This window comes from Daejeonella sp. (assembly GCF_046590655.1).
GTDB lineage: Bacteria > Bacteroidota > Bacteroidia > Sphingobacteriales > Sphingobacteriaceae > Daejeonella.
The window spans coordinates 1-49,018 of record NZ_JBKJUM010000020.1; the positions used below are offsets into that span (position 1 = coordinate 1).

General features: G+C 41.9%; 41 protein-coding genes. 13 read left to right on the top strand and 28 right to left on the bottom strand.

Annotated elements, in window-relative coordinates:
• Nucleotides 1-64 precede the first annotated feature (64 nt).
• The 4 genes from ACLL8Z_RS01830 (at nt 65) to rfbC (ending at nt 2,363) form a co-directional block, all read left to right on the top strand.
• Nucleotides 65-487, top strand: a complete 423-nt coding sequence (locus ACLL8Z_RS01830; RefSeq protein WP_411273044.1) for a hypothetical protein — start codon at nt 65-67, stop codon at nt 485-487.
• On the top strand, nt 484-1,365 hold the full coding sequence (locus tag ACLL8Z_RS01835; RefSeq protein ID WP_411273045.1) for an IS3 family transposase: 882 nt from the start codon (nt 484-486) through the stop codon (nt 1,363-1,365). The genes ACLL8Z_RS01830 and ACLL8Z_RS01835 overlap by 4 nt, the downstream gene beginning before the upstream one ends.
• A gap of 144 nt (nt 1,366-1,509) precedes the next feature.
• A complete protein-coding gene (locus ACLL8Z_RS01840; protein ID WP_411273046.1) occupies nt 1,510-1,818 on the top strand; it encodes a DUF4286 family protein in 309 nt (102 codons plus the stop codon).
• The gene (gene rfbC / locus ACLL8Z_RS01845; protein ID WP_411273047.1) at nt 1,815-2,363 is read left to right on the top strand and encodes a dTDP-4-dehydrorhamnose 3,5-epimerase; all 549 of its coding nucleotides are present in this window, start codon (nt 1,815-1,817) and stop codon (nt 2,361-2,363) included. Before ACLL8Z_RS01840 ends, rfbC begins: the two co-directional genes overlap by 4 nt.
• A gap of 153 nt (nt 2,364-2,516) precedes the next feature.
• Here rfbC and ACLL8Z_RS01850 read toward each other — a convergent pair whose 3' ends face one another.
• From ACLL8Z_RS01850 to ACLL8Z_RS01945, 20 genes are all read right to left on the bottom strand, one after another.
• Nucleotides 2,517-3,356 carry an OmpA family protein gene (locus tag ACLL8Z_RS01850; RefSeq protein WP_411273048.1) on the bottom strand — a complete coding sequence of 280 codons (840 nt, stop codon included), beginning with the start codon at nt 3,354-3,356 and terminating at the stop codon, nt 2,517-2,519.
• A 35-nt stretch (nt 3,357-3,391) separates the two neighbouring features.
• A complete protein-coding gene (locus tag ACLL8Z_RS01855; RefSeq protein ID WP_411273049.1) occupies nt 3,392-3,667 on the bottom strand; it encodes a hypothetical protein in 276 nt (91 codons plus the stop codon).
• Between the two features lie 172 nt (nt 3,668-3,839).
• Nucleotides 3,840-5,537: a RagB/SusD family nutrient uptake outer membrane protein gene (locus ACLL8Z_RS01860; protein WP_411273050.1), complete on the bottom strand. Its 1,698-nt coding sequence runs from the start codon at nt 5,535-5,537 to the stop codon at nt 3,840-3,842.
• Nucleotides 5,538-5,559: 22 nt separating this feature from the next.
• The gene (locus ACLL8Z_RS01865) at nt 5,560-8,865 is read right to left on the bottom strand and encodes a SusC/RagA family TonB-linked outer membrane protein (protein ID WP_411273051.1); all 3,306 of its coding nucleotides are present in this window, start codon (nt 8,863-8,865) and stop codon (nt 5,560-5,562) included.
• Between the two features lie 135 nt (nt 8,866-9,000).
• Nucleotides 9,001-9,540 carry a DUF420 domain-containing protein gene (locus ACLL8Z_RS01870; RefSeq protein ID WP_411273052.1) on the bottom strand — a complete coding sequence of 180 codons (540 nt, stop codon included), beginning with the start codon at nt 9,538-9,540 and terminating at the stop codon, nt 9,001-9,003.
• 12 nt (nt 9,541-9,552) lie between these two features.
• Nucleotides 9,553-10,260 carry an SCO family protein gene (locus ACLL8Z_RS01875; RefSeq protein ID WP_411273053.1) on the bottom strand — a complete coding sequence of 236 codons (708 nt, stop codon included), beginning with the start codon at nt 10,258-10,260 and terminating at the stop codon, nt 9,553-9,555.
• The gene (locus ACLL8Z_RS01880; protein ID WP_411273054.1) at nt 10,260-10,610 is read right to left on the bottom strand and encodes a cytochrome C oxidase subunit IV family protein; all 351 of its coding nucleotides are present in this window, start codon (nt 10,608-10,610) and stop codon (nt 10,260-10,262) included. Before ACLL8Z_RS01880 ends, ACLL8Z_RS01875 begins: the two co-directional genes overlap by 1 nt.
• A gap of 20 nt (nt 10,611-10,630) precedes the next feature.
• A complete protein-coding gene (locus tag ACLL8Z_RS01885) occupies nt 10,631-11,320 on the bottom strand; it encodes a cytochrome c oxidase subunit 3 (protein ID WP_411273055.1) in 690 nt (229 codons plus the stop codon).
• Between the two features lie 23 nt (nt 11,321-11,343).
• Nucleotides 11,344-11,919, bottom strand: coding sequence for a heme-copper oxidase subunit III (locus tag ACLL8Z_RS01890; protein ID WP_411273056.1), 576 nt, complete (start codon nt 11,917-11,919; stop codon nt 11,344-11,346).
• 6 nt (nt 11,920-11,925) lie between these two features.
• Nucleotides 11,926-12,807, bottom strand: coding sequence for a heme o synthase (gene cyoE / locus ACLL8Z_RS01895; protein ID WP_411273057.1), 882 nt, complete (start codon nt 12,805-12,807; stop codon nt 11,926-11,928).
• A 10-nt stretch (nt 12,808-12,817) separates the two neighbouring features.
• The gene (locus ACLL8Z_RS01900) at nt 12,818-13,879 is read right to left on the bottom strand and encodes a COX15/CtaA family protein (protein ID WP_411273058.1); all 1,062 of its coding nucleotides are present in this window, start codon (nt 13,877-13,879) and stop codon (nt 12,818-12,820) included.
• 102 nt (nt 13,880-13,981) lie between these two features.
• Complete coding sequence (locus tag ACLL8Z_RS01905; RefSeq protein WP_411273059.1) at nt 13,982-15,892, bottom strand: cbb3-type cytochrome c oxidase subunit I; 1,911 nt, start codon at nt 15,890-15,892, stop codon at nt 13,982-13,984.
• A 2-nt stretch (nt 15,893-15,894) separates the two neighbouring features.
• A complete protein-coding gene (locus ACLL8Z_RS01910) occupies nt 15,895-17,223 on the bottom strand; it encodes a cytochrome c oxidase subunit II (protein WP_411273060.1) in 1,329 nt (442 codons plus the stop codon).
• 37 nt (nt 17,224-17,260) lie between these two features.
• Entirely contained in the window at nt 17,261-18,487 is a 1,227-nt protein-coding gene (locus tag ACLL8Z_RS01915) for a quinol:cytochrome C oxidoreductase (protein WP_411273061.1), read from the bottom strand.
• Between the two features lie 20 nt (nt 18,488-18,507).
• On the bottom strand, nt 18,508-19,089 hold the full coding sequence (locus tag ACLL8Z_RS01920; protein WP_411273062.1) for a c-type cytochrome: 582 nt from the start codon (nt 19,087-19,089) through the stop codon (nt 18,508-18,510).
• The gene (locus ACLL8Z_RS01925) at nt 19,082-19,618 is read right to left on the bottom strand and encodes a DUF3341 domain-containing protein (protein WP_411273063.1); all 537 of its coding nucleotides are present in this window, start codon (nt 19,616-19,618) and stop codon (nt 19,082-19,084) included. The genes ACLL8Z_RS01920 and ACLL8Z_RS01925 overlap by 8 nt, the downstream gene beginning before the upstream one ends.
• 2 nt (nt 19,619-19,620) lie before the next feature.
• Nucleotides 19,621-21,099, bottom strand: coding sequence for an NrfD/PsrC family molybdoenzyme membrane anchor subunit (gene nrfD, locus ACLL8Z_RS01930; protein ID WP_411273064.1), 1,479 nt, complete (start codon nt 21,097-21,099; stop codon nt 19,621-19,623).
• Between the two features lie 21 nt (nt 21,100-21,120).
• Entirely contained in the window at nt 21,121-24,132 is a 3,012-nt protein-coding gene (locus tag ACLL8Z_RS01935) for a TAT-variant-translocated molybdopterin oxidoreductase (RefSeq protein WP_411273065.1), read from the bottom strand.
• 46 nt (nt 24,133-24,178) lie between these two features.
• The gene (locus ACLL8Z_RS01940) at nt 24,179-25,447 is read right to left on the bottom strand and encodes a cytochrome c3 family protein (protein ID WP_411273066.1); all 1,269 of its coding nucleotides are present in this window, start codon (nt 25,445-25,447) and stop codon (nt 24,179-24,181) included.
• Nucleotides 25,448-25,695: 248 nt separating this feature from the next.
• Entirely contained in the window at nt 25,696-26,676 is a 981-nt protein-coding gene (locus ACLL8Z_RS01945) for a deoxyhypusine synthase family protein (RefSeq protein WP_411273067.1), read from the bottom strand.
• Between the two features lie 325 nt (nt 26,677-27,001).
• On the opposite strand from ACLL8Z_RS01945, the gene ACLL8Z_RS01950 reads away from it, so the two are divergent.
• Nucleotides 27,002-28,666, top strand: a complete 1,665-nt coding sequence (locus tag ACLL8Z_RS01950; RefSeq protein WP_411273068.1) for a M28 family metallopeptidase — start codon at nt 27,002-27,004, stop codon at nt 28,664-28,666.
• A 96-nt stretch (nt 28,667-28,762) separates the two neighbouring features.
• Here ACLL8Z_RS01950 and ACLL8Z_RS01955 read toward each other — a convergent pair whose 3' ends face one another.
• The 4 genes from ACLL8Z_RS01955 to ACLL8Z_RS01970 form a co-directional block, all read right to left on the bottom strand.
• Complete coding sequence (locus ACLL8Z_RS01955; RefSeq protein WP_411273069.1) at nt 28,763-29,551, bottom strand: ice-binding protein; 789 nt, start codon at nt 29,549-29,551, stop codon at nt 28,763-28,765.
• Between the two features lie 128 nt (nt 29,552-29,679).
• Complete coding sequence (locus tag ACLL8Z_RS01960) at nt 29,680-30,114, bottom strand: response regulator (RefSeq protein ID WP_411273070.1); 435 nt, start codon at nt 30,112-30,114, stop codon at nt 29,680-29,682.
• On the bottom strand, nt 30,114-33,176 hold the full coding sequence (locus ACLL8Z_RS01965; RefSeq protein ID WP_411273071.1) for an ATP-binding protein: 3,063 nt from the start codon (nt 33,174-33,176) through the stop codon (nt 30,114-30,116). Before ACLL8Z_RS01965 ends, ACLL8Z_RS01960 begins: the two co-directional genes overlap by 1 nt.
• A 94-nt stretch (nt 33,177-33,270) precedes the next feature.
• Nucleotides 33,271-33,888 carry a helix-turn-helix domain-containing protein gene (locus ACLL8Z_RS01970; RefSeq protein WP_411273072.1) on the bottom strand — a complete coding sequence of 206 codons (618 nt, stop codon included), beginning with the start codon at nt 33,886-33,888 and terminating at the stop codon, nt 33,271-33,273.
• Nucleotides 33,889-34,094: 206 nt separating this feature from the next.
• On the opposite strand from ACLL8Z_RS01970, the gene ACLL8Z_RS01975 reads away from it, so the two are divergent.
• The 5 genes from ACLL8Z_RS01975 to ACLL8Z_RS01995 all read left to right on the top strand — a co-directional run bounded on the left by ACLL8Z_RS01975 (nt 34,095) and on the right by ACLL8Z_RS01995 (nt 41,250).
• Nucleotides 34,095-35,228 (top strand): BamA/TamA family outer membrane protein, encoded by a 1,134-nt coding sequence (locus tag ACLL8Z_RS01975; RefSeq protein WP_411273073.1) that lies wholly within the window; start codon nt 34,095-34,097, stop codon nt 35,226-35,228.
• Nucleotides 35,229-35,290: 62 nt separating this feature from the next.
• Nucleotides 35,291-36,574: a hypothetical protein gene (locus tag ACLL8Z_RS01980; protein WP_411273074.1), complete on the top strand. Its 1,284-nt coding sequence runs from the start codon at nt 35,291-35,293 to the stop codon at nt 36,572-36,574.
• Nucleotides 36,575-36,600: 26 nt separating this feature from the next.
• Entirely contained in the window at nt 36,601-38,100 is a 1,500-nt protein-coding gene (locus ACLL8Z_RS01985; RefSeq protein WP_411273075.1) for a serine hydrolase, read from the top strand.
• An 83-nt stretch (nt 38,101-38,183) separates the two neighbouring features.
• Nucleotides 38,184-39,461 carry a serine hydrolase domain-containing protein gene (locus ACLL8Z_RS01990; protein ID WP_411273076.1) on the top strand — a complete coding sequence of 426 codons (1,278 nt, stop codon included), beginning with the start codon at nt 38,184-38,186 and terminating at the stop codon, nt 39,459-39,461.
• A gap of 199 nt (nt 39,462-39,660) precedes the next feature.
• A complete protein-coding gene (locus ACLL8Z_RS01995) occupies nt 39,661-41,250 on the top strand; it encodes an N-acyl-D-amino-acid deacylase family protein (RefSeq protein ID WP_411273077.1) in 1,590 nt (529 codons plus the stop codon).
• 49 nt (nt 41,251-41,299) lie between these two features.
• Here ACLL8Z_RS01995 and ACLL8Z_RS02000 read toward each other — a convergent pair whose 3' ends face one another.
• On the bottom strand, nt 41,300-42,085 hold the full coding sequence (locus ACLL8Z_RS02000) for an O-methyltransferase (RefSeq protein ID WP_411273078.1): 786 nt from the start codon (nt 42,083-42,085) through the stop codon (nt 41,300-41,302).
• A 62-nt stretch (nt 42,086-42,147) separates the two neighbouring features.
• Between ACLL8Z_RS02000 and ACLL8Z_RS02005 the strand changes: the two genes are divergently transcribed.
• Complete coding sequence (locus ACLL8Z_RS02005; protein ID WP_411273079.1) at nt 42,148-43,032, top strand: transglutaminase-like domain-containing protein; 885 nt, start codon at nt 42,148-42,150, stop codon at nt 43,030-43,032.
• A gap of 90 nt (nt 43,033-43,122) precedes the next feature.
• On the opposite strand, the gene prfB is transcribed toward ACLL8Z_RS02005, so the two are convergent.
• A protein-coding gene (gene prfB, locus ACLL8Z_RS02010) for a peptide chain release factor 2 (protein WP_411273080.1) occupies nt 43,123-44,200 on the bottom strand; the annotation gives its coding sequence in 2 pieces (ribosomal slippage) (nt 43,123-44,139 and nt 44,141-44,200; 1,077 coding nt in all).
• Nucleotides 44,201-44,282: 82 nt separating this feature from the next.
• Between prfB and ACLL8Z_RS02015 the strand changes: the two genes are divergently transcribed.
• Nucleotides 44,283-44,732 carry a DMT family transporter gene (locus ACLL8Z_RS02015; protein ID WP_411273081.1) on the top strand — a complete coding sequence of 150 codons (450 nt, stop codon included), beginning with the start codon at nt 44,283-44,285 and terminating at the stop codon, nt 44,730-44,732.
• 60 nt (nt 44,733-44,792) lie between these two features.
• On the opposite strand, the gene ACLL8Z_RS02020 is transcribed toward ACLL8Z_RS02015, so the two are convergent.
• Nucleotides 44,793-46,196 carry a M16 family metallopeptidase gene (locus ACLL8Z_RS02020; RefSeq protein WP_411273082.1) on the bottom strand — a complete coding sequence of 468 codons (1,404 nt, stop codon included), beginning with the start codon at nt 46,194-46,196 and terminating at the stop codon, nt 44,793-44,795.
• Between the two features lie 4 nt (nt 46,197-46,200).
• The gene (locus tag ACLL8Z_RS02025; protein WP_411273083.1) at nt 46,201-47,514 is read right to left on the bottom strand and encodes a M16 family metallopeptidase; all 1,314 of its coding nucleotides are present in this window, start codon (nt 47,512-47,514) and stop codon (nt 46,201-46,203) included.
• Between the two features lie 89 nt (nt 47,515-47,603).
• On the opposite strand from ACLL8Z_RS02025, the gene pgi reads away from it, so the two are divergent.
• Nucleotides 47,604-49,018: glucose-6-phosphate isomerase (pgi, locus tag ACLL8Z_RS02030; protein WP_411273084.1), on the top strand; the 1,415-nt coding region annotated here is incomplete at its 3' end.

The window sequence follows — 49,018 nt, forward strand, 5'->3', positions numbered from 1 at the left end:
CAACTGTCCTTGCCTGAATATGTTGACCTAAAATAGAGGTTTATGTACACTAAACCAAAACAAGATGGCAACAGTAACGGATTATGAGAAATTGACAGTTCGACAACGTCGGCAACGGTATTTTAATGAAACCTTTAAGCGTTTAAAAGTAAGTGAGTTAGACCGTAATATTCTAACAATAGCCGAGCTTTGCAGAGAATACCAGGTAACCAGGACATCGGTTTACAAATGGATCTATAAATACTCGCCGATGCGCAAACGAGAGGTTAGACAGGTCATAGAGCCTGAAAGTGAAACAAGAAAGGTATTGCTTTTGAAGCAGGAGGTTAGTGAGCTGCAGCGGGTTATCGGGGAAAAACAGCTTAAGGTTGATTTCCTGGAAAAGCTGTTCGAACTGGCAGAAAAGGAATATGGCCCGGATTTCAAAAAAAAACTTACCGGCAGGCCCTCTTTTGGTACTGGTCAAACAAAGAACAGCACCACATGAAGATGAATGCCTTGTATCGGGTTACAGGCACCAGCAAACAAGCTTTCCATCAGTACCTGGATAGAGAGATGCTGGTCATGGAAGAGCAGCAGCAACTATTACCAGTACTGAGCCAGATACGGGCTGATCATCCGCGTCTTTCTGCCAGAAAAATGTATTTGCTACTACAGCCGGTCAGCATGGGTAGAGATAAGTTTGAGCAATTCTGTTATGGATATGGCTTCAAACTGGCCGTAAAAAGATCCTATCACCGGACCACAGATTCGCTGGGCGTGACCCGGTTTGAGAACCTGATTATCAGTATGGAGTTGACAGGTGTAAACCAGGTCTGGGTAAGTGATATTACCTATTATCGCATAGGTGAGCGATTCTATTATATCACATTTATCCTCGATTTGTACAGCCGTTTCATCGTGGGCTATGCTGCTTCAAATAGTTTGCTCACCAGTCAGACAACTATACCTGCATTAAAAATGGCTTTAAAGTTACGAAAGCCTGATCCCGGACTGATCTTTCACTCGGATGGTGGCGGACAATATTACAGTAAAGCTTTCTTAGCAATTACCCAGGGAAGAATCAGAAATAGTATGTGTGAAAGTGTATATGACAACGCCCACGCCGAACGGATCAATGGAACGATTAAAAACGATTACCTGGTTTATTATGCTCCACAGAATTATCCCCAACTAATTACCCTGACAGCTAAAGCGGTAAACATGTACAATAGTTTCAGGCCTCACTCGGCACTGAATAATAAGAGTCCTTCAGATTATGAAACCACAACACTTATTAACAAAGAAAAAAGAAGCAAAAAAGAAAAAAGCTGTGGAAATATGGAAAACTCTATCGAGTTTACCACATTCCCACAGCTACAATAACAATAATAATAATATGTTTGTATTCCTTTAAAAACGGTCAACCTTATTCAGGCATCGACAAACTGGCAACTGGCAACTGGTAACTGGCAACTGGTAACTGGCAACTGGTAACTGGTAACTGATCACTATTTCTTACCTTTGGCCATGATCCTCTACAACGTAACGATTATTATTGAAGAGAGCATACATCAATCATGGCTAAAATGGATGCGCACTGTACATATTGGGCAGGTGATGAACACCGGATGCTTTGCTTCAAACCGAATGCTGAAAGTACTTGATTCTCCAAACGAAGGAATCACCTACTGTATCCAATACATCGCTGACTCAATTGAAAAATTTAATGAGTATAAGCAAAATTACTCCATGGCGCTTCAGGCAGATTACCCGGAAGAGTTTGGCAACAAATTTGTTTCTTTCCGAACGCTAATGGAATTTATTGACGCGCGATGAAGATTACAGAAACAAAAATAAAAGATCTTTTTCTTATAGAGCCTAAACTTTGGCGCGATGATCGTGGTTATTTCTATGAAAGCTATAGTAAGAAAGCATTTGAAGAGGCTGGCATTTATGCAGACTTTGTTCAGGACAATCAATCTCTTTCTGAAAAAGGAACTTTGAGAGGGCTCCATGCCCAGAAGGACCCGAGCGCTCAGGGCAAACTTGTACGGGTAATAAAAGGTCGGGTTTTGGATATCGCGATTGATATAAGAAAAAACTCTGCTACTTACGGCGAACATGTTATCGCCGAGTTAAGCGGAGAAAATCACAAAATGTTTTGGGTACCTCCCGGTTTTTTACACGGCTTCGTGACCCTGGAAGATGATACCATATTCACTTATAAAGTGACTAACTTATATGATAAATCATCCGAAATAGGTGTGCTATGGGATGACAAAGATCTTGGGATCAACTGGGGTATTTCTGCTTCAGAAGTGATCCTTTCCGAAAAAGATAAGGAACTTCCGAGGTTTAGGGATTTTGTGAGTCCGTTTTAGTTGTTGGTTGCCTGCCTGACGGCAGGTAGGTTGGCTGTTAGTTGTTAGAACTAAACGCTGTAAATGATGTGCATCTATTCCTTAATTTAGTCTGCATTATGAGCTTTGAGCTTTTAACTGTCCGCTGTCAACCCGATAGCTATCGGGTGTCCCCTATTTTATAAGATTGTAAAGTTCATCCAGTTTCGGCGAGAGGACGATCTCAATCCTCCTGTTTCTGCTACGTATATCCGGTGTTGAACCTTGCTCGATGGGTTGATATTCTCCCTTTCCTGTAGCAGTAATTCTGCTATTTTCTATGTTTTCTCCTTCGGTTAGAAATCTTACTACGGATGTCGCCCGCAAAACGCTCAGGTCCCAGTTGTCCTTAATCTGACCCAAATTTACAACACGCTGGTTATCTGTATGTCCTTCAACGGAAATGTTAATTTCAGGCTGCGTTTTAAGAACCATAGCCAGTTCCTTTAATACGAGCTTGCCTTTGTCATCTATAACTATACTTCCGCTGCTAAAAAGCAATTTATCTGTCAGTGAAACATACACCTTTCCATTTCTGATATCTACTGTAAGTCCGCTTTGCTGAAAGCCCAGCAATGCTTTCTGAAGCTTATTTTTTAGAGCGTTTGTAGCTTCATCTCTCTTACGCAAAATTTCCTCAACCTCTTTCAGACGGGCTTCGCGCTTTTGCAGGTCTGCAGAAAGCTTGCTTATTTCGGTAGAACTGTTTGATCGTAAAGAGCTAAGGTTGTCATCGAGGCCCTGCGCCCTGGCTTCCAGGCCTGCCAGCCTGGAATTAAGAGATGACGTATCAGATCTAAGGCTTGCTATTTCCTCTTCGAGAGAAGCAATTTTTATGTGTGAAGCTTCCCAGCCAAGTGAAAGAGAATCACGCTGTGCCAGCAAACCATTATACTTTTTAGGTGATAAAACTACACAGGAGGAAAAGGATGTTATCAAAACTAAAACAAAGATGGGAAGGGCTAAATTTTTCATGGTAATACTGGTATTATGACCTCTCGACCGCCAACTTAATTCAGGTTTATCTTTCCACCCTTCATATGTACAGCAACGTTCTTTCGCTTGTATTTTTTATACCAGACAAATCCAACTGCAGCTACTGCGATATAGGGTGCTGCAAGCAGATACAAAATTCCGCTATTCAATCCATTACCCTCGGTATTTCCATTTTGAGTTGAATTGTCCGCGTTTAGGGTACACATCGCACACTGAGCAGAAACTTCAGAAGTACCTGATACCACAAAAAGAAACATGAAAAGGAGTAGAAATATCTTTATAAGTTTCATTAGGCAAAGATATGGTTTGTAGAAGACTATATTGACCTTATCTACATCGGCGGCATTTTTTTACACTAAAATAGCTGAATAATTATCTGCTTTAGCAAATAAATTATTCAGCTATTAAATTAGTCTTTTATGCTGTTGGCCATCGATTGCCGCAATTTGAACAGGACTGTGACTAGTAACCCGGGTTCTGAGTTAGCGTATTAACCCCATTCACTGTACTGTTAACGATTTCAGCCTCCGGAATTGGATAATATTCATTTACGCCTTTCTTAAATGTAGCGCCGTTTAAATACGTCCGCTTCGTTTTTTCTTTAGCCACATAGGTATTCAAAACCTGGTCTGCTATACCCCAACGTACCAGATCGAAGAAGCGGTGGCCTTCCATACCAAATTCCAGCCTGGTTTCAAACTGTACAGCGTTGCGGGCTATTACCTGAGAAGCAAATGGGGATGGATAGGTACTTATCACATAATTAGCGGCCGAAGTACCATCTGGCATTTTCACAAATCCGGCTGAGTTAGCTGCCCGGGTTCGCACCTGGTTTATCAATTCCCGTGCTTTTTCCAGATCATTTTCCTCCGCGGCTACTTCTGCGCGCCATAATAATACATGTGCCAAACGCATCAGGCGATAATTATTTGAATTATTCCTGTTAGTGGCATGGGAAAAACCTTTCGACCACACAGCTTTTTTGGGAGAATAAGGTCCTGCATAAGCCTGATCCCGAACCCAGGAGCTACCTGCATGCATGCCATGATCCAGATAGGGAATACCCCTACGACCAACGGTATGATCTAAGCGAGGATCCAGAGAGCCTGTGTGAGGCGTAAAAGGATCAGTAGATTTCAACCCTTCGTCGTTCTTTACATCTGTATTGTTATAGGTATCCAATAAAGGTAAACCGTTGACGGTCTGGAAGGCATTCACCAGATTTTGTGAAGGCTGCTCAAAACCACAGCAATTCCATGGACCGATGTAAGGGTAGTTTAGAATATTACCGTTATTACCGTTATTGCCACCCGGTGAACCATCATTTACCGACATCTGCACTTCAAAAATAGATTCGGCATTATTATTAGTAGCTGCGTTATAATTGTTGAAAAAGGCAGGAACCAGGGTGTATTTGTTACTGGCAATAATTTCATCCAGAAGTAGTTTGGCCTGGGCAAATTTGCGCTGGAACATATAGGCTTTAGCCAGATAGGCAGCGGCCGCATATTTGGTAACTCTCCCTTTTTGCGTTTGATTTACTGGCAATACATCGTAAGCGGCTTTGAAATCAGCTTCAATTTTTGGCCAAATATCTGTCGTATTAGGAACTTTGGTGCTTTCCGGATTGCTGGGATTATAAGTCTTTTCATCGATGTAAGGCACTTTATTCCACATTTTTTTGGCTTCAAAATGATAATGACCTCTTAGAAAACGAGCCTCTGCTGTAACCTGGGCCTTTTCTGCCGCAGTCATGTCTTTTGCATTGGCCATTACCTGCAATACGTCGTTACAACGTGCCACACCATCATATGTATGGCGCCATTTGCCCCGGAAATGTGTATTGGTAGGCAGCCAGTTATAGGTTTCAATAAAGGTAATTTCCGGTTGGTCACCGGCATCAGTTCCTTTATAAGTATCGTCGGCAGCTACTGAGCCGTAAACCCAGTTAGTAATGGCGCTATGCCAGGCGGTATTACCAGAACCTACTCCATCAAGCAGGGAGTACGCTCCAATAAGTAAAGCGTCAACTCCTTGTTTGGTTTCTAAAGCTTGCTGATTGATAACCCCTTTAGGTTTGGTAGTCAAAAATTCATCATCGCAGGCCGTGAGTAAACTTGCAACTAATAATGCGGCAAGGCTAAATATTTTCTTATTCATCTTTTCTACTATTTAAATTTTATTAAAAACTAACATTCACTCCAAACAGAACATTCTTAGCTGCCGGATAGGCACCTTCATCTACGCCCAGCTGCCTGTCGTTACCATCGCCATAACCCCTTAGATTAATTTCCGGATCCAGGCCAGTATATTTAGTGAAAGTAAACATGTTTTGACCCTGGATGTAAATATGAGCCGAGCTCATACCAGCCTTGGAAATCCATTTTAAAGGCAGGTTATATCCTAGCTGGATATTTTTGACCCGCAGGTAAGATCCATCTTCAAGGAAGTAGGTAGATGGCACACTGCTGGCAGCGTCACCGGAACGCAACATAGGCAGTTTAGCATCGGTTTTGCCTGGCCTCCAGGATTCGTATAGCATACGCGTGCTTCGGTTACCCTGGAAAGTCTGAAAATCTGTCCAGTAACGAACGTAATTAAATATCTCGCCTCCCTGCACGCCCTGAGCAAAGGTAGTAAAGGTGAAATTTTTGAAACTGGCATTCAGGCTTAATCCGTAAGCAAAATCCGGATGAGGGCTGCCAATGAAACCCAGATCACCTGAATTAATTATTCCATCTTTATTTACATCGCGGTATTTAAAACGACCGGCTATGTTATCTATGCCATTGCGTTGCTTGGCGTGGGCTGCAGCTTCACTATCCGTCTGGAAAATGCCATCAATGGTATAACCATAGAAAGAAGAAAGAGCGCTGCCCTGCCGGGTAGCTGTTACGGCCGGTGTGCGTAACCCAAATCCGGTATAAATGGTATTGGGAGACCCATTGGTTTTTATCACCATATTCCGGTAGGTCGAGAAATTAGTTCCAATGCTAAACTTAAGCTTATTAGCCAATGCAGTTCCATTGTAATTAAGACCTACATCCACACCCTTATTATTCATTTCTCCAATGTTTACAAAAGGGTTAATGGCTATACCCTGGGTAAGTGGGACTTCCACAGGAAACAGCATGTCTGTTGTAGAACGGGTATACCAGTCAAATATGATGTCAAAACGTCCTTGTAATAAGGCTGCATCAAAACCTATGTTGGTACTGGTAGTGGTTTCCCATTTGGCATTACCGTTACCAAATTGGTTTCGGTCATAACCAATTACCACTGAATTGCGGGTACCGTTAATATCGTAGTTAGAACGGTCGGAATGAGATTCAAAAGTAGAGGCAAAGTTATAGTTTCCAATTTCCTGGTTACCGGTTTGTCCCCAGCCCGCACGAAATTTAAGATCATCCAGGAAAGTAAGACCTTCCATAAACTTTTCTTCGGTGATGCGCCATCCAACACTCATTGCCGGGAAAAGAGCATTCCGAAACTTGGGAGCAAAACGCGAAGAAGCATCCTGCCGCACAGTTGCTTCCAGAAGATATCTATCATTAAATGAGTAGTTTAACTTACCAAAATATGAGAACAGACGCCAGTCGTAAGCGTTCCCGCTATTAGCCGGCGCCAAGACACCTGCATTTAAATAACGGAAACTCAAGTCATCCACAAAAAAACCACTGCGGCTTCCAGAGAAATTTTCGCCATAAGCTTTTATGGATTCGGCACCTCCTAAAACGTTAAGGCGGTGAAGTTCTTTGAACGTGGTATTATATGTCAGGGTATTAGACCAGGTCCAGTTACGATCATAAGCGTTAGTGGTATTTAAACTATTAGTTTGAGCAGCCTCTGCCGACTCAATATCCCGAACATTAAAGCTCCTGATATTAAACAAATTATAGTCAACGCCAAAGCTGGTGCGGGCCACCAGATTTTTTATTACATCTACTTCGGCGAAAGCATTACCAAACAAGCGAATTTCCTCGCCTTTATTATCCTTGCCCCGTACCAGCAAAGCTAGCGGGTTACGTGCATTGCCAAGACCGGCACCTTTGGTACCTGCAAAATTGCCATTTATGTCATAAACCGGAATTATAGGCTGCATCCGGTAAGCCATAGAAATAGGATTGCCTTCGCTATTATTACCAGCTGTCTGGCCTACCCGCTCACCCAAAGCTACCTGCATATTTTGTCCTATCCGTATCCGGTTTTTTACTTTAAACTCCGTGTTGGCTCGTATGGAGTAACGCTTATAATACGTATGCTTCATAATACCATCCTGGTTAAAGTAATTAACCGAAAAAGCATATACGCCCTTATCGGTTCCACCTGTTGCACCTAACTGATAATTTTGCATCGCTGCCGGATTGAAGATTTCCTCCATCCACCGGGTTCCCTCTTTATTGGCCTGAGTAGTAAGAAACTTAGTTCTGTTAAACTCCGGATCATCAATATTGCTTGTATAATTACTTGGAGCTACGCGTGGATCGCTCGAAGAGGCTCCTGTAGGAAAAATAAAATCAGGGATAACCGGCTGTGCACCATTGCCATACTGTGGATTAAAAGGATTACCATTTCTAAGAAAACCCCCGTTCCGTTCACTTTCCCAGGTAAGTTGAGCCAGTTCATTTGTATTTAACAGGTCGAGGACTTTTCCGCGCTGTTGGGTACCATAATAAGAGTCGAAGGTAATTTTAGGCTCGCCGGTTTTACCTTTTTTAGTTGTAATGATAACAACCCCATTACCAGCCCTGGCACCATAGATAGAAGCCGATGACGCATCCTTCAGAATTTGTAAGGACTCAATATCGTTCGGGTTCAGTGTATTCAGGTTGCCTTTAGTTGGTACCCCATCAATCACATACAAGGGTGAGTTATCGTTAATGGTACCAAAACCGCGTACCCGCACCATAACACCGCCACCTGGGCTATTTTCGTTTCCAACGGTAACTCCCGCAGCTCTGCCCTGCAAAGCCTGGGCTACATTGGTAGCCGGGGCCGATAAAAGATCCTTTGCAGAGACTGTAGTAACTGCGCCGGTAATATCCCTTTTAGCCTGAGAGTTATACCCTGTAACAACCACTTCCTGTAAGGACTTTGAATCCTCGGTCATAGTGATATTTATGGTTGCTGGTCCGGAAAATGATTTTTCCTGAGAGTTGAATCCGATAAAAGTGTAGACGAGTGTTCCTGAATTTTCGGGAACATTGATGCTATATCTTCCATCAAGATCTGTTGTAACCCCGTTACTAGTTCCTTTTACCAAAATCGTTACGCCCGGCAAGGGTTCGCCATCAGTAGAAGTAATACGGCCGGAAATAGGCCAGACTGCCACTTTATTAAAAAGTACCGATCCACTTACAGAACTGCTGGCTTCGGCTTCAATCTTGAGCGTAGCGAATGCAGGATTCTCCGAGTAAACAGAAAGAATACAGACTAAAGCTAGTGTAGGAACGTCCATTCTCCAGCGATGTGAGTAAGTTTTTTTCATTTGCATTAAATAGTTAGTGGATAACGAGATTATTACCCTGTAACAAATTTATTGCAATTTTCAAATAATTAAAATTTATTTGATAATATTTTAATAACTAGTCGGCCAGAGAAACCCAGACACCCAGCGACAATATCAAAAAGTATAATAAGGCGATATCATCAAATACACAACAACTCCAGTTATCGTAACATACAACCAGATCGGATAGCTCCATCTAACCAGTTTTTTGTGTTTTTCAACCTGCATTTGAAGTCCCTTTTGGAAACTAAAAAGTACAAGTGGTAAAACTACCGCTGCCAGAATAATATGGGTAATGAGGATAAAGTAATAAATGGTTCTGATTACACCCGTTCCACCGTAGGTGGTTTTGATCCCCGTGGCATGGAAGATAATATAGGATACAAGGAAGAGAGAGGATAATACGAAAGTGGTAATATTCAATTTTTTGTGCGTCGCAATATCTTTCTTTTTGATAAAATACAGCGAGAGTAACAGCAATATGCTACATGTACCGTTAATGAAGGCGTTTAATTTGGGAAGGAAAAATACCCATTCGGGGATCGCACTTTTGTCAGGGAAAATATCCAGAACTTTACTTTGCAGGATAACAACAACCACAAATACGAAAATGGAAACACCAGTTATCAGCCTGGCGATAAATCTGTCATTCATGTTTAATTTACTTTAACGATCCTTTACGTTTCTCAGCTCTTCCGCTATCAGAACTCTGATCTCATCTGTTAAGAGGTTCATCTTATCATTCCCGCCCGTTGAATTGTAATAACCTCTTATCCTCTTTTGTGAATCAATCAGTATGATCATTGGGCTATGAATAAAATTCACTTTTTTAGTGGTGTCCTGAAAAGCATCGACCAGGAAATCTTCTTTGGCCAGCCTGAAAATTTCATTTTTATTACCTGTAAGGAAATCCCATTTCTCATTTTCGGAAACGTATTTTTCACTATATGCCTTAAGCACATCCGGGCGGTCGTATTCGGCATCAACACTTATTGAGAGAAATCTCAAGAGCCTGTTACCTTTATTGATCTTCGCAACCCGGGCCATCTCTCTGTTCATGCTCGAACAGAATGTAGGACAACGCGAGAAAAAGAAATTAATCACAGTTATCTGGCTGCTGTCGGCAGGAAATTTAGCGGAGTCGGCATTCTGATTTAAGAGCGTGAAATCTCTTATTTGGTGATACAGGGTATCCCTGATTTGTTTTCCGCGCTTAGTATGAAATGTAGAGGCAGGTTGCTTAGGGCCATAAATGGCCAGGGGGCGGTATCGGTTTTCACCTTTTGCCTTTAGCAGATAATAGACAGACCCCGGCACAACTAATAAAATCAGCAGAACCAGGATCTTCTTTACCGGAAAGGCAGGTAAGCCCATTAATTCATATGAAGGTACTGGTAAGAACCTTCTGTAAGCATTAAAACAATAAAGTATATGATGAATACAAGAGAAACCATGATCCCAGTTTTCAATGCAAATTTTTCAAACTTCAGGTGCATAAAGTATGCAACGATATAGAAGGCTTTAACAAGTGTAAGGACAACATAAATGAAATTACCCACTCCCTTACCCAAAATACCTTGTGGAAGAAGGTAAAGTGCTATGAAAAACTCAATTGCTGTAATACCCAGCATATAAAAGAAAACCTGCCAGATCTTCTTTTTAGTCATTCCTTCATGTTCCGCATGCTCTGTACCATGCTCGCCGTGTGTGTGTTCTGCAGACATTTTATATGTTTTATCTGAAATTAAACTAAATAGAAGAATGTAAATACGAATACCCAAACCAGGTCTACAAAGTGCCAGTAAAGACCAACCTTTTCAACCATTAAATAGCTTCCGCTTCGTTGGAAAACACCCGCGACAACCATCAATGTTATAATTATATTAATCATAACACCCGTAAATACGTGGAACCCGTGAAATCCTGTAATTGTAAAAAAGAGATTTGCAAACTGAAGAGCTCCAACCGTATCGACGCCAGTATACGTAGCCGGGAAACTACCCCACCAATATCCTTCATGATGTAAGTGGGACCACTCGAGAGCCTGACATCCCAAAAACATTGCACCACCAATTATCGTAGCGATCATCCACCACACAACTTCCTTTTTGGAGTTACGGTGTCCTGCTTCTACAGCAAGAACCATTGTTACCGAACTCATAATCAGGATAAAAGTCATGATACCAACGAACACCAAAGGGAAGCCATGGTCGGCAAGCCCTGGAATAGACTGGAATACGACATCAGGATCTGGCCATGTCAGTTTACTAAAACGCTGTGCTCCGTAATATATTAGGAAAGCAGAAAATGTAAATGCATCTGACAGGAGGAAGAACCACATCATCAGTTTTCCATATTCTACAGCAAAAGGCGACTTTCCGCCGCTCCAGGCGTCAGTTTTCAGTTCATCAAGTTTTGATACAGTAGTACTCATTTAAACGACGGTATAGTGATTTGTTATTGATTCAAAAGTAAGAAAACATATAGATAAATCCATAGGATATCTATAAAATGCCAAAAAATGGATGTCACTTCGAGGCGAAATATATTGCGTGCCTGGGGGATGCTCCTCATTTTTCCGACAAGGGAATATGCCAGCATAATTATACCTGCGAAGATGTGCAGTAAATGTGCCCCTGTAAACACGTAAATGAATGATTGTGATGCGTTATAATTGACAAAATATGCCCCGGAAGCGGTCAGGACAGCCCAGGCACTGTATTGGCTAAAAAAGAATGCAATACCAAGAAGTATAGTTAAAACGGTGTACAATTTCTGCTTGCCAAAATCCAGCTTTTTTCCTGAGAGGTAGGCCAAATGCATTGTAATGCTACTTATAAAAATAATAATTGTGCTATAGAGAAACGCCTTCGGAAGCAAAACTTTGATTCCGCGCTCCGCATTTCCCTCAGTGTAAACGATAAAACCGCTTGTCAAGGCAGCAAACATCATAAAAGATGAAATTACAAAAAGCCACATCAGGAACTTTCTGGCCTTCAGGCTTTGCATATCTTGTATTGGTAACTGGTCCATGCTATTTTAAATAAAGTCAAACAAAAGGGTTAATTGAAGCAGCGGCAGGTAAAAAAAAGATGTGTACATCAATTTCTTCGCTGATGGAACATCCTGCTTCTGGAAAAGCTGAAACGCCTGCCATAAAAAATAGAGGCCTGCAATCAGGGCAATAATGCCATAAATACTTCCGCCAAAAGCATCACCCGATGGCATTAAATATCGGGTGGGCATCAAACTGACAGGAATTAATATAATTGTAGATAACAGTGTAATGAAGGCACTGGTTTTATCTTGTTTGGTAGTTGGCAACAACCGGAAACCCGCGCGTTTATAATCCTCATCCAGAACCCAGGCGATAGCCCAGAAATGTGGAAACTGCCACACAAACTGAATCAAGAAAAGAATTATTGGGATCCATGAAATCCTTGGTTCGTTAAAAGCAGCAAAATATCCGATAAGGGGAGGTAAAGCGCCGGGAAAGGCTCCAATAAATACGGCTATTGGCGACTTACGTTTCAGCGGAGTATAAACGAAAGCATAAAGAAATATAGAAAAAACTGCTAATACCCCTGCTGGAAAGTTGAGCCGCACAAGTAAGTAGGTACCGGCTATTGCCATGATCAGGCTCAGGACAAGGGCTTGCCCGGTAGTCATATGGCCGGAAGGAATTGGCCTGTCCATAGTTCGCTTCATAAGCTTATCGAGATCTTTCTCTATGATCTCATTAAAACCGTTGGCAGCACCGGTAACGAGGAAGCCCCCTATAGTAAGTATTGCCCAATTAAGCCAGTTAATCTCACCCTGAATTCTGCTACCCATCAAAAAACAGATGGACGCAGAAAAAACCACAGTTAGTGTTAACCTCAATTTAATTAGCTTATTAAAATCGGAGACGAATTTTCTCACTATTTTTCTTTCAATTATGTATTTCTAAGCGGCTTTTCTTCAGCAGCAAAAGCAGATAAAACTGGGCACCAAACACAAGGGTGGCCAGCACAATATGTAAGGCTTGTGCAAATGGCGGCAATCCCAGGTAAGAAAGTAACAGGCCGGTACCAAATTGCAGTACAATCAGTAAAAGTACGTACGATATATATTTATACTGGTATCCGTCTACAGGATATCGCTTCCTGATCATCACAAATGATATTACGTTTACAATTATCACCAGAATTGCCAGGTCGCGATGATAGATAAAATTCGCTCCCACCAGAGCCACCCACTCGGAACGGTTCGCTGGATCCATTGCTGATGATATGACATCAATTTGCTCACGTACTTCTGTGCCCAATGTAATTTGAATCACTGTGATTATCAGGCCGATATATGCCAGCAACATCACCCAACCTGAACTAATACTGGTCAAAATGCTTTTATCTCTAAATGCCCGGGCTTCATAAAAAGTGTAGATCGAAATAGCCACTATCGCTATCGCGACAAGCATGTGAACAGTTACTACCCAGGCAAGCAAATTGGTCGACACTACGATTGATCCGAGCCATCCCTGAAATCCGACAAGGATCAAATTAAAAAGACTCCAAAAAAATATCCTTTTCCTTGTTTTAAGATACTTTACAGCGGCAATCAGACATGCTATTAATAAAAGCCCTACAATTGCCCCAAGGAGGCGGTTAATGTATTCGGTCCAGGTTTTTGCTGCATTAAATTCATCTGGCTTCAGTAGATTCTTATCATTTCTGATTCGGTAGGCCAGATCTCCGTAACCCATCAGGTCCAGAGTTTTGGCAAAGCGTTCATTTTTCTGAACCCTTTTGTCGACATACTTTTGCTGGTAGTTTGCCGGTAACTGAGAAACGTCAGTTGGCGGAATTAACTGATCAAAGCACTTTGGCCAATCCGGGCAACCCATCCCTGACCCTGTACTGCGAACAATACCCCCAGCCAGTATAAGCAGGAAAAGAGCTACAACCGTGATATAATTTATCGCCAGGAATCTCTTCTCACTTGAGGAATACATTTCGGTTTTTAAAAAGCCCTTACGGACAGTTTCCAGAAAAAGGGACTGGAATTGATAATCCTGCCGACGAACATTTGATCGCCAGCAGGACTTCCCTAATTTCTATTTAATTTCTTCGGCCGCAGGGCTTTTCAAGGCATGCTGTCTATTCCATTCCTGCTGAATAAGTTCGGCTTCAGGATTATCTTCAAAATCGTGCTGAAGATTAGAACTCATTGTTTCAGAGAAAGGTGTAGTTTGAGGAATAAAATCTTCGTGATGACCAGGCTTGCTGTAATCATATGGCCAGCGATAAACAGACGGAATCTCTCCGGGCCAGTTACCATGAAGGTGCTTCACAGGTGCTGTCCATTCAAGAGTATTCGACTCCCATGGATTTTGGCTTGCCTTCTTTCCATAAAATATTGAATAGAAGAAATTCCATAAGAACGCAACCTGCGCCAATGCTGAAACAATCGCTGCCCAGGTAATAAACACATTCACTGTTAACCATTCCTGCATAAATGCAAACTCAGTAAATGCATAGTAACGACGCGGAACACCATCAATACCCATGAAGTGCATAGGGAAGAATACAAGATATGCTCCGATGAAGGTCAACCAAAAGTGAATGTAGCCCAATCTTTCATCCATCATTCGTCCGAACATTTTCGGATACCAGTGATAAACTCCGCAAAGCATTCCGAAGATCGCTGCAGCTCCCATTACAAGGTGAAAGTGAGCAACAACAAAATAAGTATCGTGAAGATTGATATCCAATGCTGCATTACCCAGGAAGATACCGGTAAGACCACCGGAAATAAAGAAAGATACCAACCCGATCGCGAAAAGCATGGCTGGCGTAAATCTTAGATTACCTCTCCAAATTGTGGCGAGGTAATTAAAGGTCTTTACAGCAGATGGGACGGCAATAATTAAGGTAGTGATCATAAACACCCCTCCCAGGAACGGATTCATCCCGGTAACGAACATATGGTGACCCCAAACGATAAATGACAATACGGTAATACCTATCAAGGAATAAACCATTGCGTGGTAACCGAAGATCGGCTTACGGGAATTTGTCGCGATTACTTCAGATGTTATACCCAATGCAGGCATGATTACAATGTAAACCTCTGGGTGTCCAAGGAACCAGAACAAATGCTGCCACAGAACCGGGCTACCACCTTGATTAGGCAATATCTGTCCGGCAACGACGATATCTGACAGGTAAAAACTGGTGCCAAAACTACGATCGAAGATCAGAAGGACTACGGCTGATACTAACACAGGGAATGAAAGCACTCCAACAATAGCCGTTAAGAAGAAGGCCCAAATAGTTAAAGGCATTTTCCACATGTCCATACCAGTAGTACGCATGTTTAATACTGTAGAGATGTAATTTAGGGCACCAATAAGGGCCGATGCGATAAACAGCACCATACTTATTAACCAAAGTGTCATCCCCGTCCCGGATCCGCTGATTGCCGTTGGTAAAGCAGATAGCGGGGGATAAATTGTCCAACCGGCACTGGCTGGCCCACTTTCAACAAAGAAAGAAGCCATCATGATACAGCAAGAGAGGAAGAAAAACCAATACGAAAGCATGTTCAGGAACGGCGAGGCCATATCCCTTGCTCCCAGCTGTAATGGAATAAGAAGGTTACTAAAGGTTCCGCTAAGTCCGGCCGTTAATACAAAGAATACCATCATAGTACCATGTATTGTAACCAAGGCGAGGTAAAAATCAGGTTTTATTCGTCCCCCTTCTGCCCATTTATTCCCAAGAAAAGTTTCCAGTAAGGGAAAACTTTTATCTGGCCAGGCCAGCTGTAATCTGAATAAGACTGAAAGTATCATCGCGATAACAGCCATTACAATTCCTGTGATCAGGAACTGTTTTGCGATCATCTTGTGATCCTGGCTAAAGATATATTTAGTAATAAATGTTTCTTTATGATGTCCGTGATCGTGACCGTGATCGTCGTGTTGGTGAAGTACGGCTGTATCGTGTATTGCTGTGCTTGCCATAATTATTTTATAATAGTATTAGTATTTAACGCAATTTTCTTACTCTCTTCTGCACTTTTTTGCTCAGCAAGCTGAAGTTCCTTCTTTACATCGTCATTATAATATAGAGGCTGTTTAGCTAACCACACGGCATATTCCGCCTGCGATACCACAGTAACTTTAGACTGCATATTATAGTGTCCGGATCCACAAATCTTCGCACATAGCAAAACATAATCATATGCCGGATTATTTCGTTTCTCCCTCATCTGAGCTGTAGTCAGTCGCGGAGTAAATTGGAAATAAGTTGGCATACCAGGGACGGCATTAATTTGTACCCTGAAGTCAGGAAGGTAAAAACTATGAAGTATGTCTTTTGAACCGATAGTAAAACGAACAGGTTTGCCAACCGGAATCACGATTTCGCCCACCAGCTGATCATCCCAGCTTTTCTGATCTTTAAAATCTATGCCTAATCCATTCGTGGGAGTAGTCAATTTGTAATTACGTTTTCCTATTGAATTGTCCTGTCCTGAATAACGAAGATTCCATTTGAACTGCTCGCCGACAACCTCAATGTTAATTGCTTTTTTCTGATCCTCTTCAGAAACATTGGTGATGTTTCTCCATGTAAAGAAACCTAGCAGTACAAGAACAGTTAAAGCAATAGCAGGAACTATTGTCCAGATTCTTTCCAGAGCGTTATTATGAGGATAGAAATAAGCTTTTCTCTCTTTTGATCCGCGATACTGATATGAAAATCCGAATAAAGCAATGTGGGTAAGAATAAATACAATCGTTGTAATTACTAATGTGACATTAAACATGAAATCTATATCCAGGCCATGTTCAGATGCCGACTCATGCATACTCATTGGACCCTGAACAGCATAAGACCAGTAAACACCATAAAGACCAAGTAAAAGAAAAATAATAAATAGTGCTCCCTGGAATTTTCTTAAATCAAACTTAGGTCCTTTTCTGCCCTGTATATCCTTGCTAAGCGAATAGACTTCCGCCACTTTAACAATTACCGCGTAAAACACGCATAACAGTACAAATAATAGGAGATAGTATGCACCCGATTTGTAGGCAGCTGAATAATCGACTTCTGCGGAAGCAGGCTGCATATTCTTGTAACGTGCAACCGTATCTACGGCGGTGCTGATAAGCGGCACTGAAGACGGTGAAACCTGATTGGCTGAAGTAGCTGCAGTATCACCAACTGCCGTGATTGAACTTACTGTTGTGTCCTGAGTTTGTGCCGTAACTGTACCCTGAGACACAGTAAGAGCGCAAATCATCAACACTGATGAAGCAATCCTGATATTTAAAATTTCTCTTAACCTCATTTTATTCGTAATATATATCTTTGCAATTAAGCCTTAATTAAATCTGGTGATGCAAGCTCTCTTCAAGGAAAGGATGATTGTTTGGAACCATAGACCTTTTACTGAGTTGATTAAGCGTAAGAAATGAAAACAAGCCTGTAAAACCGATAGCGATTCCTATTTCAAGGATTCCGAATCCACGGTGTGATTCAACAGTTCCCGGCATGATCATCATGTAGTAGTCCAGCCAGTGACCACAAAGCAGCATAATACAGACGAACATTAAGGTGTTAGTATGCCGTTTGGAACCACGTGCCATCAGAATCAAAATCGGTGCTACAAAGTTAATCACAATGTTTACCCAAAACCATGGAAGATACTCAGGTTCCCATCTCTTATAAAAATAAACCGTCTCTTCCGGTATGTTAGCGTAGTAGATAAGCAGGAACTGCGAAAACCAGATATATGTCCAGAAGATCGAGAAAGCAAAAATGAACTTTCCAAGATCATGCAAGTGGTTCTCATTGATCCACGACATATAACCGCCTTTTTTTAGTAGGATAATCATTAGTGCGATCACACATAGACCACTAACCCACAGTGCAGCGAAGTTATACCAACCAAACATTGTTGAGAACCAGTGCGCCTCAAGAGACATAATAGTATCGAATGCCCATATTGGCGTAGTAAAACCAAAAATGATCAGAAATACTGCGGACCATTTAATGCTCTTATCATAAAAAACCAATCCGCCTTCTGCAGCTTCACGTTTTGCATATTTAGCAAATAAGACAGCGAAGAAACTGTAAGCTCCTAAAAATATTGCCAGACGGGCTAAAAAGAAAGGCACATTCAGATATACCGCCTTTCCGGCGATAAGCTTGTCGTAGTTAGGACTCGCAGGATCAGTTAAACCATCACCGTTCCAGTGGTGGTATAAGTTATGGGTCAGCAAACCTGCTGCACACACTACAAACAGGATTAAAGAAGCTATCGGAAGAACCCTCGACATTGCCTGAGGAACTCTTAATAAGCCGGTTGCCCAACCCGCCTGCGCAACATATTGCAAAGCGACGAAAAATAGACCGGCAGCACAAACGCAAGTGAAATAATAGGCCATTAACAATAGGTTGGCGTAAGTCCGTTCGGCGTGATCGGTTAAAAATCCGAAGGCAATTGAGAGAACACCTATTACTATTGCTATAAGGCTCCAGGTTTTTAATTTGCCTGAAAAAATAAATTGTTCAGAAAAATTATGAGTATGAGTTTGGTTATGATTTCCCATCTGGTTTCAGCAATTGACTATTATAATTTTTGTAATTCGTGAACGTACATAACAATTTTCCACCTTTGCTCCGGCGTTAACTGATATTTGTGCGGCCCCATAAGGTTAACACCATGAGTTATTGTATGGTAAATTTTGCCATCAGTAAGATCCTTCATTGAACCACCACGAGAGGAATTTCCGGTACCGTAAGCAGGAGGAGCCGGGAATTTCCCCAGCTTAACTATCGAGCCATCACCTTTACCCTCGTTACCGTGACAATGTGAACACATATTCAGATACAGCGTTTTCCCTTGTTCGAGAGTTGGAACTGCTACTGGCAGCGGGTTTGACAAACCTGCACTTGCAGCCTGATAACCTTCCGGAGTATTCGGGTAATTATCGTTTTTATCAAATCCTACAGGCACTGTTCCCGCAGGAGGAGTTTGTGCAGTTTTACCATCTTTGAAGTTCTTATTTGGCTGATCCGGGTTATAGGCGATCGGATCATACATATTACGTGCAAATTCAACACCCGTGCTTCTGTTATTAGAGCAGGAAGAGATAACTGAAGCAGTCGCGACAGTTAAAAAAGCGGTACATATTATAAGGACCTTATTCATAACTAACATATTTCCTTTCGTTGTGCTTAACTTCAACAGCACCAGCCTCTTTTAAGATATTGTCAATTTTATCGTGGTATGGATTTTCCCTCGCATCAATTGCTACTACAAAACGATCATTAGTAGCACGGAGATCCATAACCCTTGGAGTACGGCCTGGAGCAAGATGATTTACAAAGAAATAAGTTCCAACCATTCCGAATGCACAGAATAAAACTGTTAACTCGAACATGATCGGCACAAAATCCGGGAATGCAAAGTGAGGTTTTCCACCGATATTCATAGGCCAGTCGTAAACAAGCATATACCAGATCATTGAGATAGCTGTTACTGTTCCGGTTATTCCGAAGCAAAATGCTACTCTGCCTAATCTTGAACGTTTGATACCTAATTTATCTTCAATACCGTGGATTGGCATCGGAGTGAAAACGTCATATATGGTAACGTTACCTTCCTGTAATTTGTCGATCCCATGCATAAGGTCATCCGGATCTGCAAAATGACCTAAAATATATTTTATGTTACTCATCTTTATGCTTTTTCGTACTCCGCTACCCGTGGTTTTATACTATCAAATTTTTCCAGGGATTCCTGGTAATAAACTACCTCACCTGCATCTAATTTACCTTCGCGGATAAGTTTTTGCTTGGCCTGATCACTTGAACTCTTCAACAATAATTTAACCTCAGCCATTGCAATTGCCGGCAGCACTCTTAGAAACAATAAGAATAATGTAAAGAACAATCCAATCGAACCAATGAATACACATACATCAACCCAGCTAGGATAGAACATTACCCAACTTGATGGAAGATAATCACGGTGAAGTGAGGTAACAATAATTACGAAACGTTCAAACCACATACCTATGTTCACAACTATTGACAGGATCCACGACCAGGCAACGCTTGTACGGATCTTTTTAATCCAGAAGATCTGTGGAGTGAACACGTTACAAGTCATCATAGTCCAGTATGCCCACCAGTATGGACCGCTTACACGGTTAAGGAAAGCGTACTGTTCGTACTCTGCACCTGAATACCAGGCAATAAAAAGCTCTGTCAGGTATGCTACACCAACAATTGATCCCGTAAGGATGATGATTTTATTCATCGATTCAATATGGAACATGGTAATATAGTTTTCGAAGTTCATGACCTTCCGCGTAACAAGCAATAAGGTTTGTACCATTGCAAATCCTGAGAAAATCGCACCAGCAACGAAGTATGGAGGGAAGATCGTCGTGTGCCATCCTGGTACAAGTGAAGTAGCAAAGTCCATAGATACAATGGTGTGAACTGAAAGTACCAGTGGAGTTGAAACACCCGCGAGAATTAATGATACCAGCTCAAAACGCTGCCATGTTTTAACTGAACCATTCCATCCGAATGAAAGAACAGAATAAATCCGGCGGCGCATGCCCGTAGCACGGTCGCGGATAGTAGCAATATCAGGAAGTAATCCCGTATACCAGAATACTAATGAAACGGAGAAATACGTTGAGATCGCAAATACGTCCCAAACAAGCGGAGAGTTAAAGTTTACCCATAAAGATCCGAACTGATTGGGCAATGGGAGTGCCCAATAAAACATCCATGGACGGCCCATGTGCGATATAATATAGGTAGCGGCACAGATAACGGCGAAGATAGTCATCGCCTCAGCTGAACGGTTAATGGAGTTACGCCAGTTCTGGCGGAAGAGTAAGAGCACGGCAGAAATAAGTGTTCCTGCGTGACCAATACCTACCCACCATACGAAACCCGTAATATCCCATGCCCAGCCTACAGTTTTATTCAATCCCCATTCGCCGACACCGAACCAGAATGTCCAGCTAACTGCAAATACCCAAAGGGCGGCACCTATTGCAGAAACGATGAAACCGATCCACCAGGCTTTATTAGGCTTATTTTCTACCGGAACCAATATATCTTCAGTAACCTTGGCGTAGGTAATATTTTCACCGGTTACTAAGGGTTCTCTAAGTATAGACTCGTGATGAGATGACATATCTTTATTGAATTTCTTGTATTAAACCTCTGCAGTATTTCTAACTTTTGTTTGGTATCCAACACCTGGCTTGGTATTGATCTCCTCAAGCACATAATAAGTACGCTCGCTCTTCAATGCTTTGGCCACTTCAGAATTAGGATCGTTTCCATCTCCGAAGATGATTGCGTTTGTAGGGCAAGTTTGCTGACAAGCCATTTTGATATCGCCATCCTTCAGTGTGCGCTTATCTAATTTTGCCTGAAGCTTACCGGCCTGTATACGCTGAACGCACATTGAACATTTCTCCATAACACCACGTGAACGTGTGGTAACGTCAGGGTTTAACACAAGCTGTGTAAACTCATTGTTCATGTAGTTATCAAAACGTGAGTCATTCCAGTAGTTAAACCAGTTGAAACGACGCACTTTATACGGACAGTTATTGGCGCAGTATCTTGTTCCGATACAACGGTTGTAAGCCATTTGGTTCAGGCCTTCTGATGAGTGGACAGTTGCCAAAACCGGACACACAGTTTCACATGGAGCGTGATCACAATGCTGACATAACATCGGCTGGTGGATCACAGACACATTGTCCATGGTCTCCAGATCTTCCATTTCGTCTTCCTTGGTTACTTTATTGCCATTATCATCTGCTGTGTAATAACGGTCAATTCGTATCCAATGCATTTCACGGCGTTTGCGAACCTCATCGCGCCCTACAACAGGAATATTGTTTTCAGCATTACAAGCAACTATACACGCACCGCAACCAGTACATGCATTCAGGTCGATAGCCATTACCCAGTTATGACCAGGCATTTCGTATTCGTTCCAAAGATCAACGTGGTTCACGTGACCATGACCAGTACCGTGGTTAGGATCTTTTAAGAAATCTTTTAAAGTTGTTTCACGGACGATATTTCTACCCTCGATAGAGTGGTGAGTTTGCGTTTGTGCCAACTCATAAATCCCACCAGCTTTAGTGATCGTTGCAGAAGCATTGCCCTGCAGCGTGCCGTTAACTAATCTTAAGAAGGGATAGGCATTTTTACCAACCTCAACCGCAGCCTTTCCAGCCATTGTGCGACCGTAACCAACAGCTATTGAAACAGTACCTGAGGCTTGTCCGGGCTGAATAAGTACCGGCAAAGTAACTTCGTACTTATCCGTTTTAACTGTAACAAGATCCAATTCAGCTATGCCCAATTTCTCAGCATATTTTGGGCCTATAGCTGCATAATTATCCCAGGTAACTTTCGAAACCGGATCTGGCAATTCCTGTAACCAGGGGTTATTTGCTAATTTACCATCACCGATACCGGTGCTCTCATAAATATGAAGCTCCACAGCATTGTCTCCGCCTTTTGCCAGCGCATTGCTTTCAGCAACGATGGAAGTAACTGCAGCTGCTACATTACCGGCAGATGCATAAGCACCACCAGCCCGGGCAGTTGTTGAAACCGATCCCTTTTGTAAAAGCTCCTTCCAGGTAGTGCCGCTTTGAGCTAAAACCGTTTTCGACCAGTTATTCTGGATATATTGATAATAATCCTGAACTGCGTTATCCGACCAGATCAAAAGGCCCTGCTCTGCATTACGGGTATTATAAACAGGATTAATTGTTGGCTGTGCAATGGTGTAGTAACCTTCTACCGGATTTGAGTCGCCCCATGATTCGAGGTAGTGGTGATTTGGAGCAATAACCTGGCACAAAGAAGCTGTTTCATCTTTACGATCTGCAAAGGATACACGAAGCGCTACTTTTGCAAGAGCATCAGTGAATGCTTTAGGATCCGCGTATTCGTAAGCAGGATTACTATTAAGGAAAAATACTGCGCCAACCGTACCGCTGTTCATCTCGTTAACCAAAGTCACGAAATCAGCATCGTTACCGCTATATTGGTATGAAGGATTGTCAAGATCTATTGTAGTGCCATAACTCCCTAAAAGAGTATTAATAGCATTCACAACAGTCTGGGTTCCGATATCATTCGATCCGCTTACTACCAGGCTCCTGCCTTTTGCTACCGTTAATTCTTTAGCTGCGAGCATCACTGCTGTTTCAGCTTTCTGGTTCGGAAGTTTTTTACCGCCAGAAACAGAACCGCCAAGAGCAGCATATAGGTTTAGTAATGCAATACCTTCTTCAGATGGTTTCAAAGGGATACGGGCATCTGCATTCGTCCCCGTCAAGCTCATGCCAGTTTCGAATTGAATATGACGGGACATCTTTCCGCCTTTAAGGGCAGTATTATTTCTTTTAGACGCGTATTGCGTGTTGAACTCAATTGGTGAGATCCAGCTGCCAAGGAAATCGGCACCGAAGCTTACAATTACGTCAGCATTGTCGAAACGGTACCGTGGTAAAACAGCTCTGCCGAAGCTCGCTTCGTTCGCTTTTAAGATACCTGTGTATGAAACTGCATCAACCTGAACATGTTTAGCAGAAGGATATTTTACAATGAAATCAGCGATCACTGCTTTAGTTGATGGGCTGTTTACTGTTGACGAAACGATCCGAATACTTTTACCGCCTGTCTTGGATAATTCAGTTTTAACGAACTGATCTATTTTATCCCAGGAGCTATCAGAGTCATTAAGAACCGGTCCTTTTAATTTAGATACATCATAAAGATCCAGAACAGAAGCCTGCCCTTTAGCATCCAATGCACCTTTGCTAAGGATACAATTGGGGTTACCTTCAATTTTAATCGGACGGCCTTCACGGGTTTTCACCAGTACGCTGTGTCCGTTAAAAGTAGAGGTATAATAATTTGGAATTCCCGGTACGATCTCTTCCGGCTTTACTAAATAAGGAATTGATTTATGAACAGGAACTTTTTGACAAGCAGCCAGGGTTACTGCACCTAAACCAAATCCAAGTGCTTTCAAAAAATCGCGTCTTGGAGTTACGGTACTTAAGCCAGCTTCATTCAGAACTTCTTCCATAGGAAGCGATTCAGCAAATTCGTTCTTGTTATTCTGAACGAAATCCTTTCTATTCTGCAGCTCTTCTAAACCTTTCCAGTATTTTTTATTGCTTTCCATTTAAGCTATATAACTGTATACGTATGTTTTCTTAAAAATTCTATTCTTAGTAGTGGCACTTGCTACATTCCAAACCGCCCAGTACTGCTGCTGAAACTTTTTCACCTTTTTTTAATTTATCATGAGCGGCAATCAGTCTGTCATAGTATGGGTTGTCTTTATGATTTACTTCAGTTTCCTTATGACAATTTATACACCATTTCATTGTTAGAGGTGAGTACTGGTAAACTTCCTGCATCGTCTGGATAGGTCCGTGACATTTCTGACATTCTATCCCTGCAACTGAAACGTGCTGTGAGTGATTGAAATAAGCAAGATCCGGCAGATTGTGTATACGGATCCACTCAACTGGTTTGGTGTTATTCCCGTATTGTTTTGTGGTTTCATTGTAATCCAGCGCCTGGTAGATCTTTTGTATTTCGGGCGATGTTTTCCCAGCATACTTTTCTGATGCCGTAACGTAATTATGGCAGTTCATACAAACATTCAATGATGGAATGGAAGCGTTTTTTGAAGTAAATGCGCCTGAATGGCAATATTGACAATCAATCTTATTCAATCCTGCGTGAAGCTGGTGAGAAAATTTGATAGGTTGTACCGGTTGATATCCCGTGTGAACACCTGTTTCCCACATTCCCTTCCAACCTGCTGATCCAAGAGTAATGATTAAAAGAAGTACAATAAACATGATGAACTTCTTGTTTTTTGAAAGTTTCTTTAGACCTGCAAACTTGTCTGTCGGTTTATGTTCTTCCTCTTCAACAAGAATACCTTGTTTTTGAAGCATTACGCGCTCCAGGGTGCTGACCACCCGGTTAAGAACCACTATAACAATAAAGGCTATGATAATAACGGCAAGAAGGCCGAAGATCATGAAGTTACTGATACCTCCGGAACCCTCTGCAGCAGCCGCACCTGCTTCTGCAGTACCAGCGGCAGGCTTCGGATCGCCAACTTTCACATAAGCAATGATATTTTTAATATCATCGTCCGATAATTCAGGGAAGGCCGACATCATTGCGGGCGAATACTGGCCTGCTGCAACTGCCTTTGGATCACCACTTGCGATGAACGAAGGAGCGTTTTTGATCCATTTGATCAAGAATGCTTCATCATATTTGGTGTCAATTCCAGCTAGTGCCGGACCAACAACAGCCTTATTAAGGGCGTGACAAGCGGTACATTTTTGTTTGAATATTGCTGCTCCCGCTGCTGCGTCCTGTGCGTATGTTACACAAACACCGGCGAGCATGAAGACACAAACGAGTACCAGCGACCTTGTAATACTTCTAAAAAACAATGAGATGCTTCTCATATCTAGTATTTAATGCTTAAAATTTGAAATGTATGATTAAAAAGCTGCCAACTATTACTAAGGCACTATTTTCGATGACAAAAGTAGGTTTTATTCGTCTAACCATGACAATTACGTGACCGATATTAGTAATTTATAATCGTTCTAAACTGATTTAAAACGAATTAATAATCAAACAGTTATACCCAATCAAAATATGTTATAAAACGCCGGTTATGAATTTTACTTGTTAATACCAGAACAGATAACTACTGCTTCAAAACCCACGCAAAAATTAATGGAGCCACTATAGTCGCGTCGGATTCCACGATAAATTTAGGTGTATGAATGTCAAGTTTACCCCAGGTAATCTTCTCATTTGGAACTGCGCCGGAATAAGATCCGAAGGATGTGGTGGAATCTGAGATCTGGCAGAAATAACTCCAGAAGGGAATATTTTCCATTTCCATATCCTGATAAAGCATTGGTACCACACAGATTGGGAAATCACCCGCTATACCACCTCCAATTTGAAAAAATCCAATTCCCTTACCTCCCGAATTTGCGATATACCATTCGGCCAGCCAGCCCATATACTCGATACCGCTTTTCATGGTCAGAGCCTTAAGCTCTTTTTTCATTACATAAGATGCGAAGATGTTACCCATAGTGGAATCTTCCCATCCTGGAACTACAATTGGCAAATTCTTTTCGGCTGCTGCCAGCATCCATGAATTTTTAGGATCGATCTCATAATATTGTTCAAGAACACCGCTCAACAACATTTTGTACATATACTCATGCGGAAAATATCTTTCACCCGCATTATCCGCATCTTTCCACAATTTGTGGATGTGCTTTTGCAGTCTTCTAAATGCTTCCTCTTCGGGAATGCACGTATCAGTAACACGATTGTAGTGGTTTTCAAGCAGATCCCATTCGTCCTGCGGACTCAGGTCGCGGTAATTTGGTACGCGTTTATAGTGTGAGTGTGCGACAAGATTCATAATATCTTCTTCAAGATTAGCTCCGGTACAAGAGATTATAGAAACTTTATCCTGGCGTATCATCTCCGCAAGAGAGATTCCAAGTTCTGCCGTACTCATAGCTCCGGCGAGGGTGATCATCATTTTACCACCTTCATCCAGGTGAGTTTCATACCCTTTCGCTGCATCCATTAACGCAGCCGAATTAAAATGCAGGTAATTTGTTTCGATAAAACGGGAGATCGGTCCTCTTTCAACAGCCATAAGTATTTATTTTAGGTGGCAAAATTAGGGTTATTTTCAATGGAACCAAGAACAAAGAACAAAGAACAAAGATCTGTGTGGCGTCTAAGCATAGCGCCTATTTTTTAACGCAGAGAACGCAGAGGTTTTCGCAGAGGGCGCAGAGAATGCCTCTCATTCAAGTGATCTTGCACAAATACTTTTCGTACCAAACTCTGCGCGCTCAGCGTGTACTCTGCGGCCTCTGCGTTTAAATTCGGTGGGTACGTCAGCCTATAGCTGAGAAAAGATTAAACACTCAGGGTATAAATCCATTTTCGTATCTTCATCCTACCAAACCAATCATATGACAACAAAACTCACCTGCCTTGCTTTTGCAGCAACCTTAATTTTCGCCTCCTGCAATAAAAGCCAGCCCATTTCTGACAACGATCAAGACGGGCTGGCTGCCTTCAGTGCCGATAGTCTGCGCCTCCATGTATCGCAACTTGCTGATGATTCTTTTCTCGGTCGTAAACCTTTTACTGAAGGGGAAACCAAGACTGTTGCCTACCTGCAGGCTCAATTTAAACAAGCCGGTCTGGAGCCCGGAAATGGCGAAAGCTATCTTCAGGAAGTACCGATGGTGAATATAAAAACCATTGCAGATCCGCTGATGAAAGTAAGCTCCGCAAAAGGAAATTTTGACCTTAAAGGGTTTGATGATTATGTGATCTGGACGGATAAGATCAGCGACAAGGTGAGCCTGAATAATGATGAGCTTGTATTTGCAGGCTACGGAGTTGTAGCTCCCGAACATAACTGGAATGATTATGAAGGGCTCGACGTCAAGGGGAAAGTAGTGTTGGTGATGGTAAATGACCCAGGTTTCGCGGCCGGTGATTCTACATTGTTTAAAGGAAAGACTATGACTTATTATGGCAGATGGACTTACAAATTTGAAGAAGCCGCCCGGCAGGGTGCAAAAGGCTGCCTGATTGTCCATACTACCGAAGGAGCAAGCTACCCATTTTCAGTAGTTCAGAATAACTGGAACGCATCAAAGCTTCGATTAGATGATCGCAAAAGTCCAAATGTATATACAGATATCAATGGCTGGCTCTCCCTTCCAGCAGCAAAACGTTTAGTAGCAGCAGCTGGTTTGGATAGTAGCAGCTTTTTCGCACAGGCGGATAAACGCGGCTTCAAGGCTTCAGCATTAAACCTAAGGCTTTCCACGAGCATGAAGGTCGAAACGACTTTCAATAAATCAATGAATGTTATTGGCAAAATAACGGGGAGCAAACGGCCTGATGAAGTTATAATCTATACCTCCCACTGGGATCACCTTGGCATTGGAAAACCAGATGAGACTGCCGATTCAATTTATAATGGCGCATTTGATAACGCAAGCGGAACTGCAAGTCTTTTAGAGTTAGCCAGGGCGTTTAAAAGTCTTAAAATACAGCCAGAACGTACGGTAATTATGCTCGCAGTTACAGCAGAAGAACAGGGTTTATGGGGTTCTGCATATTATGCTCAAAATCCTATCTACCCTGCGGCAAAAACGGTCGCTAATATTAACATCGACGGTTTAAACCCCTTTGAAAATACACGCGATATCATAACGGTCGGCGAGGGGCAGTCGGAACTGGAAGATTATCTCAAAACTGAGGCTGAGAAAGCGGGACGTATTCTTGCGTATGAACGACATCCGGAAGCAGGATACTATTACCGTTCGGATCATTTCAATTTTGCCAAAGTCGGTATTCCCGCTCTCTATACTTCTCGTGGGGTAAACGTGATTGGGAAAGAGGATGGCTACGGCGACAAAGCAGACGCCGAATACCGTGAGAAACATTATCATCGCCCATCAGATGAGTATGACGCATCGATTTGGACGTTTGCCGGAGGATTGGACGACCTGAAACTGTTGTTTCTGGTAGGAAAACGGCTGGCGTTTGAGACGACGATGCCAATGTGGAAAGAGGGTTCAGAATTTAAAGCGATACGGGAGAAAAATACCAGGTAGTATATATTAAAACACCACCGTATGCCAGGCAGTACGGTGGTGTAAAAATAGTGAAAGGTTAAATCACTTAATCGTAATTAATTGGACTATTTAAATTTATTGTGGTTGTGTAACTGTGTTCATTTGAAGAGTTGCCGCAGTTTGCGCTAATAACCGTCCGTTTATTGTTCCACCTGTTTGCAAATTAATGCCTGTCTTTCCTAAAATAATTCCTTCAAAGTGGCTGGTAGTTCCGAAAGTAACGGCGCCGGCAACTTGCCAATAAATATTTTTTGCTTGTGCACCTCCACTTAGGGTAACTCGCACTGCAGAACTCATGTCCAGAGTTCCGGCAACCTGGAATATCCAGACGTCATCAGCACTGCCCGAAATTGTAATATCGGTTGGGATGTTCACGGAACTTGTCCATTTATACAAGCCAGGTAAAAGGGTAGTTCCGCCAATAGTTCCAGCACCCAAATTTAAATAATCGGGATTTATACGACCTTCAGCGTCCAGGTAGGCAGTTTGCATATCACTTACAGCAGATGTAAGCATCGTGGCACTTGTTGTTTTACATGCAGGACCAGCGGCATCAACAGAAAATACGTTACCTGTTACTTCTCCACAACTAACTACCATAGCTGCACCGGTGATGGGACTTGTTCCAATATCTCCGGTTATAGTAGATTTATAAACGCTGGTTATTCCAGTCTTTGAAAGTATTGCAAAATTACCTGCTACTCCAAGATCTATCCCTTGCAAATTTTTTGTTAGCGGCTCAAGCGATGCTAACTTGTCGATAGAAGAAGCTTTGAATGCCTGGGTATCCTGATCTTTTTGACAACTTCCCATAAATACAACCAATAGCATTGCTATGATTGGGGTTACTATTTTGCTTTTCATTTTTTCTAGATAGATGTGACATCATTATCACGTAGCAAAGGTGTATCCTTTAAATTTGGGGACTGTTGCGTAATTTCGAATATAACTTGCGTAATTCACACATTTTCACGACATGAAAAGATGAGTAATCACATTCTCTCCATATACCAATTCAATTGCTTTTCCATTTTTTTGTAATGTAAGATAGTCTTAATTGCTTTTTGTAAGCGCATAAAAGCCGTTTCACTTTTTACTATGTAATCAAATGCCTGATGATGCATACAGTTTACAGCAACCTCTATACTATCCTGAGAGGATAGCATTATAACAGGAATTTGTGGATGGGATAAATTTATTTTATCCAACGTGTCAATCCCATTGATTGCAGTTTTGTCAATGCCATCAAGGTGATAATCTAGGATGATTACATCAGGGTTATGTGATAAATTCTCAATGCAAAGTTCGCCAGTTGTAAATGTTTCAATTGTACAATTTCCATTCTGTAAAAATTCTATCTCTAAAGACTTTAAAAACAATGGATCATCATCTACTAGGAAAAGTTTAATAATTTTTTCTTGCTTCATCAGTTCTGGTTTTTAATTTTAGTATACTCTTCTTCTAATTCTTCACAAGCTCTGGCACATACCTTTTCCAGCTGCAAGATCAAGTGAAACAACTCCTGTCTGTCTAGCAGACCAGTACCAGCATTTGTGGGGAAAGCTGCGTAGATGAATTCTTTCCCCGCATTTGCAGCCTGGGAGCATGCGCGCGCATGTTTCTGAATTTTTTTGGCCATATTTTCAAATTCGCAGTTAATCCCCATTATCGAAAACGATGGGATCATTTTATGAACTGCCGATTGCAATAGATTCCAATCTTCTTCCAGCAGACCTTTTTTCATTGCTGTAATCAGATGTGGAGTTTGCTCCAGGTAAAGCACAATCATTTCCATCATCAATGCCTGGTTTGATTTCGTACGACGCCTTAGATACTCCAGATCGGTGCACTTTACAATTCCAGTCGCCAACGCAGGATTCGCACCGGATAACTTATTCTTCGATACATTTGAATCACTAATCACTGTAGTTATCGGGATAGGTTTCTTTAGAAAACCAACTATTTTACTATATAACAATCTTTCTTCTACTGGCTTCGCGATGTAATCATTCATGCCAACAGCATTGCATTTCGCTAAATCCACTGTGGTTACGTCGGCAGTTAACGCTATAATTGGGATACTAGAATTCATTTTATTACGAATATATTCTGTCGCCTCAAAGCCGTTCATTTCGGGCATCTGTAAGTCCATTAAGATTATATCGTAGGGTTTTCCGGGTCCATTAGGCTCGACTTGAGATAATTTCTCGATCGCTATTTTTCCATTTGGCGCAATATCGCTTTCAAATCCAAAGTCATCTAACAATGTTTTCATTAGTAATTGATTAAGAGCGATATCTTCAACTACCAACACGTTAATATTTTTAATTTCTGTATCTAACTCCACCATTACGCTTTCTAGCTCTGCTTCGGCTTTTGTTTTTTGAAAACTTAATATGAAACTAAAAGTTGAACCTGTATCAATTTTACTTTGAACGCTAATCGTTCCACCCTGCTGTTCCACTAACTGTTTAACAATAGCCAGACCTAATCCGGTTCCTCCAAACAACCTGGAGGTGCCGCTTGATGCCTGCTGAAAGTTTTCGAAAATTCGCTCCAACGTACCTTCGGCTATTCCAATTCCGGTATCTGTAACCGCAAATTCTATCATCGCTTTGCCCTCATCGTCATCCGCCAACTGGCGCACACTTACTGTGATTTTACCCATTGATGTAAATTTCACTGCATTACTCACCAGATTTAAAATAATCTGGTGCAGACGCACGGGATCGCCAACCAGAACCTCAGGAATCTGGCTGTCATATTCTTTAACCAGCTCCAAGTTTTTTTCTTGAATTTTAGTCTCGAACAAATGGAGCATAGATGAAATTGATGCAGCCATTTTAAAAGGAGTTTTCTCAAAAGACATTTTACCCGCATCTACCTTTGCAAGGTCAAGGATGTCATTAATAAGTACTATAAGTGCATCACCACTTATTTTTATTGCGGTCAAATATTCCTGTTGCTTAACCGTCAAATTTGTTTTTAACATCACTTTTGTAAACCCAATAATTGCATTCATTGGTGTACGGATTTCATGGCTCATGTTAGACAAAAATTGCTGTTTCGCTTTCACAGCGTCTTCAGCGATTTGAGTGGCACTCTCGGCTTTGCTTTTTGCTACTTCTGCAATCTCCGTAGCTGTCTCAGCAAATACCTTCGCTTCGGTCAATTCTGTTGCAATTTTTTTTTGCTCAGTAACATCCCTGGCAACGATAACAACTCCAAGAACATTTCCTATATCGTCTTTATAGACTGATCCATTGAATAATACATCAGTCAGTTTTCCATCTTTATGACGAATTGTAAGGGGAGAATCTGCAACCGATCCTTTCGCGAATACTTTCTGATAGACTTCGCGAGCTTTTTGGGATTCGGTAAAATAATCAAAGAAGTCGGTACCGGTTAGTTTCTCCCTTGTTATGCCCGTAATATTTACGGTTGCCTGGTTCATGTCAGTAATCTTGCCTTCCGTACTTATTGTGACCAATGGATCCAGACTCGCCTCGATAAGACTTAGCGAATACTGAGAAGCTAATTTCACAGAATAACTGAATGCTTCTAATTCTTTATTCGCAATTTCCCGCTTTTCTTTCTCTTTGTTTTGAAAGTCAAGTTCTATATCGGCAATTACAAGCTCGGCAGCACGCTTCTCCTTCTCTCCGGTCTGGAAAATGAGTTCCTTGTTTGCGATGAATAATTCCGCGGCCCGCTTTTCTTTCTCATCATTCTGGAAGGCTAGTTCTTTATTGGCAATGATCAGCTCCTCCGCCCGCTTTTCTTTCTCGTCGTTCTGGAAAGCAAGCTCTTTATTGGCAATGATCAGCTCTTGCGCCCGCTTTTCTCGCTCATCATTCTGGAAAGCAAGCTCTTTATTGGCAATGATCAGCTCTTGTGCCCGCTTTTCTTTCTCATCGTTCTGAAATATCAGTTCTTTATTAGCAATGCTCAATTCTGCTGCGCGCTTTTCTTTTTCAGCGTTTTGAAACACAAGTTCTTTGTTAGCAATGATCAGCTCTGCTGCGCGCTTTTCTTTCTCCTCATCCTGAAATAAAAGCTCTTTGTTTGCAATAATTAGTTCGGCGGCACGCTTTTCTTTCTCCTCATCCTGAAACGCAAGTTCCAGGTTGGCAATGCCTAATTCAGCAGCCCGTTTTCCCTTCTCTTCATCCTGAAACGCAAGTTCTATGTTAGCAATGATCAACTCATCCGCCCGCTTTTCCTTTTCCTCATCCTGGTAGGCTAGTTCTTTGTTAGCAATGATTAGTTCATCTGCCCGCTTTTCTTTCTCCTCGTCCTGAAAAACAAGTTCCTTGTTAGCAATCCCCAGCTCTGCTGCACGTTTCACTTTCTCTTCCTTTTGAAAGACAAGCTCTTTACGGGCATTGATCAGCTCTGCTTTGAGTTTTTCTTTCTCCTCTTTTTGAAAGGCAAGCTCCATGCGGGCAATCATTAATTCGTCTACCTGTGTTATTTTTATTTTAGACATATTCTATCCCTACAAATCCTGGTTTATCGTTGCGATCACTAATAATTCACTTAACGCCAAAATGGCGTCCACTGCTCCGGAAATCTATCCCGGTTTATTTAATGCTATCCAGCCCCGACCTGTCTGCTGTTAAAGCGGGTAACATCCTGGATCCAATTTCTTCAATTGGGCTTCGTCTTTTGTTTTTCAATTGTTTAAAATGCGAAGGTGAGAGTCCTGTAACTTTTTTAAATTGATTGGATAGATGAGCAACGCTGCTGTAATTCATCTTCCAGGCGATCTCAGTAATGTTCAATTCGCCATAAATAATCAATTCCTTGATACGCTCAACCTTATGTGCGATGATGAATTTCTCAATTGTGGTTCCCTGTACTTCAGAAAATAAATTCGCTAAATATGTGTAATCGTGGTTCAATTTTTTGCTTAGAAAATCAGAGAAGTTTGTTTTCACCATTTCATTTGTATGATGAACCATTTCAACAATAGTATTTTTTATTCGCTCAATCAATACAGATCTCTTATCGTCCATTAGCTCTAATCCTGAAAGAAATAAAGCTGCTTTCACTTCTTCCCACTGCTCCAAAGAAATGTTTTCCATAATGTCTACTTCGCCTAGCTCCACAATGATATAATGTAGCCCGAGTTTTGTCAACTCTTCCTTCACTATCATTTTGCAGCGAATGGACACCATGTTCTTTATATAAAGCTTCATTTAAAAGGATTCTTTGAATAAGGTTTGTTTTGTGATAGACTGTACATCGATGATATCAAAGATACCCCATAATGTGACTATATAGATTTTATCAAATTATTCATTGAAAAATGACCCTTTATCTTACCTAAATGCCCGTTAGAGTAACATAGGTTAGCCGTTTTGAATGAACAATCATATCTTAGCATCCTTCATAAAAAAGTTCCATGCTTAAAAGCCACGTTCTTGTGATTATGATGCTGATAGTCAGCAGTTCAGCTTACGGCCAGCCTAAGTTTATTAAAAAATTATTTTCCAACCAAGCCGATACCACCCGATCCAGCAGCTTTCTACCTCTACCTGTTTTAAGTTATGCCCAGGAAACTGGTGTTGAGTTTGGTGCAGTAAGCCTTTATTCATTTTACACAGATCGAAAAGATACCCAAACGCGTGCATCCCGCCTGACGGGCGTTGCGACATTTACCACTAAAAGTCAGAGTAATTTCCAGCTAAAAAGCGATATCTGGTCCCCCGGAAACATGTTCCATTATACTTCTGAATTAAGATACCGGAACTTTCCGTTTAACTTTTATGGCATCGGTAATAACACGCTTGAGTCGAGTGAAGACCGCATTACACAGAAGTTATTCAGGGTAAGCGCTGGGGCAGAAAAGAAATTAGGGAAAATAACCTTCACCGGACTTAATATAGGTTATGATAATTACCGCTTTATAGATAAGGAGGCAGGAGGAACTTATAGTACTAACCCTTTTCTTATTGACCGGGACGGAGGACAAATACTATTCTTTGGTCTTTCCCAGATCATAGATAACCGTAATTCCAATACCTACACCACCAAAGGGACCTACCTCAAGCTAAATTACTCTTATGCCCCTTCATTTTTTGGCGGAGATAACTTTGATGGCGGTATATTTAAAGGTGATCTCCGAAGTTTCAGAAGCTTGAGTAAGAAACTTGTTTTGGGAGTGAACAGCATCTATCAGACCATTGGCAATGGCAACACACCCTTCTACCTGCTCCCCCAATTAGGCAATGACGAGATGATGCGGGGCTATTATTCAGGCCGTTACCGGGATGAAAATCTACTCGCCTTACAGGCCGAACTTCGCTTGCGATTAAATCCAAGATTTGGGTTCGTTGGCTTTGCCGGAACCGGAACCGTCTATGGCCACGGCGATTTCACTATTGCCGATCTGAAGCCCAGTATCGGCGGCGGATTCCGGTATTTCTTCGATATTGAAAAGGGATTAAGTGTCAGGATGGATTACGCCCTGGGCGAAAAACGTCAGGGTGAAGAACGCCAAAAAGGATTTTATTTAAGTTTAGGTGAATCCTTTTAATCTTCGAAGGTAATTTTGCTAATTTGCATACAGTTAGCTATTGCATTTTATAATCCACCCGTGTGAAAAGATTAAAACAACTCTTGTTTCTTTCATCCATCATTTTTCTTCTATCCTGTTCTCAAAAACAGTATGATGATTCAAGCTCCATAAATACGATTGCCCAAGACTACGTCCGGTTAGGCTTATTTATCGGGCAGTATGATTTAGACTTTGTAGATGCCTACTATGGACCCGACTCACTAAAGCCGGGTAGCAAACCAATTGATTTTCCTAAAGACAGTATCCTCAAGTCAATTACCCAAATGCGTAATGAACTTGAGAAGATTTCTGCCGAAGGTGATACAAATGCGTTAAGAGCTAAATGGATGTCAGGCCAATTAACTGCTTTCAGCCGTAGGGTTAAGATCTATACCGGTGAATTTGGTACTTTTGACGAAGAATCCAGGGATCTTTTTGGTACCAATGCACCAGTTTGGCCTGCGACCTATTATCAAATACTGATCGACTCTTTAGATCATCTTTTGCCCGGCCCTGGCAATGTACAAGACCGTTTCCAGAAGCTGGCAAACAAGTTCATCATCCCAAAGAACAAATTGGACACGGTGTTTAAGACTTCGATTGCTGAAGCAAAGAAGCTGACACTGGCTCATTACCAATTGCCTAAAGATGAAAAATTTACCCTGACATACGTAACCAATAAATCCTGGAGCGGCTATAACTGGTATAAAGGAAATTATACCAGCGAAATTCAGATTAATACAGATGTCCAGATATTTATTGAACGGGCAATTGATGTGGGCAGCCATGAAAGCTATCCCGGGCATCACGTTTATAATATGCTTCTCGAAAAAAATCTCTACCGCGACAAAGGCTGGGTAGAAATTTCCCTATATCCTCTTTTTAGCCCTCAATCGTTTATTGCTGAAGGCAGTGCTAACTATGGAATCGAACTAGCTTTCCCGGCAGATGATAAAGTACGCTTTTCGAAAGATGTTCTCCTCCCTCTGGCTGGATTGGATACTGCAGGTATAGATCTATATTTCAAAGCACTTGCTATACGAGGCAAACTCAATTACGCCAGAAACGATGCGGGACGGGGGCTTGTCAATGGAACTATGACGGATAAACAAGCATTAGAATGGTTAAAGAAATATTGCCTTTTTAACGAGGAAACCAGTCTTAAGTCTATCGCTTTTATAAAAAAATACCGCAGTTATGTAATCAACTATAATTATGGGTATGACGTGATAAAGAAATATGTGGAGAAAGGAAAAGATGATCATTGGGACGCTTTTTCGAACCTGCTTAGTAACCCTGTTACGACGGAAGACCTTTTGAAATAAAACAATTTAGAACCTACAAATAAATAATGAAGCGACTACTCCTGCTACTACTAATGTTCCCACTTTCAGTTTGGGCGCAAAACACAGACTACCCGGCAAAATTTTCAACCATTGATAACTATGCAAGTGAACTCCTTGAACAATGGAACATTCCCGGTATGGCTATTTCGATTGTGTATAAGGACAAAATAATCTATACTAAGGGCTACGGTTTCAGGGATCTTGAACAGAAATTACCTGCAACCGAAACAACACTATTCCCCATCGCTTCAAACACAAAATTGTTTACGTCGACAATTGCCTCACAATTGGCGGTTGAAGGTAAACTTAACCTCGATAAGCCTGTGCGCACCTACCTTCCAGCAATCGCCTTCTACAATGAAGAGCTAACTTCAAAAGTAACCTTACGGGATATGCTTAGCCACCGCACAGGACTTCCGGCATATGATGGGATTTGGGTAAATGCACCCTTCAAACGGACAGAAGCACTGAGCAAAATTGCTTATATGAAGCCTTCCTTAGGATTTCGTGAAGGATATATTTATAATAACATGATGTTTACGACTTCTGGTTTAGCAATTGAAAGTATAACCGGAAAATCCTGGGAAGAGAATGTTCGCGAGCGAATATTCAGACCGCTTGTAATGAACTCCAGTGGTTTTGCAGGGGAAGGTAAAAGGCCGGCACAGCATTCACAATCGTATTTCGACAATGAGCAGGGTAAACTTGTAGCCCGTACATTCAGTTCGCAAACTGAAACCTTGGGCCCGGCAGGTACCATTTATTCCAATATGAAAGATATGGGTAACTGGATGATCGCTCTGGTTAACAGCGGAAAGTTTCATGGAAAGCAGGCAATCCCGGCAACGGCAATAGCCGAAACCATGATTCCTCAAAACCTGTCGGATAAACGCGGGCGTTATGATGAGCTTTCTAATTCCATCTACGCCATGGGGAGGATCGTTCAAGCTTATAAAGGTACCAAGATAGTAAGCCATACTGGCTCTATCGATGGATTTTACTCTAATCTAACGTATTTGCCAAACGACAGCCTTGCCATTTTTATCGTACATAATTCAACGGCAGCAGGGTCACTTCGCTCGGTAATGAACCTTCCAATAATTGACATATTACTTGGGCGTGAGGCAACAGATTGGAGCGGCAGGTATAGAAAAGATTACCTTGATGGACAGGAACGCAGCAAGAAACAAATTGATTCCCTGAATGCTTCCCGGGTTAAAAATACCAATCCTTCACACGCCATCACAGACTATGCGGGTACATTTAAACACCCAGTCTACGGTGATATACAAATCGGTATTCAAGGCAACCAGCTCTCAATAAAATACAGGGGCCTTAGTGCTATGTTAGACCATTGGCATTATGACCAGTTTATTACTGTTGATGAAGGTAAAGGCTACCCCGATATGAAGATTAATTTCCTGACAAATGACCAAGGTGATATTGACCGAATGAGTACAAGACCTTTCGGGGATCCGGTGACGGAGTTTTTGAGGGGGAAATAGCGGAAAACTGAAATTAGAAAGCTAAAAGCGGAAAACTTAAGGCTATTAATCCGTAGAGAAATTAAATTAAATTATATAACCATATGAAAAGGAATTTACTATCAATATTATTTGTAGTTGCAGGAGCGCTTAGTGCTTTCGGGCAAATAATTACTGCATCTACTCCGGAAGCGGCGGGGTTTTCCTCTGAGCGGTTGAAACGGATTGACGTGGCAATGAACGATTGGGTAAACAAGGGTTATTTAAATGGAGCTTCGGCACTTATTATCCGAAACGGGAAAATGGCTTATTATAAAGCCGCTGGATATGATGACTTAAATACCAAAGCACCACTGCCAAAAGACGGCATTTTCAGAATTGCGTCTCAAAGTAAAGCGATCACAAGTGTGGCCATCATGATGCTTTTTGAAGAGGGCAAATTATTATTGAGCGACCCAGTTTCATTGTACATACCCTCATTTAAGGGTCAATCGGTAATGACTAAGTTTAACCCGGCAGATACAAGTTATACTGCCGAGCCTGCAAAGCGGGAAGTAACTATAAAAGATCTGCTCACCCACACTTCCGGAATTGGATATGCCCAGATTGGGTCAAAGGAAGCAACCGCCATTTACGCGAAAAGTAATCTTACCGCAGGAATCGGTATGAAGGATGCAAATCTTAAAGATGCAATGACAACCCTTGGAAAATTGCCGCTTATGCATCAGCCTGGTGAGAGATTCACTTACGGGTTAAATACCGACCTGCTGGGAGCTTTAGTGGAAATAATCTCAGGAGTAAGTCTGGACGAATTCTTTCGTATAAGAATTTTCGAACCGCTTGGAATGAAAGATACTTATTTCACAGTTCCTCAGTCTAAAGCAAACAGACTGGTAAATCTTTACACTGAAAAACAAGGTGGAATTTTAGAAAAGGCCACTGTACAAATGCTTAACGGACCTGTAACACCTAACTATCCTTTGGAAAAAACAACATATTTTTCAGGGGGTGCCGGTTTGAGCTCTACAATGTATGACTATGCTATATTCCTGCAAATGTTACTTAACGATGGAGAATACAACGGTAAACGGCTCCTTGCAAAAAATACTGTCAGAATGATGACTGTCAACCAGGTTGGTGACGTGAATATGGGCAACGATGATAAGTTTGGATTGGGTTTCCAGATCGTAACAGACAAAAGTAGTGGCCGTACTCCTGCTCAGGCCGGGACTTATGGATGGGGCGGGGCTTTTGGAACATCTTACTGGGTAGATCCAAAAGAGAAAATGGTTCTACTTATTTATCGCCAGATGCAGGCCAGAACTCATAATGAAGTGATTGAGAAGTTTAGGGCCTTGGTTTATGGGGCGTTGGAGGAGTGAAGTCTGAGGTCGGAGGTCGGAAGTCTGAGGTCGGAGGTCGGAGGTCTGAGGACTGAGGTCGGAGGTCTGAACTGGAGGCATAGGTTTACGAGGTTTTTAGTAGATGCCTTGATATTTTGAAACAGTAAATAATATCTTTGGGAGTGTGAAGTTCGGGGCAAACCCGGGAGCTTCACGTCGATTAGAAATATATCTTAAAATGAAAAAAATCTTAGTATGCCTGGCTTTTTTGGCAATTGCTCTTAGCTCTTCGGCTCAAACTGCCTTGCCGATTGCAGACCTGATTATTCGTAATGGAAAAGTACTGGACGGTTCGGGGAATTCGTGGTTTTATGGAGATGTGGCTATAAAAGACGGCAAGATTCTCAGAGTTGGCAATCTAGGTGAACTCAGAGCCGCTAAAACTATTGATGCGAAGGGATTAATACTAGCGCCCGGGTTCATCGACGTTCATGGTCATATTGAAAAAGGTGTGGTTGGAACTCCTACAGCAGATAATTATATCCTCGACGGTGTTACAACTGTTATTACCGGAAATTGCGGGGGATCAGAAGAGAACATCAGCGGATATTTGCGTTTGGTGGATAGCATTCGTCCCTCCATCAATATTGCTTCCCTGATCGGGCATAATACAGTTCGTGCACAGGTTCTGCAACGTGCTAACCGTGCCCCGAGTGCTGATGAGCAAAAACAGATGGATGAACTGGTGGCAAAAGCTATGAGAAATGGAGCTGTAGGCCTTTCTACTGGCCTTATCTATATTCCCGGAACCTTTGCAAAAACTGAAGAGGTAGTAAGCCTTGCAAAGGCTGCTGCGAGATACAACGGAGTGTATGCCTCTCACATCCGGGATGAGGAGAATAATGCGGTTGAGGCGATAAACGAGGCGATAAATATCGGCAAAGAAGCTAATATTCCTGTTCAAATCTCCCATTTCAAGGTTGGAGGAAAATCAAATTGGGGTAAATCGAACATTACGCTGGGGCTCATTAAAAAGGCCCGCGAAGACGGATGGGAAGTAACGATCGATCAGTATCCGTATACTGCGAGCAGCACCAACCTCGGTGTACGTCTCCCGGACTGGACATTTCAGGGTGGAGACGACTCCATGAAAGTTAGATTAACAGATCCGGAAACACGCTCGAAGATCAAAAAAGAAATGCTTCAGCAGCTTAAAGATTACGCGTTCCCTAATTACTCGTATGCAGTTGTGGCCAGTTACGCGCCAGACTCAACGTATAACGGTAAGAACATCTCTCAGATAAATAAACTTTTGGGGAAGAAATCTAATGCAAAAAATGAAGCCGAAACGATCATGGATATGGTTCTTGCTGGCGGTGCACAGATGGTTTATAACAGCATGAATGAAGATGATGTGAAACACATAATGAAATATCCATTCAGCATGTTCGCAGCCGATGCCGGAATCCGCGTTTTCGGTCAGGGAATGCCTCACCCACGTGGTTATGGAACTAATGCCCGGGTTCTGGGGAAATATGTGCGTGACGAAAAAGTTATATCACTGGAAGATGCTATACGGAGAATGACGTCGCTTCCGGCTCAAAAGTTTGGTCTAAACGACCGCGGCCATATTCTCCCGAACTTTGCTGCAGATATTGTAATATTCAGCGAAGCCGAGGTTCAGGATTTGTCAACTTTTCAGCAGCCACATGCCTATTCGAAAGGGTTTAAATATGTGATTGTGAACGGCGAATTAGTTGTCGAGAATGAAAAACATTTAGGAACGAAGAGTGGAAGAGCTTTGTACGGACAAGCTTATGTTAAGTAATTGAGAAAGGGGAATGAACGCTGTCAAATTCTCCATTTTCAATTCTCAATTAATATCTAATCCGAAAGTCTTCCTTCGCCTGCCCCTTCCTGACAAACACCAGTCCAATCCAAAACAGGTCAATCGTAACGGTAACGTCAGGATGGGCTTTGATCTCGTTCCAGGCTTCTTTCATTCCTTGACTCCAGTAGATGTCGTCGAATATCATAATAGACTTTTCGCCTAGTTTTGGCAGACACCAACGGAAATAGTTGAGCGTGGCATCCTTGCGGTGATTACCATCAATGAAGATGAAATCGAGGTGAGGAAGAACGGAAATGACACCGGGCAATAGTTTGTCGAAGTTACCGACCAATATTCCGGAATTGGTGATTCCAAGACTCGACAGATTTTCTTCTGCAATTGCAGCAGTTTCCGGGCAGCCTTCAATGCTTATTACCTGTGCTTCAGGCGCCGCAGTGGCTAGGTAAGCGGTAGTTAACCCTAAACAGGTCCCCAGTTCGACAATATTATCCGGTTTGGTATCGGCAGCTAGCCGATGAATGAGTTGTGCAAGTTTCGCGGGCTTTAAAGCGTTCTTTGCTAAGGTTTTAACTTGCTTTTGTCTATTATTGTTGACGTGCGAACCTGCCCCAAGGTCAGTGATATTGATATTACGCTCGTCGCGTAGCAGCACCTCTCTCAAGGATTCAATTTTATCATATTGAGGTTTGGCATGAAAATCGTAAATAACTTTATCAATCAGGCGGTAGGCAAAGGGCGAATGCACCCCATGACGGGTTTTTGATCTTAACCGATGCTTAATATAGTCGACTGCTAGCCGCAGATTTATCATAGCTTGCAAAGATAGGGAGGAGAAGTCGGCTCCACCGCATTTTTCGTAATTTTGCGTACAACATGAATGAAAAGGAAGTAGAATCGCTGATAAAATTACTTGATGATCCGGATCTGGAAATAGCGAATCACGTTGAGGAAAAGCTATTGTCTTATGGAAATGAGGTAATTCTGCATCTGGAGAATGCCTGGGGACAATCGCTGGACTCGATTTTACAAGAGCGAATAGAAAACCTTGTTCATAAGATCCAGTTTCATAATATTAAAAAGGAACTGGAACTATGGTATATAGGCGGCTCGTTCGACCTTTTGCAAGGAATACTTATCATCAATAAGTATCAATACCCTGATCTTGATGAACAAAAAATAATAAACCAGCTGGAAGATATTAAGCGTGAGATCTGGATGCAGTTGATCTACGACATGACCCCCGTGGAAAAGGTCAAGCTTATCAATCATGTACTTTATGGTGCTAATGGGTTCACAGGTAATACCACTAATCACCAGGATCCGCAGAATTCTTATTTAAGCCAGGTGCTTGAAACCCGGAAAGGTAATCAGATCCTGCTTGCTATACTTTATTCGATAATTGCACAAAAATTGGATATTCCTATTTATGGCGTTAATCTCCCTCAGCATTTTATTCTTGCCTATGTAGATGAAACTCCGGCTGAGAGCATTATGGTTTCGGGTGATTTGTTTGAAGACAGAATCCTTTTTTACATTAATGCCTTTAACAAAGGTTTTATTTTTGGCCGCAAAGACGTAGATGCATTCCTAAAGCAATTAAACTTAAATCAAAACGAGCATTTTTATGAGCCCTGTACAAATGTGGATATCATACAGCGAGTGCTCAGGAATTTGATAAGCGCTTATGAAAAGCTCTCTGCAGTTGAGAAGGTGGGGGAACTTGAGGAGTTACTAGCGATGTTCCCTGAACCAAAATAGACAAAGGAACATAGAACAAAGATCAAGGACAAAACGTACCTAATATCACGGCTCGGTCCTTACACTTTGTTCCTTGCTCCTTGGTCTTCCTTAAAATTCCATCAAATAGGACTTTAAAAACTCATCCAAATCACCATCCAAAACTGCCTGCGCATTTGATGTTTCATGGTTGGTTCTGAGATCTTTTACGAGTTTATATGGGTGAAGAACATAGTTTCGGATCTGGGATCCCCACTCAATCTTTTTCTTGTTTCCCTCGATACTTGCAGAGGCCTCCCTGCGCTTACGCATCTCCACTTCGTAGAGCTGCGATTTTAATAAACGGATCGCATTTTCTTTGTTCTGCAGTTGAGATCGGGATTCCTGGTTTTTGATAATAATACCGGAAGGTTTGTGGTATAACCTTACCGCAGTTTCAACCTTATTTACGTTTTGCCCGCCGGCTCCACCCGAACGAAAAGTCTCAAAGTCGATATCAGATGGGTTTACATCTATTTCTATCGTATCATCGACCAATGGATAAACATAAACCGAAGCGAATGAAGTGTGTCGTTTGGCATTAGAATCGAAAGGTGAAATTCTCACCAGGCGGTGTACCCCATTCTCCCCTTTAAGGTAGCCATATGCAAAATTTCCTTCGAGCTGAATTGTCACTGTTTTTATACCCGCAACATCCCCCTCCTGATAATCCTGCTCGCTCACCTTGAATCCATGTTTTTCACCCCACATTACATACATGCGCAAAAGCATCGCCGCCCAGTCGCAGCTTTCTGTTCCGCCCGCACCGGCTGTAATTTGCATAACAGCGTTCAACTGATCCTCTTCGGAGCTAAGCATATTTTTAAACTCCAAATCTTCAACCTTTTGTAAAGTGAGTTCGTATTGCTCTTTAAGATCGGCCTCTGTAGCGTCTCCCGACTGGAAAAAATCGAGCATAACTGTTGCGTCATCCACAGAAGTTTCAGCTCCCTGGAATTCATCGGTCCACTTCTTTTTGGTATTTATAGAATGAAGGGCTTTCTCAGCCTCTTTTGGGTCGTCCCAGAAATCCGGCCGGAGTGCTATGTCCTGCTCGTTCTTAAGATCATCTAGCTTCTTGTCGATGTCAAAGATGCCTCCTCAGAGACGTTATTCTGTCTCTTAAATCCGTAATGTTTTCTTTGGTCATGATGCAAAAATATAAAAATTTGCATCTCTGACAGAATTTTCATCTGACAGACTTTGGTTACATTTGACCTAAATCTGAAAGTATGAACAATTACGTCTATTACATCCTCGCGATTTTAGCAGGACTTGCCATAGCTACACAAGCCGGTGTGAACGCTCAGCTGAGAATCGTTGTGGGAAACCCTGTCATCGCTGCATTGGTTTCCTTTTTAGTGGGAAGCTTTGCCCTTCTACTATATATCTTATTTTTTCAAAGGGAAAGCCTGAATGGACTGTCGAATCTGAGCGGTATCGCCTGGCATAAATGGACTGGTGGGCTAATTGGTGCATTATATGTAAGCGGGGTAATTATTATCGCTCCGCGTATCGGAGCAGCAAATACAACAGGTCTGATCGTAGCCGGGCAGATACTTTTTGCTCTCTTTTTAGATCATTTCGGCTACCTCGGATTTATTCAGCATTCATTCAATATGATGCGGCTAGCAGGAGCATTTTTGCTGATAGCAGGAGTTTTCCTTATTCTAAAAAATTAAATATTAACAAGTACGCCCACCAAACTTATAACCTATAACTTACAACCTACAACTTATATCTCAAAACCCGTCCGCCTTAATTTCCTTAGTCACCACAGGTCCATACTTTTCAGTAATCTTCTTAATTTCCTCTGATTTTCCGATTACTACAAACTGTAATTTATCTTTCGGGAAATATTTGTTAATGATCTCCTTAGACTTCGCGGCAGTGAGCCCATCTACATTTTTCTCGAAATTATTAATAAAGGACTCATCAAATCCATACCAGAACATCTGAGTTAATAAGCCGGCAAGCTGTCCGGCTGTCTCATATCGTGGAGGGAATTGACCTTTCACATAATTCTTAGCGGAAGCAAGGGTTTTATCACTAAATCCTTTTTTGTGAAGGCTGTCCAGCACCTGTAGCGCTTTATCAATGGTCGCTTCAGTAGTTTTATTAGCTGTAAATGTGGAAATAGCAAAAGTCCCGGAGTTCTTTAACGGAGTGAAGCGGCTATTCGCGCCGTAAGTCAGCCCAGAATTCACACGAAGCTCATCATTTAGCCAGGAAGTAAAGCGACCTCCAAACACCGTGTTTACTACATCAATAGCCACAAAGTCGGGGTTATCCCTACGGATACCCAAGCCGCCGATTAGGAAAGTTGTTTCGCGTGCATCTTCTTTATTTACAAGCAATATTCTTGCTGAAGGAATTGCGGGAACATTCTGCGCAGCGAGATTTGCTTGTGCCGTACCGTTATTTTTCCAGGCTCCAAACAAAGACTCAATGCGCGTCCGCATTTCTTTGCTATTGAAATCGCCTGCTATAGCAATTGCCGCACCTTTTGGCGAATAATTTGATGAATAGAAATTCTTAAGATCTTCAACAGTAAATTTACCGACCGTTGCAGGACTTCCTGTTAAGGGATTACCATATACGTGATCTCCATAAACAAATTTATCCCAGTACGAGGCGATTACATTTCGCGGGCTTTGCTTTGCCTGGTCAAGGCTGGTCAGGACTCTTTTTCTCTCTTTCTCAAATTCATCCTTATCGAAAATCGGATCTATCAAGACTTCTTTCAGAATAGGCAGAACTTTACCGGCATCTTTTGAAGCAAATTTAGAAGATAAACCCGCTGATTCTTTGCTGGCAAAAGTATTCAAACTGGCGCCAATGAAATCCAGTTCTTCTTCAATTTTAGTTTTAGAGTAACTTTTCGTGCCATACTGAAGGCCGGAGGCAGTGAGTGAAGCAAGGCCGGAGCTAGATCCATCGTAGATTGCACCTGCAGGAAGTATTGCTGAAACGCTGATCACCGGAACTTCATGCTGTTCCATCAGGTAAACTGTCAAGCCATTCGATAAGGTAAACTTCTCGTAAGCTGGAACCTTAAACGGAGCCTGTTTAATTTGCGCGCTCGACGGGAGAGCGGTTATGATCAGCGCTATTGTTGAAAGTATATAGTTCGTAATTCTATTCATCGCTTTAATCCTCAACGTTAGTTTTTAATATGCCTACAGTACGATTGGATTTCTTGAAATACTCATTTGCTACGCGTTTAACATCGTCCGCTGTTACTTTGGAGTATTCTGCGGGCGCGTCAAACATTTTGCGGTAATCACCAAAAAATACCTCATAAGTCCCGATATTATTTGATTTACCATTAATCGTTTCCAGCTGGGAATAAAACTCCATTAATTTCTGATTTTTGATCTTCTGCAATTCCTGCGCAGTTATTCCATCCTTCTTAACCTTTTCAATCTCTTCGTATACTGCTTTTTCAAGATCAGCATCCTTAACATCCTTTGCACTTTGCATATAAAACAGGAAGAGATTTGGATCAAAACTTTCGCTAAAATCAGTGAATACGGTTGTTGCCAATTGTTTTTTATCTACCAGTGCTGAGTAAAGGCGGGATGAATTTCCGTTGCTTAGAATGGAGCTCAAGATACTCAGCGCATAATAATCCTTATGTTTTGCTTCAGGAGTGTGATATCCAATCATCATGTAAGGAGTCGGTACATCTTTCTGAACAGTCACGCGGCGTTCGCCTGTTTGCGGGGGTTCTATAAGGTGTACGGGTTGAGGATCTGGCCCTTTGGGTATATTGGCAAGGTATTTCTCAGCCAGCACTTTAACCTGATCAACTTTGACGTTTCCAGAAACAACTACTACACAATTATTTGGAGCATAATATGTCTTGAAATATTTCTCAAGATCTTCCTTTGTCCAGTTTTTGATATCGCTTTCATATCCGATCACTGTCCAATGATATGGATGTTCCTGAAATGCAGTAGCATTTACCGCATCGCCGAGCATGCTCCAGGGGGAATTTTCTAGTGATGTGCTTCTTTCTGAAAGAACTACTCCCCGTTCGCTTTCAACCATTTTTGGGTCGATGCTCAAACTGGAGATACGATCGCCTTCAAGATCAAAAATAGTTTCCATCGCACTTACTGGAAACCAGTTAGTATAAACTGTTACGTTTTGAGTGGTATATGCATTATTGGCCCCCCCATTAAACTCCATTGTCTGGTCGAACATCTTGGGCCCGTACTTCTTAGCGCCATTAAACATCATATGTTCGAAGAAGTGTGATAAACCGGTTATGCCAGGATATTCGTTCCTGGAGCCGACTTTGTAAAATAAATACATATTCGCATTAGGAATAGAACTATCTTCAAGCACGAGGAATTTCATACCGTTCTTCAAGGTGAAAGACTTCACATCATCGGCTTTTGTCTGCGCAAATAGTGGAATGCAGCAGCCCATCAGTAAAATGGTTAATAATTTCTTCATTATTTATTCTTTTTTGGTAAGGATAAAGTCAAATTAATGCATATAAATCTAATTTTACAATTAATTAAACCAGAATAACATCTCCACCTATGCTTCCACGTCAAAATTTTACCTCCTTGCACGCCTTCAAAGCATTAGCTCTGCATTACGATCAAATCAAAAAGCACCATTTGCAAGATCTTTTTCGTGATGAAGCCAGATTTGATAAATTTTCTATAGGTTTTGGTGATATACTGCTTGACTACTCTAAGAACCACATAAATGAGGAAACTCATAAACTGCTTGTCGAACTGGCACAGGAAAGTGGTTTGAAGGAAGCTATTGAGGCTATGTTTTCTGGTGAGAAGATAAATGAGACGGAAGACAGGGCGGTGTTGCATACGGCCCTGAGAAATCCGGAAAGAAGCGGCTTTTTACTGGAAGGTAAAGACGTATTAGCCGACATCCATCGCGTTCTTGATAAAGTGGAAAAATTTTCAGCGAAAGTAATCAGCGGTGAGTGGAAAGGGTATAGCGGGAAGTCTATCGAACATATTGTGAACATTGGTATTGGTGGTTCAGATCTGGGGCCGGTAATGGTTACGGAAGCTCTTAAGCCCTACAGTAATCACCTGCAGCTGCATTTTGTTTCTAATGTGGATGGTTCGCACATTGCTGAAACACTAAAGAAAGTTGATCCTGAAACCACCCTTTTCATGATCGCCTCCAAAACCTTCACTACCCAGGAAACGATGGCCAACGCCTATTCGGCACGCGATTGGTTCCTGAACATTGGCGGCTCAAAACAATATGTAGCTAAACATTTTGTCGCCATATCTACCAATGAAGCGGGTGTATCTGAATTTGGTATCGACACCGAAAACATGTTTGAGTTCTGGGACTGGGTTGGCGGCAGGTATTCTCTATGGAGCGCAATTGGATTGAGTATTGCTTGCGCGATTGGATTCGACAACTTTAAGCAGCTGCTTGCAGGCGCACATGAAACGGATAAACATTTCCGAAATACCGACTTCAAAGAAAACATACCCGTAACACTTGCCCTGCTTGGTATCTGGTACACAAATTTTTTTAACGCACAAAGCCAGGCAATTTTGCCTTACGACCAATATATGCATCGCTTTGCAGCATACTTTCAACAGGGCGATATGGAAAGTAATGGTAAATCGACCGACCGCGATGGGGACGCTATCGATTATCAAACCGGGCCGGTTATTTGGGGTGAGCCGGGCACCAACGGACAACATGCATTCTACCAGCTTATCCATCAGGGCACTAAATTAATTCCATGTGATTTTATCGCACCTGCTCAAAGTCACAATCCAATCGGCAATCATCACCAATTACTGCTTTCCAATTTCTTTGCTCAAACTGAGGCGCTTATGAATGGCAAAAAAAGATCGGAAGTTGAAGCAGAGCTTAAGGCCGCAGGGAAAAAGGCCAGGGAAATTGTAGAACTCGCACCTTTCAAAGTTTTCGACGGCGATAAACCTACTAACTCCATACT

What these genes read in the sequence shown, in the direction of transcription:
- ACLL8Z_RS01880 (WP_411273054.1), bottom strand. Translation starts at nt 10,610, where the DNA reads ATGTCTGCAGAACACACACACGGCGAGCATGGTACAGAGCATGCGGAA.
- ACLL8Z_RS02015 (WP_411273081.1), top strand. Translation starts at nt 44,283, where the DNA reads ATGAACAATTACGTCTATTACATCCTCGCGATTTTAGCAGGACTTGCC.
- rfbC (WP_411273047.1), top strand. Translation starts at nt 1,815, where the DNA reads ATGAAGATTACAGAAACAAAAATAAAAGATCTTTTTCTTATAGAGCCT.
- ACLL8Z_RS01935 (WP_411273065.1), bottom strand. Translation starts at nt 24,132, where the DNA reads ATGGAAAGCAATAAAAAATACTGGAAAGGTTTAGAAGAGCTGCAGAAT.
- ACLL8Z_RS02000 (WP_411273078.1), bottom strand. Translation starts at nt 42,085, where the DNA reads ATGATAAATCTGCGGCTAGCAGTCGACTATATTAAGCATCGGTTAAGA.
- ACLL8Z_RS01955 (WP_411273069.1), bottom strand. Translation starts at nt 29,551, where the DNA reads ATGAAAAGCAAAATAGTAACCCCAATCATAGCAATGCTATTGGTTGTA.
- ACLL8Z_RS01960 (WP_411273070.1), bottom strand. Translation starts at nt 30,114, where the DNA reads ATGAAGCAAGAAAAAATTATTAAACTTTTCCTAGTAGATGATGATCCA.
- ACLL8Z_RS01905 (WP_411273059.1), bottom strand. Translation starts at nt 15,892, where the DNA reads ATGGCAAGCACAGCAATACACGATACAGCCGTACTTCACCAACACGAC.
- ACLL8Z_RS01885 (WP_411273055.1), bottom strand. Translation starts at nt 11,320, where the DNA reads ATGAGTACTACTGTATCAAAACTTGATGAACTGAAAACTGACGCCTGG.
- ACLL8Z_RS01940 (WP_411273066.1), bottom strand. Translation starts at nt 25,447, where the DNA reads ATGAGAAGCATCTCATTGTTTTTTAGAAGTATTACAAGGTCGCTGGTA.
- ACLL8Z_RS01870 (WP_411273052.1), bottom strand. Translation starts at nt 9,540, where the DNA reads ATGAATGACAGATTTATCGCCAGGCTGATAACTGGTGTTTCCATTTTC.
- ACLL8Z_RS01900 (WP_411273058.1), bottom strand. Translation starts at nt 13,879, where the DNA reads ATGTATTCCTCAAGTGAGAAGAGATTCCTGGCGATAAATTATATCACG.
- ACLL8Z_RS01840 (WP_411273046.1), top strand. Translation starts at nt 1,510, where the DNA reads ATGATCCTCTACAACGTAACGATTATTATTGAAGAGAGCATACATCAA.
- ACLL8Z_RS01920 (WP_411273062.1), bottom strand. Translation starts at nt 19,089, where the DNA reads ATGAATAAGGTCCTTATAATATGTACCGCTTTTTTAACTGTCGCGACT.
- ACLL8Z_RS01835 (WP_411273045.1), top strand. Translation starts at nt 484, where the DNA reads ATGAAGATGAATGCCTTGTATCGGGTTACAGGCACCAGCAAACAAGCT.
- ACLL8Z_RS01910 (WP_411273060.1), bottom strand. Translation starts at nt 17,223, where the DNA reads ATGAGGTTAAGAGAAATTTTAAATATCAGGATTGCTTCATCAGTGTTG.
- ACLL8Z_RS02025 (WP_411273083.1), bottom strand. Translation starts at nt 47,514, where the DNA reads ATGAAGAAATTATTAACCATTTTACTGATGGGCTGCTGCATTCCACTA.
- ACLL8Z_RS01970 (WP_411273072.1), bottom strand. Translation starts at nt 33,888, where the DNA reads ATGAAGCTTTATATAAAGAACATGGTGTCCATTCGCTGCAAAATGATA.
- ACLL8Z_RS01850 (WP_411273048.1), bottom strand. Translation starts at nt 3,356, where the DNA reads ATGAAAAATTTAGCCCTTCCCATCTTTGTTTTAGTTTTGATAACATCC.
- ACLL8Z_RS01855 (WP_411273049.1), bottom strand. Translation starts at nt 3,667, where the DNA reads ATGAAACTTATAAAGATATTTCTACTCCTTTTCATGTTTCTTTTTGTG.
- ACLL8Z_RS01965 (WP_411273071.1), bottom strand. Translation starts at nt 33,176, where the DNA reads ATGTCTAAAATAAAAATAACACAGGTAGACGAATTAATGATTGCCCGC.
- ACLL8Z_RS02005 (WP_411273079.1), top strand. Translation starts at nt 42,148, where the DNA reads ATGAATGAAAAGGAAGTAGAATCGCTGATAAAATTACTTGATGATCCG.
- ACLL8Z_RS01860 (WP_411273050.1), bottom strand. Translation starts at nt 5,537, where the DNA reads ATGAATAAGAAAATATTTAGCCTTGCCGCATTATTAGTTGCAAGTTTA.
- ACLL8Z_RS01985 (WP_411273075.1), top strand. Translation starts at nt 36,601, where the DNA reads ATGAAGCGACTACTCCTGCTACTACTAATGTTCCCACTTTCAGTTTGG.
- ACLL8Z_RS01925 (WP_411273063.1), bottom strand. Translation starts at nt 19,618, where the DNA reads ATGAGTAACATAAAATATATTTTAGGTCATTTTGCAGATCCGGATGAC.
- ACLL8Z_RS01830 (WP_411273044.1), top strand. Translation starts at nt 65, where the DNA reads ATGGCAACAGTAACGGATTATGAGAAATTGACAGTTCGACAACGTCGG.
- ACLL8Z_RS01945 (WP_411273067.1), bottom strand. Translation starts at nt 26,676, where the DNA reads ATGGCTGTTGAAAGAGGACCGATCTCCCGTTTTATCGAAACAAATTAC.
- ACLL8Z_RS01890 (WP_411273056.1), bottom strand. Translation starts at nt 11,919, where the DNA reads ATGGACCAGTTACCAATACAAGATATGCAAAGCCTGAAGGCCAGAAAG.
- ACLL8Z_RS01990 (WP_411273076.1), top strand. Translation starts at nt 38,184, where the DNA reads ATGAAAAGGAATTTACTATCAATATTATTTGTAGTTGCAGGAGCGCTT.
- ACLL8Z_RS01950 (WP_411273068.1), top strand. Translation starts at nt 27,002, where the DNA reads ATGACAACAAAACTCACCTGCCTTGCTTTTGCAGCAACCTTAATTTTC.
- nrfD (WP_411273064.1), bottom strand. Translation starts at nt 21,099, where the DNA reads ATGTCATCTCATCACGAGTCTATACTTAGAGAACCCTTAGTAACCGGT.
- ACLL8Z_RS01975 (WP_411273073.1), top strand. Translation starts at nt 34,095, where the DNA reads ATGCTTAAAAGCCACGTTCTTGTGATTATGATGCTGATAGTCAGCAGT.
- ACLL8Z_RS01915 (WP_411273061.1), bottom strand. Translation starts at nt 18,487, where the DNA reads ATGGGAAATCATAACCAAACTCATACTCATAATTTTTCTGAACAATTT.
- ACLL8Z_RS01875 (WP_411273053.1), bottom strand. Translation starts at nt 10,260, where the DNA reads ATGGGCTTACCTGCCTTTCCGGTAAAGAAGATCCTGGTTCTGCTGATT.
- ACLL8Z_RS01995 (WP_411273077.1), top strand. Translation starts at nt 39,661, where the DNA reads ATGAAAAAAATCTTAGTATGCCTGGCTTTTTTGGCAATTGCTCTTAGC.
- ACLL8Z_RS02020 (WP_411273082.1), bottom strand. Translation starts at nt 46,196, where the DNA reads ATGAATAGAATTACGAACTATATACTTTCAACAATAGCGCTGATCATA.
- ACLL8Z_RS01865 (WP_411273051.1), bottom strand. Translation starts at nt 8,865, where the DNA reads ATGAAAAAAACTTACTCACATCGCTGGAGAATGGACGTTCCTACACTA.